This window comes from Phyllobacterium sp. A18/5-2 (assembly GCF_025452215.1).
In the GTDB taxonomy this organism is placed as follows: Bacteria; Pseudomonadota; Alphaproteobacteria; order Rhizobiales; family Rhizobiaceae; genus Phyllobacterium; species Phyllobacterium sophorae.
The window spans coordinates 57672-113411 of record NZ_CP104966.1 but is presented as its reverse complement, the minus strand read 5'-3'; the positions used below and the strand labels follow the sequence as shown (position 1 = coordinate 113411).

The following is a 55740-nucleotide window of genomic DNA, read 5'->3' as shown; positions in this document are numbered from 1 at the left end:
GAAATCATCGCTGCAGCGACCCCAACTCGAACGTAGCGCTATTTTCATGCTGATCGACCTTTTCAAAACCGATCAAAGCAAACCAGCGATCCACGTCAGGTCGGTCACTCCGGCTCACGGAACGGATGGGCATGTTGCCGCAAAGCTGTTGGATTTTCCTTATGTGGCGTTTGCAGAAGCGGACAGTCTTAGCAGTGAAGAATTCTTCATTGGCCGCAAATGACGTGTAAGCAATGCCGCCTACCTCATGCCAAGTTATGACCGCCAAGGTCTCGTTTCCATCCCTCAACGCGTGCCCGCGTCCTTCGCGAAGGTCCATCAGCAGATTTTCCCTTGCTTTGTTTTCGGTTTCGCCGGCGGTCGCAAACTCGCGACTTAATCGGTCGGCGAGATGATCGAAGACCTGAGTGAGATCCTGGGGAGTCGCAGTTCTGGCTTCCATTTCGAACCTCCCACTGCGTTTTCATACACTTCATAAATAAGGCTTCGTCCATGCAATTCACAGACGCTGTAACCGTCGCAGGAATGCGCCGGCGCGATGACGGCTATCTCGTTGCGGACGCTCGTATCGCTCGCACTGGCATCCAGAATTATCTGGGCTGGGAAGTCGGTAAGCCAGACATGGCAGAGGTTCGGGTTTATCGCCCCGGCTCCGAGGTATTCAGCGAGGATACGCTCAAAAGCGCTGCACATCGTCCCGTCACGAACGACCATCCCGACGAGCAGGTTACCTCCAAGAACTGGAAAGAATATGCGGTCGGTCAGACCGGCGACGAGGTAACGGGCGAGGGCATCTTCATCCGTGTTCCGCTCATGGTCAGTGATGAGAAGACCATCCTCGCCATTGAAGGCGGCAAGCAGGAATTGAGCGCCGGTTACACCTGCGACCTCGATTTTACCGGCGGTACCACGCCCGCAGGCGAGGCCTACGACGCCATCCAGAAGAATATCCGCCTCAACCACGTTGCCATCGTGCAGCAGGGCCGGGCCGGGAAGCAGGTTCGCATCGGTGATGCGAGCGCATGGGGCGTTGCCCCGATCACCAATGATCAAAAACCAGAGAAGGAAAAGATCATGACCCTGAAGACGGTTACCGTCGATGGCATCCCGGTTGAAGTAACCGATCAGGGTGCCACGGTGATCGGCACGCTGCAGTCGCGGCTTGCTGATGCCAATACCAGGCTCGCTGACGCAGAGAAGGCACACCAGGTGGCGCTTGCTGCCAAGGATGCAGAAATCGCCAAGAAGGACGCCGAGATCGATGCGACGAAGGCCAAGGTGCTTTCTGATGCAGACCTCGACAAGCGCGTCCAGGCACGTGCTGATCTGATCACTGTGGCGAAAGCTATCGCCAAGGATGTGAAGACGGAAGGCCTGACCGATGCGGCAATCCGCAAAGCTGCCGTTGTTGCCAAACTTGGCGATGAAGCCGTGAAGGATAAGGCTGAAGCCTATATCGACGCTCGCTTCGACATCCTCGCCGAAGACGCGAAGAAGGTGGCTGATCCATTCCGCACAATTGTGCAGAACGGCATCCAGACCTCCGACGGCGTCACCAATTCCAATGATGCTTATGCAGCAATGCTCGCTCGCGATGCCGCCGCATGGCAGGGCAAGAAGGAGAACGCATAATGGCTTTTCCAACCGTATCCTATTCGCGTGATACGCCTGCTGGTTATCCCGGCATGATTGCGAGCACGGAACCGCATCACATCATTTCGATGGTTGTAAGCGGGACCTCCGGCAACATCCCCTTTGGCATTGGCGTTCTGTTCGACACTGTCGAAGACACTGTGAAGCTGCCCACAGCAATCGGCAAATTTGCTGGCGTCGCCGTTGTCGATCGTACGCTGCCCTTTGCCAATGGCGAGGTCTACAAGCCTTACGATCAGATCAGCGTCATGAAAACGGGTTCTATTTGGGTTACTGCGCTCGTCGCCGTTGCTCAAGGTGATCCGGTCTACATGACGCCGACAGGCGGGTTCACCAACGTATCGAACTCCGCCGCCAACCAACTCATCGAAAATGCCGAATGGGCAAGCGTCACGGCTGGTACCAACCAGCTCGCACGTCTCCGCCTTGGCGTCACCAAGTAAGGAGAACGAGCATGTTCACTACGGACGCGCCCGCGCTGGCGCTAAACTTCCTGCGCACCGCGCAGAACTACATCGAGCCGGGTATTTACGCCCGCGAGTATCCGGACTTTCAATACCGCGAACTGGTGCCGGTCGATAACTCGGCGCCGGATTGGACCACCGCTATCGATTTCTTTTCGATGGGCGATGACGTTGGTCAGGCCCGTGAAGTGGCCGCGGATGGCGATGACATTCCATTCGTAGATTTCAAGCTCGACAGCGGCAATAGCCGCGTATTCATGGCTGGTATCGGTTACCGGTACAACCTCCAGGAGCTTGCGCATGCGCAGGCGTACGGCATTCGGCTGGAGAGTGATCGAGCTGACGCGGCCCGTCGGAAATACGAACTGTTCGTCGACAACGTTGCTTTCATGGGGCGCCCGAAGCTCGGTATGACCGGACTGCTGAATGCTACCAACGTCACTGCGTTGACCGCAGCGAATGGCACCTCCGGCACTGCCACCTGGACCACGAAGACGGCCGACGAGATCCTCGCTGACGTCAACAGTGTTCTAAGTGTGATCTTTACTGCCTCCAACGGCATCGAACAGGCGAATACAGTCCTCCTGGATCAGGATCGTTATGCTCTGATAGCAACGAAACGCCTTGATGCGACCATGACAACGACGGTGCTTGAGCACATTCAACGTGCGAATATCTATACGCAACGTACTGGATTGCCTCTCACAATTCGTGCTGTCTTCGGATTGGAAACAGCCGGCGCCGGCGGAACACATCGATTGGCGGCGTACCGTCGTTCACCCGATGTCGTGAAGATCCACATTCCTATGCCACTCCGCTGGCTTCAGGCCGAGCAACGGCTGCTCAAGTTCGAGGTGCCAGGAATTTTCCGGCTTGGCAGTGTCGAGATCCGCCGTCCTGGTGCCGTTCGATACCTTGATGGAATCTGAGGAGAAAGACATGTCCAAGATTGCAATCACGAACAACCGTCCCGGAGGCTTCGGCATTCCGGGCGGACCGGTCATCGCTGGCAACGGCGGCACAGTCGAAGTCGACCAGGGTGATTGGGATGGTGTCAAAGACCATCCCGTCGTTAAGGCTTGGCTCGATGCTGATCACCTGACTGTTTCAGGTGCGAAGGCTGAAAAGAGGCAGGCGCCATCCGCTGGCGACGGTGACGAGGCCAAGTCCGTGCTTGAAGTGCTAGCGATGGCGAACGCAACGGACGTTCCCTTCATGTCCTTCAAATCTGCTGCAGCAAAGCTTCTCGGCGACAAAACCCCTGCCAAGAAGGATGAAATCATTGCTGCCCTTGAAGAGCTAGCAACTCAGCCTTGACCAACTGGCCCGGCGGGAAACTGCCGGGCATCCTCATTTGACTGGAGAAGACCATGGCCGCTTACGGTACCAAAGAGGAGTTCGTTCGGTACGCAACGGAACATGGATATGTCTTTCCTGAAGGCGCGACCGATGCGCAGATGGCGGCCGCCATGTTGCGCGGCTCTCTCGTCATCGATCGCTATGAACCAAAGTTTTCTGGCGCTCGTACGGGCGGATATGATCAGGCTCGCGCATGGCCGCGCACTGGCGCTGTGACCAATTACGGTCAGGCGATCCCGGCCGACGATACCCCACGGCCGATCATCGAAGCCTCCTACGAAGCGTCATTTCTCGAACTGATAACGCCCGGCAGCCTTTCGCCTGTCGTGATGGGCAATGGGGTAACCAAGCGTGAGAAAGTAGGCGAGTTGGAGGTCGAATATGCTGTGTCGAGCAGCAGCTCTGTCGCCGATGTTGTGGCATTTGCTACGCCGGTTGTGACCATGATCGAGGGCTTGCTCTGGCAGTTCATGCGCATGGGCGTTCCCGGCATTCTGGCGGTCTGAAATGGCAAAGTTCGATTATGCCCGCGCCCAGGCAACAGCGCTACGTCTGCTCGACAAGTTCGGCGCTGCAGGCGCGATTATTCGCGACCTTCCAGGCTCCGGTCCTGAGTGGGATCCGGGAGAGCCGGTACCAACGGCTCACACCTGCACGATGGCGGTACTCAAATTCGACAACAAGGATATTGACGGCACCCTGATCAAAGCGAGTGACAAGAAGGTCTATATAGCTGCCAAGGGCTTGGCGATCGTTCCTGTCACTACCGACAGACTGCTGATTGGCACCGTGTCTCACACCATCATTCGTGTCATGTCGCTCAATCCGGCCGGAGCCAGTGTTTATTTCGAAGTGCAGGCGAGGGTGTAAACGGCATGCAAGAACCAACCCTGACTGAAAGACTGTTGTTCTTGGGGAATGTCGAGATTACGAATGCCTGTTTCGGACAGCGATCTAAGGAAACTGCAGAGAGCTGCGATTATTCAGTACATCGTATCCAAGACGTCCTAGGACGCGATAAGGGAGTCGATAAGGGCTTACCCAAGCAGCGCCTTCAACAGAGCAAATCCGACTATTACGGGAACACTGATGAGCAAAATCCAGTTGACCGCGAGATCCCGCTGGACTGGAACACGATGAACCGCGAGAAAGAATGGCATCAGCCACTTAAGAAAATACGCGAATAGGACGGTTGATAGCGGATAGACGATCACAAGCCCTAAGACAGTGCCAGAAACTGCTTCGAACAATGCGCGGCCCAAGCACAGGGCGGCTACCAGCCAGCCAAACGTTTTTTGCGATGACATATCAATTGGCATGAATCGTCCCCAGCGTCATACGTCCAATGACTAGCAAGCAAGTCATAGTGCTGTCGATGGAGAGGCTTTAAAATGCTCAAGCGCCTACCAGCCCGCGTGAAGTTTGAATGATGGCTAGCAACCGCAGCATCTTCGATCAGTTGGTCGACAAGTACGATGCAGTCCTTGCCGAAGCCTTCTTTCACAGCATTGACGCCATCAAGTCAGCGGTCACGCTTCGTGTCGTGGTCGAGCGTCTGGAACGAGGCGATATCAATGGAGCGATCGATGCTATCCAGGTTGAGCGGGAAGCATTTTCGGCCCTGGAGCTGGCGCTGGCAGAAGCCTACAACGCCGGCGGGATCAGTCTGGTCGAGAACCTGCCACGGTTGAAGGACCCGGACGGCAATCGGGTCATCTTCCGCTTTGGCGTACGACACCCGGAGGGCGAGGCATGGTTGCGCGATCATTCAGCGCAATTGGTAACCCGTATCACCGATGACCAGAAGCGGGCCATTCGCCAAGCGCTTGAAGAAGGACTTGCGGCTGGTCGCAATCCGCATTCGACGGCGCTCGACGTTGTCGGTCGGATTAACCGTGTCACCGGACGAAGGGAAGGCGGGATTATCGGCCTCACGAACCAGCAGGAGCGTCTTGTGTCATTGGCGCGGGCGGAACTCGTTTCAGGCGATAGCGCGCTCCTAAAGCACTACCTCACCCGTCAGCGTCGTGACAAACGATTTGACCGCACCGTCATGAACGCTATTCGCGAAGGGAAGCCACTGCCATCCGAGGTCGTTACGCGTATCCTCGGCCGGTATTCAGACCGCATGGTGCAGCTTCGTGGGGAAATGCTTGCGCGTACCGAAACTATGATGGCGCTTGGCACTGCACGCGACAACGCCATGCGACAGCAGATAAATGCGGGCAAGGTCGCTGAACATGACATCAAGAAGAAGTGGCGGTCGGCTGGTGATAATCGTGTCCGGCATACGCATGCCACGCTTTCGAGCGCTGAGCCCATTGGTATGGATGAGAGCTTCATCAGCCCGTCTGGAGCACGCCTGCGCTATCCCGGCGATCCACGCGCGCCAACGAGCGAGATTGTGGGCTGCCGCTGCCACCTCGAATACAAGGTCGATTACTTCGCATCGATAGTTCGACGCTATGAACGAGCATGATGGGTAAACTATCCTTCAGTGCGCAGGTCGCAGCGTTTGCCGAGAAGATACCCGGCGCTGTTGAAGCGGTGTTCAAGGAAAGCGTGCAAGAGATTGTTTCCGAAATGCAAACGCCTGTCGCAGCTGGCGGGCGGATGCGGATCGATACGGGGTTTCTGCGTTCATCTCTGATGGCCTCGACGGCATCCATGCCCTCGATCAACCCTAACAATAAACCGGTCGACGAGAGATCATACGCCTACGATGAAGGGCAGATCGAAGCCGTAATTCTTGGCTCTGACATCAATGACACGCTGTTTTTCGGATACACCGCTGCATACGCCGGGCATCGCGAGTATGGATCCAATGGTCAGACACCGGATGCGTTTGTCCGGTCAGCTGCTCAACGATGGGATGCGATTGTTGAGGCGAAGGCGAGGGAACTCAAATCTCGTTTGGGTCTTTGACCGCAACGTTCCTGTCGCTGTCATCGTCCATCGATTTTAGCAAGCCCATCTGCAGCAGCGCCAACGCTTTGCGGGCAGCCTTCAAGCTTGTATCGCCGCGAATGGTCTGACCCTCCGCCTTGCCGATGGCGAGAAGGGCGGCGTGCAACCGTTCATAAACTTCATCGTCTGTCAGTTTATCGACCATTTCCGAAATGAGTATCACGATGGCTGCGACTGTAGAAGCCACAATTGCAGAGCTGCTGTTCGCAAGACTGGCCGCACTGGTACTCGATCCCGTGTTGCCGGTAGCCTATCCAGGATTGGCTTTTACGGCTCCAGCCGGTCCCTATCTCCGGGTGGATTTTATCCCGAACCGGACTGACAATATCGGCTTGGCCAATGATGCGAGCGCGCGCCACCAGGGTATTTTGCAGGTCATGGCGATCCATCCAGTGGGGCAAGGTGTCATTAAAGCCACCAATACAGGTGGGCTTGTCACCGCTCACTTCGCCAAGGGCACCATTCTCTACGGTTCGGGAGTGAAACTGAAGATCTACGCCAAGCCCAGCGTAGGTGGTCCCATCATTGAACCCGACAAGATCAATGTGCCGGTGACGATCCTCTGGCGAAGCTTCAACTGAAATCCGGACGATCCGGTCTAACCCGCCCCGTCTAAACGGGGTTTATGGAAAGGGAACCCCATGGCGATTACAACAGCCACTGGCGCGAAATACTTTATCGGCGGCCCAACCACCATCGACTACACCACGGATGCCGGTGCCATCGCTGCATTCGAAGCCCTCACATGGGTTGAAATCAAGGAGGTGGAAGACGGCGGCGAATTCGGCGATGAATCTGCCGATGTGACCTTCCAGTCCCTTGGCGATGGCCGCGTGCGCCATCTCAAGGGCGCCCGCGATGCCGGCACCATTGCCCTTGTCGTAGGCGACGATCCCCTCGACGCAGGCCAGCTCGCCGTTCGCGCAGCGGAAAAGACCAAGTTTCAATACAATTTCAAGGTCGAGTACGAAGACGCGCCAAGCGCGCTCTACGAAAACAGCGTGGACTACTTCCGCGGTCTCGTCATGTCGGCCCGAAAGAACGTCGGGACCGGCGACAACGTGCTTCGCCGCACGTTCAGCATCGGTATCTCAACCAGGATCCTTACCGTCGACACCGCGCTTGCCCCGTGATCCAGCAGGCCGATTGTTTTCTTCCGTTTCATGGAGTTTTCGATGACATTTGAACTATCGCAATTCGACGGTACTGCCGCCAAGCTTGAAGGGGGCTATGAGCTCGACATCCTGCATCCCGTAACCGGTGAAAAGACCGGCCTGGTGATCAAGGTTGCGTCGTATCGCTCCGAGCGGGTGAAGCGGGTACAGCGCCGCCTCGCCAATGCTGCCATTCGAGAGGGAAAGAAAAATCCGAAGAAGATCGGCACGATCGAGGAGATCGAAGAGAAAACCAATGAGATCGTCGCAGCATCGGTGATTTCATGGAACCTCACCCAGGATGGAAAGCCGGTTGAATGCACGCCTGACAGTGTGCTGAAGGTCATTTCCAACCCGGACTATTTCTTTATCGGCGAGCAGATTGACAAGGCCGCGGATGAAGACGCGCATTTCGTGAGGCCCTCGCTGAAGAGCTGATCGACTTCGCGAGGGCGCATTTCACACCGCGCCGAAAGAATGATCCCGTGCCGGAAGCTCCGGACTACACCGACTATATCTGGGATTGGTTCGTCAAACTCCACAACACCCGGCAGATGGGTTTCAGCGCCAATCCGATCAGTTTTCTTGAGATCGAGGCCTTCTGCCGGATGACCGGAGCCATCATTGATCCGTGGGAGCTTTCGGTGATCCGGCGCATCGATCAAGCAGTCCTGGCAGTGATCAACAAGACCGGGATGTCGGAACCGGCCGAAACTCAAGCCACACCGGCAGATGTCGCAGAAGCCAAGCTCCGGATCCGGGGCGCAGCAACCAACAGGCGCGTCGTCAAGCGCGACAAGGGATAGGGCATGCCAGACATTGCACAACTCGGGATTGAGGCCAAACATACTGGCGTCGATCAGTCTGCAAAGGCTCTCGACCGCCTGACCGGGGCTGCCAAACGTGCAGAAGCCGCAACAGAGGCCATAGGTCCGGTTTCGAGCAAGGCTGGCGCCATGGCTTCACAAGCTGCCAATGCCCACGCCACGGCGTTGAATGCAGAAGCTGCTGCTGCGACACGTGCCTCCGGCGCATTGCGAGCCCATGCTGCCGCCGCTAACACCAACGTTCGAAGCCTCGGCGCGGCCAACTCCAATGTTGCCAATCTGGCAGCACAGTTTCAGGACATTGGCGTTTCGGCGGCCATGTCGATGAACCCGCTGCAGATCGCGCTCCAACAGGGTACGCAGATCGGCGCCGTTCTTGGTCCGATGGGCGCTGCCGGCGCCGTAAAGAGCCTCGGTTCGGCTTTCCTGTCGATCATTTCGCCGGTGAGCTTGGTTACAATCGGTTTGGTTGCCGCGGTCGCGGCCGGTTTACAGCTTGTCAATTGGGCAAAGCTCGGCGCCGCCGCTCTAATTGGGGTGGCCGATAGCCTTCAGGTGATAGCGCCTTATGCGATCGGTGCTGCCGCGGCTCTTGCGTTGCTCTACGCCCCTGCCATCATCGGCGGTATTGTTCAGGTCATTGCCCTGCTCGGGCGCATGGCTGTTGCTGCGACCATTGCTGCGGCGGCCGTGATCGCAGCCAATCCCGGCCTTGCCTTCATTCTCGGCATTACCGCTGCTGTTGCTGCTGCGAACGTCTTCCGTGATGAACTGACCAAGATCTTCGGCTTCGATATCGTCAAGTCGGCCAAAGACGGGACAAACGCGCTCATCGCAACCTTCGTCGGTGCCTATCAGGGCATCAAGGCGACTTGGAAGCAGTTGCCAGCAGCGATCGGCGATATCGTTTATCAGACTGTCAACGCCACGATCAAAGGCGTTGAATCGATGATCAATTCCGTCGTTAAGCTAATGAACACCTATATCGGTGGGCTCTACAACAGCATTGGCGGACTGGCATCGAAACTCGGCGTCGATATCGGAACCTTCACCGATATTGGCCAGGTATCATTCGGAGGCGTCGACAATCCTTATGCCGGCGCTGCAAATAGCGTTGATGCCGGTATCGCTGATGCGATCAAGTCTGCCCAGGGCACCGATTATGTCGGAAACTTTGGCTCTGCCATTGCCAAGGGTGCCTCTGCCGCATCTGCCAAGCTCAAGGAGATGGCAAAGGATCTGTTGTCTGTCGATGACAAGTCGAAGAAAAAGAAGGGCGGCAAGACCGAAGCCGAGAAGTATGACGACATCGTCAAGGGCGCGGAACGCCGTATCGCCTCGCTGAAGGCGGAACAGGCTGCCATTGGCCTCACCGAGGAAGCCGCGGCAAAGCTGCGATACGAGACAGACCTGCTCAATCAGGCACAGCAGAAGGGTATCACCCTGACCGCTGCGCAAAAGACGGAACTGTCAGGCCTTGCAGGCGAGATGGCTTCGATTGAGGCCGCGACTAAAAAGGCAAAGGAAGCCCTCGACTTCGCCAAGGATGCAACCGGCGGCTTTCTGTCGGATCTCCGGTCCGGTCTCCAGAACGGTGAGGGGTTCTTCAAGTCCTTCGGCAATGCGGCGATGAATGTCATCGATAAGATCGTGGACAAGCTGCAGGATGATCTCGTTAACGCTCTGTTCAGCGTCAACAAAGCCAGCGGAAGTTCCCCCGGTCTCGGCGGTGGTATTCTCGGCTTCTTCAGCAGGATCTTCGGCGGGAGTTCTTCCGGAGGGTCTGATCCGTGGGCTGGCTTGCGCATGGCAAACGGCGGGGCATTCGCCGACGGTGTCCAGCGGTTCGCCCAAGGTGGCACATTCACCAACTCGATCGTGTCCAGTCCGACAAAGTTCCGCTTTGCCAAAGGTACCGGGTTGATGGGCGAGGCGGGCCCGGAAGCAATCATGCCGCTCAAGCGTGACAGTTCTGGTCGCCTCGGTGTCGCTTCAAGCGGTGGCGCCAATGCCAATGCGCCAATGCCTCTCGATATCCGTGTCTCGGTTGATGACGACGGCAAGCTCGCTGTCATCGCGCGCCAGGCGGGATCCGAGGCGGGCGCACAACAGGCTGATATGCGAGTGAAGACATTCAGCAAGCGGGAACTTCCCGATCGTCTGAACGAAATCAAGATGAACCCACGGAAGAGGTAGGGAAATGGCCATCACCTATCCCTACGCTTTTTCAATGCTCGCCGACCGGCTCGATATCGAGTCCGTTACCTGGGACATTCAGCGCAATGACGAATTGTCCGGTACCGGTGACGGCCGGGTGTGGCAGGCCGAACTTGCACCGCCATTGTGGACAGCCGACGTCAAACTCAACATCGGTGACAGCAATGATCTCAAGCAGATAGCGGCGCGTGTTCGCAAGCTACATGGCGCGCAAGAGCTGTTCTTCCTCTACGATCCATTGTCGAAGTACCCGCAGGCGGATCCTGACGGTTCCATCCTTGGGGCTGCCGCTGTTCGGATCAACAGCGTCGGTACCGGCGGGCGTACGATTAGCCTCAAGGGATTGCCGGCCGGTTACGTCCTTACCCTCGCTGACAAGATGCAGATCGCCTATGCGACGTCACCGGTTCGGAACGCCTTCCTTGAAGTTTCCGACGATGTGGTCACGACCAATGTTTCAGGTGTGACCGGCATGTTTGAAGTGTTCCCGAATGCGCCGACCGGTGTTGCAGCAAATGATTTCGTCACGCTCGCAAAGCCTGCCTGCAAGGTTTTCATTTCTCCAGGTACGTCAAATCCGGGATCCGGGGCAGGACTCCTAACGAGCGGCGCCGGTTTCAAAGTGATCGAGAAACGATAAGCCATGAAGAATATCAGTGCGGAAATGGCTGCCAACTTGGCGGCCGCTCGCGATAGAGGCTTGGTTCCTCGTCAATTGCTGTTGGTCGAAGCGACCGAACGCTCAACTGGCCTGCCTTTCCTTCGCGGCTTTTGGACCGGTGACGACACTATCACGCTCGGCGTTCCCGATCGCGATACCGGCATCATCGTCAATCGTGAATTCATTGGCGGCGTCAACCTCGACATCAGCCCGATTCCGCGCGTCTCTGATCTGACGATCCAGACCGTCACGGTAGACCTTTCCCAAATCGCAATAGCGGTGCAGGAGATTGCCCGTGAATACGATCTGAGGCTTGCCAAGGCGGATATCTACGAGGTCACGCTCGACCCTCTCACCAAACTTGCATCGGCCAATCCCGAAATCGTGTTCATGGGCGAGGTTAACGGCAATCCGATCGATACGCCTGCCGTCGGTGATGAAGGCTCGATCGAGCTCGAATTGAATTCGGATGCGATAGGCATGTTGACCCGCACCAATCCGAGCAAAAGCTCTTACGAGGGCCAGAAGCGCCGGAGTGGTGACGAATGGGGCAAATATTCGAGCACAATCAGCTCGTGGAGCGTTCCGTGGGGGCAGAAGGCATGATCGAGCTTGTCCGCCTGCCGAACTGGCGTTCCCGCTTTGAAGCTGCGATCGATGAGATCAAGTTCGTACCGTTCGATTGGTCGACGCAACATGATTGCGGGCCTGGCCTCGCTGGTCGCATGGACTATGCCATCACTGGCGAGGATCTGACCGTCAAGTACCAAGGTCGCTACAAGACCGCCAAAGGCGCGCTTGCTGCGATGAAGCGCGAAGGCTTCGACAACCTTGCCGATCTCGTGGCGTCGTTCCTGCCTGAAATCCATCCATCTGAAGCCAGCATCGGCGATATCGTCGCCTACGAGATGGAAAGCCCGTTCGGGTTTGCACTTGGCGTCGTCAACGGTGAGCGCGTGTTCGTGCTTCGCCCTGAAGGCGTCGGGACCATGGATTTGCTTGCAGCCAAGAGAGCCTTCAAGGTCGGATCATGAAAAGCATTGGTATTTTCCTGACCGCCGCATGGTTCGTGCTGGCGGGGCTCTCGGTTGCCCATGCGGAACCGATCACGATCGCTTTGTTTGGCGCCGCATTTGCTGCCACGACGGCCGGGGCAGTTGTTTCGTACCTGATTGGCGCAGTGATCGCATATGGCGTCTCGCTGCTGTCACAGGCCCTGCTTGGCGAGCAAGAGCAAGCCCAGACGCAAGGCGTCAAGCTCACCGTTCAGATGGGCGACGACAAGCCGATGTCTTTCATTGCCGGCACAACTGCGACGGCCGGCAAGCGCAAATACATCGGGGCATGGGGCAAGGATGGCAAAACCCCGAATGCCTATCTGACTGACGTCATTGAGGTCGCCAATCTGCCCGTTCCCGGTCTGCCCGGCTTCTGGGTCGATAATCAGAAAGTCACAGTGCTTTGGGGCGAGGCACCGACCGAGCAGGGTTGGCCCGTTGCCGAGTATCGTGTCAACGGCAAGGACTATTTGTGGTTCAAATATTACGATGGCACCCAGACCGTCGCCGATCCGTTCCTGCTGAACAAGTTCGGCGCGGATCCTGACCGTCCGTATGAGCCCGGGATGATCGGCCGCGGCTGCCCTTATTTCATCGCCACGGCTCGCCTAAACTCCGAATTGTTCCCAAACCAGCCGACCTATCTTGCCGAAACGCCTGTTCCTGCCTGGTACGATGTTCGCAAGGATTCGACCGCTGGCGGATCCGGTACGCAGCGTTGGGACAATCCCGCCACATGGGCGCCGTCAGACAATCCCGTTGTCATCATCTACAACATCATTCGCGGCATCTATTACAATGGCGAATGGGTCTACGGCGGGCAAAACCTGCCAGCGTTCCGGCTGCCGGCGTCGAACTGGATGGTTGCGGCCAACGAATGCGATCGGCTCATTCCGCTCGCCGGTGGCGGTTCTGAAAAACAGTTTCGGTGCGGTACCGAGATTTCCTGCGATATGGAGCCACTCGCCGTCATTGAAAAGCTGAAGAAGGCTTGCAATGGCCGTATCGCCGAGAATGGCGGCGTCTTCAAAATCCTCGTTGGTGCGCCAGGAGCAGCGGTCTATTCGTTTTCGGACAATGACATCCTCGTCACCAAGGGGCAGAGCTTCACGCCGTTTCCCGGCCTGAGCGAAACCTACAATGGCATCGAGGCGACCTATCCGGAGCCGCTGGAGAAGTGGGCAACCAAGGATGCGCCGGCACGCTATTCAAATGCCTTAGAGGCTGCCGATGGTAATCGCCGCCTTGCATCCGGCGTGACCTTTGAGGCTGTTCCATTTCCTGTTCAGGTGCAGCGGTTGATGAAACTGTTGCTCGAGGAAGATCGGCGCTTCCGGATCCATTCGTTCTATTTGCCGCCGGATGCCTTTCTGCTTGAGCCAAACGACGTGGTTTCATGGACTTCGGTCCGCAATGGCTATGTGAACAAGAAGTTCCTGATCGTTCGCATCATCGGCGAGCGGTCGATGAACCAGCTCGTTGTGCTCAAGGAAATCGACCCGTCTGACTATGACTGGTCGACGGATGAACAGGTTCCGGTATCGGTTGGTCCCGTTGGCCCGATCGTCAATCCGTCACATCCGATGTTCGGTTGGCAGGCGCTTCCCGCCACACTGGACGATGATAGCGGCCCGCGCCGGCCGACGATCGAGGTGTTCTATGCCGGTGATCAGGATGGTGTCGATCGTATCCGCGTGCAGGTCTATCTCAAGGATACATCTGCGCTCTGGTTCGATGGCGAGTTGCCATATGAGGCACCGCTCGATCAGCAATACTCAACCAAGCTGGTCGCCGTCTTCGCACCGAATACCGAATATCAGGTTCGCGGCATCTATGTTTCCAACATCGGCAAGAACTTCACCTGGTCAGGGCTGATCGATGTCACCACGCCAGATGTTCGGCTCGGGGCAGATGATATCTATCCTGGCGGACTGGTCGACTCTGTTCTCGCCAGCCTTGGCAATCATCTGGAATGGCTTGCTGAGGGTGTGCACTACGCCCGCGATGAACTCGATCGGCTCAATCTCATTGCCGCCGATTCCGGAGCACAGTCGACGCGGGACAAGAAGGAACTGCTTGCTGAGGTCGGCAGTGCAAATGCGAAATATTCAAATGAGATCCTTGTCATTGCCAAGGCCAACGAGGCGGCGGTAATTCGCATCGAGGAGATCAATGCGGCGATCACAGATCCGGAAACGGGCCTGACCGCCAATGCCAATGCGATAGATAGCCTGTCAGTGGTTGTAACTGACATCGACGGCGAATTGACCGCTGTTGCTAACTCGGTGACATCCCTCACGACGACGGTTGGCAGATTCTCCGCAACTGGCCTTTTCAGGACAACGGTGGAGGCGACGGCGGCCGGCGCACTTGCAACGATCGGGCTTAGCGTCTCGGCAACCGGAGGCGGGGCCACGTCGCAAGCCGCCATGATCTTGAGTGCACTGGCAGGCGGGCTCAGTGAGATCGGGTTTCTTGCCGATCGCATCTATATGGTGAACGGGGCAAACAAGCGCAGGCCGTTTATCTTCTCGGGCGGTGTTTTGTACCTCGATGATGTTCGCGTCACTTCGCTATCCGCTCTATCCGCCACGCTTGGTAACGTCGATATCAGCAATGCCATCATCGGCAATCTGATTGTTGGCACGTCCAATCTCGGGTTCAATAGCGTTACCGACAAGCAGTCTTACAGCGGCGGTTCTACAGGAACGCAAGGAACTTGGACCGTAGTGGCGGCGGTAGCAACGCAGAATCCCAATCCCAATCCGGTATTCTGTGAATTCGGCTTCTCCGCCGTTTCACATGCAAATGGGGGTGGCTTTGCGAATGCGCGCGTTCGCTGGCGGCGGGATGGGGTCGTTCTCAAGCAATATTTGGCTCTCGCGACTGGCGTCGGTGGCGTGCCAGCGGACAGAAGCGCAGGCGAGATCTGGCTTCTTTCTGGACGATACACCCGTGCAAGGAACCAACACATACTACATCGAGGTCTGGAACGAGCTCGGCTCTGGCTCTGTTAGCGCCAGCGGCTTTGTAAAAATGGTCTGGTGGAAGCGCTAAGGCGCTCCACGCATCTCTCGACAACTCAATTCGGAATAACCCGCGTCGTAGCGGGAAGGAGAACCCATGCTTCCGACACCTCAGCAACAACCGGTTCAGCCGATCGACATGGCGGAAGAGGCGGTATCGCTCAACCAGTACTACGAAAAGCGCGTTCTGGTGCTGCGTTCTGCCCTTCGTCAGCAGACCGAAAAGGTCACTGATCTGACAGCGGAGAATGAAGAACTCAAAAAGGAACTGGCGAAACTGAAGCCTGCGGAAGCCAAGACGCCTCCCGCTACTAAGGAAGTGAAGAAGTAATGGCTATCAAACCTGACCATGAGGCGGGAACTGTCTCGATCACGAACGGCACAAACACGCTTTCCGGTGTCAACACGTTTTGGGTTTTGGCCAAGATCCAGAAGGGCGATACCTTTAAGGTCAAAAACCTTGATGCCATCATTGAGGAAGTGGTTTCCAACACGGAAATCATCCTGAAAGAAGCTTGGACCGGTGGAAATCTGACGGCATCGCCATACGCCATCCGCTATCAACCGGATGGATCGCGTTTCGCCGGCGCTTATGTCGAGATCCGTGAATTGCTCGCTAATGGCAACCTGACCGCCTTTGCAGCTCTCGTTGGGGCTCTCGACCTCATTCCGATTTTTACTGGCGCAGGTGCCCTGACACTCATTCCCAAGAACGATTTGATCCAGGGCGTCCAGACTGACGAGAATGTAGAAACGCTTGCGGAGCGGGCTGCATTTGATGGTGAAGCAAAAGGCTTCTCGGTACTTGTTGCAGACGTTGGCGATGGTCGTTCCGCTATCTATTTTAAACTTTCGTCTACTTCCGGTGATTGGTCCGATCCTGCCTATTTGACCGGCGCTAATGGTTCGTTTCAGTCAGAGGGTGATTGGTTAGCCGCCACCACGTACGAGATAGGTAAGGTTGTTTTTTACCAAGGGTCCTCGTGGATCTCCCTGCAGGATACCAACCTCAACCATGCGCCGCCGACGCTTCCAACGACTTCAAATGTGTGGTGGACAATTCTTGCCAAGGCCGGTTCGTCATTCATTTATCGCGGGAATTATGCCCCAGCGGCGGCGTACATCAAAGATGATGTAGTAACTAACCAGGGCTCTATCTGGATTGCACTTCAGGCGACTACCGGCAATCCGCCTCCGCTACTCCCCACGACTTCAAATGCCCAATGGCAATTGATGATTCAAGGAACCGGCACTTATAGAGGTGACTATGCAGCCGGGACACAATATCGCGCTGGTGATATGGCTCTGTTCAACAATTCCACCTGGATTGCCTTGCAATCCACTATCGGCAATTCACCTCCAGCGTTGCCAACAACGTCAAACGCCTATTGGGGACTTATTGCAGCAAAGGGCACGGGTGACGTTAGTGGACCGGCCACCAATGCCGATGGTAATCTTGCTTTGTGGAATGGGGCAAATAGCAAGACACTCAAAGATGGCGGGGTAATAACAGCCGCTGCACTTGCACTTGCAAATCTTACAGGAACACCGGTCGCTGACCGGTTACCTTATCTGAACGGAGCGAGTAGCGCTGCACTTGCTACATTGTCGTCTTTTGCACGCACCATTCTTGACGACACGACCGGCAACGCCATGGCCGTAACCATGGGGTTCGTTCAAAGCAGTGTCGGATCAAGTTTTTATGTAAGATTACCGGGCGGCTTGCTCGTTCAATGGGGGAGTACCGTCGGAACGACTGCTGGTGGCGGCGGCGGTATAAACGTTGCGTTGGCACAATCATATACCACGTCGGCTAGTTGGTCGCTTTCTGCAATGAACGGTGAACAGGCTTCCGGACCTATTCTTTTTGGGCGGATACACACCCGGTAAAAGCGCAAGTGGTTTTCTATTGGTTTTGAAAAACTCAACGACGGGCGTAGTTGCGGCTGACGGTGGAGCCTATCGTATCGATTGGGTAGCAGTGGGGGTTTGACATGGAAAACAAAATTTATATGACCTTCAATGAAGAAGGTTTTTTGACTGGAACTTGGAACAGTCACATTTATAGTTCGGATAAACAGCGCTCACGACCGGTTTATGGTCCTGTACCGGAGCCGACGGAAGAAGATCCGGAACCGGTCGCGCCTATCATCGGTGAAGAACCAAACCCCGACACACCTATTCCGGTCGAAGCAATCGAAATGACGAAAGCGGACGCGGATGAACTTTTCAGCTATCAGGGATTGCGAAAATTCATTGATGGTCAGGTGGTAATCCACACGCCGCCGACGCCACCGGAGCCCGTCCCGCAAACAATCAGCGATCGGCAGTTTGCTCAACAGCTTGCGAAATTGGGTTTGATTAGCAAGGTCGAGGCTCTGGACTGGGTCAAAGCCGGTGTAGTTCCAGTTGCTTTTGAAGCCTTCGTTCAGTCGCTACCGGAAGCACAGCAATTTGACGCGGAAATGCTCTTGTCTGGTGCGACGCAGTTTGACCGGGATCACCAGCTTACCGAAACATTCGGCGCCGCGCGTGGCATGACGCCCGAACAAATTGACCAGTTGTGGCGCGACGCAGCAGCCCTCTAACGAGAAACGGTGAAGCGCGCAACAGGCTGTGAGCTGCAAATACAGGTAACAGCATAGCTCCTGTAAGTCGCTTATGGCGACGTGAAAGTAGCGCGCCCCCGCGGATAGTGTGCTATCCGATGAAAGAGGCTTGGCCCGCCATTGAGAAGCGGACCAAGCCTCCTGCGGCGGACCCTACTTGCCCAGACGTGGCCAGCCTGCTGACGGAAAACAATCAGCACAGATATAACGAATATCGGCTCGACTCGTTCCAGAATTCGTGAAGCAGTGAGGCCCGACGCGGGGTTCTTCGGGCGGTGACACGCCGAGCCTCGTGCCGAAGAGTTCGACGCTCTCCGACGCGGCCTAGAACCGCGCCGAACTAGAAGTGTTCCTTAGGTCGCACAAAAAAGATGGCGAGGTCTCGCTCTCCGTCTAATGCATAACTCCTGACAATGGTAAGGGGCCAGGACAACGGTCTTCGAAAATAGTTCCCATAAGCGAGGCTTGGCCTCTTGCGTCTTGGAAGAACGGCCTTCAGCCAAGCCTCTGCTGTCTCGGCAGAGATCAGCGCCTTCAAACATACTGCCAAATTCACAAAAGGAAAATGCCCATGCGTCTTATAGACGGGTGGCGGGCTGTTCTGCGCAAGGCGTGGAGCAGCCGCCTGATGCTGCTTGCCGGTCTTTTGTCCGGCCTTGAAGTCATGTTGCCGTTGCTCGACGGCGTTCTCCCAATCCCTCCCGGCATATTCGCAGCCCTCTCATTCGTGACCGTGGCTGCCGCCTTCGTTGCCCGGGTCATCGCACAGAAGGATCTCGACAATGGCTAAAACCAAAAGCCGATACCTTGGCGCCGCTGGCGCTGCGCTTCTGGCTTTCTCGATCGGTTACACATCGTCATGGGAGGGCCGGCGCTATGTCGCTTATCAGGACGTTGGCGGTGTCTGGACGATCTGCGACGGGATCATCAAAGGCGTCAAGAAAGGCGACAAGGCCACCGACGTGCAATGCGATACGATGCTCCTTGAGGAAATACTGGCGCATGAGAGCAGGATGCTTGCCTGTGCGCCTGAGTTACTGACTGTCCCTGACAAGACCTATGTCGCGATCAACGATTGGGCATTTAACGTCGGCACTGGTGCGGCTTGCAAGTCCACCCTGATCCGCGAGGTCAAGGCCGGGAACGTCCGCGGCGCCTGCAACGAACTGAGCAAATGGGTCTACGTCAAGGGCAAGGTCATCAAGGGCCTGATGAACCGGCGTGTGACCGGAACAGTTGGACGGATCAGCGAACGTACTCTTTGCCTTGAGGGGCTGAAGTAATGACCGTGCTGGCGTTCTTTGTTCGCACGCTCGGTCTGCCGCTCTGCATCTTCATCGGCATGCTCGGCTTTTATGAAGGTGTGCCGGCTCTCCGCGACATCCCTTTCGCCGATCAGATCCCGGTCGTTCGCGAGCTGATCACCGGCCGGGTTCCGACAGAACGGGCGAAAGCGGCGACCGAAGCCCAAGCTGGTTACGTGTTGGAATCGGAGAAGATTGCGGCCGAGGCGAAAGCCGCAAAGATCGAGCGTGAGCGCAAAGCCAATCAGATCGTCATCGACGCCTATCAAGTCCAACTCATGAACCTGCGGGCAATCGAAGAACTAAGGATCGAACAGCATGAACAGAAAATTGCTGACTATGAAGCGAAGCTTAAGGCTGCTGGCCGTTCCCGTCTTGTTGATGACGCTGACCGGCGCTTCCTGCTCGACCCTCAATGACCGGTTGAATCAGGCCGCACAAATGAGGGGCGAGGCCGAGGCGGATCGCAATCTGCCGCTTTGGCCGGAGGATTGCCGGACCATGGAACCTCATGCGCCGGTTATCATCGGCACCGAAGCCTTGTCAGGTTGGAAACGTGAGAGACAGGCACTCGACAGAGCAAATGCCCGGGTAGGTCGCTGTGCAGGCTTTTATGACAACGTGGCAGGAAAGAAGAGCTGATGCCCCCAACAAGTCTCAACGACATATATAAAGCCATTGGCACTCTGTCAGCTCAAGTCGATGGGCTTCGCCGTGACATCGATGCTTCCGAACGCAGAGCCGGCGCTGAAAACCGCGAGGCCGATGAAAAGCGCGCGCAAGTGCATCGCCGCATGGACGATCTTATTACGGAAGTTGGTGATATCAAAACCGATATCGCCACGATCACAGAACAGGTCAAAGACAGCAAAACGGTAACGGATGACGTGAAGAAGTGGAAGGCCATGGGCATTGGCGCCCTGGGTGTCGTCGGCATTGGTGGAACAGCGCTTGGTGTCAGTCTGGCTAGCTACTTTGAATGGCTGGCAAAGTTATTTCACCGATGAGGCTTGACCCAGCCAAGTTGGACCAAGAAGAGCCAAGCCTCTGTTGCCCACCCGCAAAGTGAGCCACAAAATTGAGTTATCGCGTGTTGCCGATGTGCAACTAGTGGTTGTTATCAGGGACAACAGTCAATTATTCTAATTGCGTCACTTGTCTGTTAATCAGATCCCGCCATTGATTGGACAACTAGCGTCACTCGCTATTGGTGTAATCTCTGGAGGATAGCATGGACGACACGGTTGATACTGCCCAACAGGTCAGAAGAAGGCACCTTCTGGCCGGCGTAAGCTGCGCCACATTGGCGCTTTCCTATGCCGTATCTCCAGCCTCGGCGGCAGACTACGAGGTGAGCAATGAGACCGAGCTGCGCAACGCCATCACCGCGGCGAACGCCGATCCCGATGCCACTGCGACGATCACGCTGACGAGCAGCTTCACGGTGAGTAACACAGCGTTTCCGCTACCGACTAAGCCGATGACGATCGACACACAGAGCTTCGTCCTTTCTGGCATTGCAACTGCTCCGAACAATCCGGGAAACATAATCTTCTCCGGCAACTTTCCATCCGGTACGTTGACCTTCGCGGGCACCCTTGTGGGCGGCGCGTCGACAGCCACCATTGGGGCTGCCACAGGCTTGTCTGTGAATAATTCGGCCTCGAGCAGTACCGGCCAGGTCGTCAATAACGGTTCGATCACCGGCGGTGCGGGGCAGAATGCAGGGCAAACGGGGGGACTCGGTGTCGCACTGATCAATCCTAGTACTTTGGTCAACAACGGCACGATCTCCGCCGGAACCGCAAATGCGTATGTCCGCACCGCTGGTTCTAACGCCGGGAGCGGCGTCGCGCTTAACGCCGGTGCGGCGTTGATCAACAACGTCGGCGGCACGGTGCTGGGGGGAAATAGCACCGGGACAGGTGCAGGCGCGGGCTTGTATATGGTCGGGACCGTAGCCGCCCTCACTGCGATCAACTATGGCACGATCCGCGGTGGCTCGGACTTGGCCGGGGCCGCAGCCGGAAACGCGGCAGTTCGAGGTCGCGGTAATCAACTGTCGTCAATGACCAACTTTGGCCTGCTGCAAGGCGGGAACGGGGCGGCCGCGATTGCCCATGACGGCACGTGGAACGTCTCAGTCGTTAACCGCGGCACGATCCGGGCCGGTGTCGGTCAGAGCGACGCTATTCAATTCGGTGTGACGGTGACGAGCAGAGCCACACTTGAACTGCAAGCCGGATCGGTGATCGAAGGCAATGTCGTTGCGGGCGCGCTCGGTACCAACGACACGCTCCGGCTTGGCGGAAGCGATGACGCCGTCTTCGACGTGTCGGCCATCGGCCCGCAATATCAGAATTTCGACACTTTCCAGAAGACCGGTGCAAGCATGTGGTCCTTGACAGGCACCGGCACGGCCACGACGAATTGGGACATTCAGGCTGGAACGCTCGCTATCGGCGATGGCGGCACCAGCGGCAGTGTCCTCGGCGATTTGGCTTTGAACGGCGGATCGCTGGGATTCAATCGATCCGACGTGGTCACCTTCGACAATGTCATCACCGGAACCGGCAATGTAGTCCAGTCCGGCACTGGCACGACCATCCTGAATGGCGACTATACCTATAGTGGGCTGACGTCGGTTGTTGCCGGTACTTTGGCCATAAACGGTTCAATCACAACCCCGGTCTCCGTGGCGACTGCCGGTACTCTCGGCGGCGTCGGCACGATCTTCGGCGATGTCGAGAACCTAGGCACGATTGCCCCCGGTAGTTCCATCGGCACATTGACCATTGCCGGCAATTATATCGGCACCGGTGGTCTGCTCCAGATAGAGACCGCGCTTGGCGGCGATGCCTCGCCGACGGACCGTCTGGTGGTAACCGGCGACACCTCCGGCAGCAGCAATGTAAAAGTGATCAATACGGGCGGCACGGGTGCAGCGACTGTCGAGGGCATCAAGATCGTCGACATTGGCGGCGCTTCCAACGGCACATTCTCGCTGCTTGGCGATTATGTGATCAATGGCGAACAGGCGGTTGTTGCCGGCGCCTATGGCTATACCCTGCATAAGAACGGGGTGAGCACTCCCAGTGATGGAGACTGGTACCTGCGATCGGCCCTTACATCGCCGACCGAACCGGGTGAGCCGGAAAATCCCGGTGAACCGGGTGAGCCGGAAAATCCTGGGGAACCGGGTGTACCTGGAAATCCTGGTGGACCTGAGCGCCCGATCTATCAACCCGGCGTGCCGATCTACGAAGCCTATGGTCAGGTCCTGCAAAGCCTGAACGGTGTCTCGACCCTGCAGCAGCGCGGAGGCAATCGCTATTGGGCCGGGGCAGGCAATGGTGCGCTGGCGCAAGGCGATGGCCCGGGCATGGTCGAAGCCGCACCGCTCCCCTCGGAGGGTGGCGATATCGCGATCGATTCCCGTGGTATCTGGGGCCGGATTGAAGGTGCGCATGGCAAGTTCGAGCCCAGGACTTCAACTACGCTGTCTGACTATGATGTCGATACATGGGAGGTAGAGACAGGGATCGATGGCCAGTTCCATGAAAGCGATGCCGGTAAGCTCATCGGCGGTCTCACCGCCCATTACGGCCATGCCTCCGCCGACATAGCCTCGTTCTTCGGTGATGGCTCGATCGACACCGATGGATATGGTCTCGGCGGCACGCTGACCTGGTATGGCCAGAACGGCTTTTACCTCGACGGACAGGCGCAGGCGACATGGTATGATAGCGATCTCACCTCCACCACGCTTGGGAGCAGTCTCGCCGACGGCAATGACGGCTTTGGCTACGCCTTCGGCCTTGAAACCGGAAAACGGTTCAATCTCAACCAGAACTGGACCATGACGCCGCAGGCGCAGCTGGCCTATTCCAATGTCGATATCGACGACTTTACCGATCCGTTCGGCACCGACGTGTCGTTTGGCAGCGGCGACAGCCTCAAGGGCCGGATCGGCGTTTCCGCCGATTATCAAAATGCCTGGGAGGACAGAGCCGGAAAGCTCACCCGCACCAATCTCTATGGCATCGCCAACCTCTATTATGAGTTCCTGGATGGCAATGAGACCGACGTCTCAGGCGTGAACTTTGCCACCGCCAATGACCGCACCTGGGGCGGCATCGGGGCAGGCGGCAGCTACAATTGGAATAACGACAGTTACTCGCTCTACAGTGAGGTTTCGGTCAACACCAGCCTGTCTCACTTCGCCGAGAGCTACAGTCTCAATGGGACAGCAGGGTTCAGGGTGAAGTTTTAACGCCACCCGGGCCCGTCAGCCTCATCACGGGCGGGCTTTTTTTGCGTCATTGCGGATTGATCGGGATCAGTGAGACCTGTGTGAGGACACCGGGAAAGCCACGCTGTACCGGAGCCGTCGACGACCACGGCAGATCGAATGGATTCTGCCGTGACGGTCTTGGTGTCCTCACATTGTTTGACGGTTCCACAACGCGGTGGACTTGGCTACAGCGGGAAGGAGTCGCGTGTTCTCAAGCAGTTTCAGGGGAAAGTTCAAAATTTACTTCAAGATTTAAACTTTGTTGCCGATTGAACACAGGCAATTCAATGGTTCTACGCTAGACAGTCAAAAAAGATTCTCAGGAGACAAGCATGCAGAGACTTCATTCCGCTTTGGCATCATCGGCCGCACGTTTGCCAATCCTCGCTGCTGTCTTCACCGGAGGCTCATTAATGGCGCCGGCGGTGGCGCTTGCCGATTGCGTCACCCTTGGAGGTGTCATCACTTGCGATACGGCAGCTCCGAATCCTTTTACGAGCACAGTCGGCGCTGGCAATTCTGCTGCTGCAGACAACATCACTGTGAATGTTGGGGCCGGTGCTCAGGTTGCTGTGGGCAACTTGAATGCGATCAGCCTGCGAAATAATGCGGCCATCACCATTGCCGGTGGCGGCCTCGTCAGTGCGACGGCAACCAGCACCACTGGCAATTACAATACGGGCGGAAACGCTGTTGAGATCAACAACAATGGTACTCTGACGATCGAACAGGGAGGCCAACTGCTCGCTTTGGGGACCCAAGGCAGCGCTGAGGCCGTGAACTTCCAGGGCTCCGGCAATGTGCTCACGAATAATGGCCTGATTGACGCGAACAACTCTGTCGCGATCTGGTCGCAGAATGCCTCCGGTCTCAATACCGTCATCAACAATGAAACGGGCATTATCGAAGCCGGCAACGGAACAACCAGTACGGTCATCGGCGGATCGGGCGCCGGAGCGCTCGACTTCACCAATAGAGGCATCATTCGCGGTAGTATCAATCTTGCCAATGGCAACGATATCCTGCGCCTCTACACAGCATCGACCGTTACCGGCAATTTCAGTGGTGGCGGCGGCACTGATGCAATCTTCCTCAGTGGCGACGGCCAGTCGTCCATGGCTGGCAATTTCAACGGCTTTGAAAGCCTCGTCAAAAACGATCTTGGAACATGGACGCTGAGCGGTACGATCACCGGTGTCACCGTGGCTACGGTCCAAAACGGCACGCTTGTTCTGACGGGGGCAAACACCAATTATACCGGCCAGGTGATTATAGATCCGGCTGGCACCTTGGAAGCGCGTGCGCAGGCTCTGCCAACGCAGCTTCTTCCCGCTAACAATGTCGCCAACATTACCAATAACGGCCTTGTACGGTTTGCGCAGCCCGATAATGGCACCTATGTCGGTCAGATCGTCGGGACCGGTGCCGTCGAAAAGACCGGCGCGGGAACCCTTACGCTTCAACCCTCGGTTGCGGCTGGCAACACCTATTCCGGCGGAACCTTCATCAATGGCGGCGTAGTTGCGGTCGGCGCTGACAATGCGCTCGGCGCTTCGACGGGCGGCGTCAGTTTCAATGGCGGCACCTTGCAACTAAACAGCAGTTTCGACTTGTCGGCGGGCCGCGCGGTGACTCTGGATGTCGGGGGCGGCACGATTGACACACAGGCTTTCAATTCGACATTGGCACAGGGCGTAACCGGCCCGGGCCGGCTTAACAAGACAGGAACGGGGTCTCTCGTCCTGACGGGCAACAGCGACTATAGTGGTGGGACCGTGATCTCCGCAGGTACCCTCCAGCTCGGAGACGGCGGAATCAGCGGCTCGATCGCAGGGGACGTGTTGAATAACAGCCTTCTCGCGTTCAACCGCTCCGATACATTTTTGGTGCCGGGAGTCATTTCCGGTTCGGGTGCCGTGGAGCAGAACGGCTCGGGCACTACGATCCTGACCGGCAACAATACCTATAGTGGCGGGACCACCATCAACGCCGGAACCTTGCAGCTCGGTAATGGCGGCACTTCGGGCTCTATCGTCGGAGACGTCGCAAACGACGGCTCCCTTGCTTTCAATCGTTCCGACAGCTTGAACTTCGGCGGTGTGATCTCAGGCTCGGGTAACGTCAGGCATATCGGCGGCGGAACGACAATCCTGACTGCACAGAACACATACGCAGGTGCAACAACGGTCGAGGCCGGAACGCTCGCGGCTGGCGCAACGAACGCCTTTAGTCCCAATTCCCCGACGTCCGTCCTTGCGGGCGGAACCCTCGATGCGGCCGGATCTCGATCAGACCGTCAGCGTGCTTACCAATGCCGGACTGGTCAATGTTGGTGGTGCGCCGGGAACAACACTGACTGTCAGCGGCAACTATATAGGCGCCGACGGCACTTTGCGGTTGAATACGGCGCTCGGCGATGACACGTCAACGACGGACAGGCTGGTTGTTCTCGGCGACACGTCAGGATCGACCACGCTTGTTGTGGCCAATGTTGGCGGCAACGGCGCGCCGACTGTGGAAGGGATACGGGTGATCGATGTTGCCGGTTCTTCCGCCGGCAGCTTTGCACTTGATGGCGACTATGTATTCGAGGGCGACGAAGCCGTCATTGGCGGCGCTTACGCCTATAGGTTATACAAGAATGGCGTCACGACGCCCACCGACGGGAGCTGGTACCTGCGGTCCGCTTTGGCCGATCCTGCGGATCCAACTGACCCCACCGATCCTTCGGATCCAACTGACCCCACCGATCCAACGGATCCTGCGGATCCAACGGATCCTGCGGATCCAACCCCGCCATCTTCGCCGCTCTATCAGCCTGGCGTTCCTGTTTATGAGGCGTATGCACAGACATTGCTCGGTCTCAACGGACTGCCAACATTGCAGCAACGCGTTGGGAATCGCTATTGGTCGGGCGCTGGCAATGGAATGCTGTCTCAGGGTGATGGTCCCGGAACAATCGAGCCGGCTCCGCAGCCTTCTGACGGCGGTTCGGCCTTCGTTGAGGGACGCGGCTTATGGGCGCGCATCGAAGGCGCACATGGAAGCTTTGATCCAAGAACTTCAACGAGTGCCACTGATTACGATTTGGACACATGGAAGATCCAAAGCGGTCTGGATGGGCAACTTTACGAAAGCGACAGCGGCAAACTCATCGGAGGCATCACCGCGCAGTATGGCAATGCATCCGCAGATGTATCCTCCATATTCGGCAATGGCGAGGTCGACACCGATGGCTACGGAGTGGGTGCTACGCTGACCTGGTATGGCCAGAACGGCTTCTACCTTGACGCGCAGGCGCAGGCGACATCGTATGAAAGTGACCTGTCTTCCGGCGTTCTCGGTAGTCTCTCGAATGGGAATGACGGTTTCGGCTACGCCTTCAGCTTGGAAACCGGCAAACGACTTGCTTTGAACCAGAGCTGGGCGCTTACCCCGCAGGCCCAGCTCGCATATTCCAATGTAGACTTTGACGACTTCACCGACCCCTTCGGCGCCAATGTTTCTCTCGGGAGCGGAGATAGCCTCAAGGGTCGTCTCGGACTTTCGGCAGATTATGAAAATGCTTGGGAGGGTGCTTCAGGAACGACAACCCGCACGCACCTTTACGGTATTGCCAATCTTTATTATGAGTTTCTGGATGGGACGGAAGTTGAAGTATCAGGCGTAAACTTTGCCAGCGAGAACGACCGGACTTGGGGCGGTATCGGCACTGGCGGCAGCTATAACTGGAATGATGACAAATATTCGATCTACAGCGAGGTTTCCGTCAACACCAGCCTGTCTCACTTCGCCGACAGCTACAGCCTCAACGGGACTGCGGGGTTCAGGGTGAAGTTCTGATGGGCGTGCGATGACGCCGCATTTGTCAAGGTTCGCCCCACTGTCCTTCGGGATGGGTGGGGCTTTTTTTTGCGTTATCGTCCCTACATGAGGTCTGGCGTGTGAAAAAGAAGCGCTCGAGCTTCCGCCAGACCTCACCCCGCTCATGCGGACTCCTTAGGAGGGATTAAAAGGGCCGTTTCCCCGCAAAGGGTATCATTGGAAATCAGGGCAACGACCACCGGCAAGACCGCCAGCGCCGGCACCATACCAGCTGTCGGCCGGCGCTCAATTAATAATTCTGACTATGGTCGTTGCCAAAGTCGTAGTTGACTGTTCGGACAATGCGTGCTCACTGCCTCGGCCTTCGGTCCCGCGCCAAGGTTCGTTTCTCGTTCGAGTGGCTCGCGAAGCTATTTCATCGGTGAGGCGTGGCCCTGCATCGCTCGGAGACGGGTGAACCAAGCCTTCGTTGCCACCAGCAAAGTGTGCAACATGATTTATTTTGGTTTGCTCCCGCGCGCCGGTCGCCGGTTGGCGAGAGCTCCGGAACCCCAGGACCGAACCGCTGATGCTGCGTGATCAGATTTTGGTCTGCACAACCCTAAGTTTAGCTGCTTATAGGTCTGGAGCGCAACGACGGAACGAAGCCAAGCTTTCGGCAAAACCAACGCCTTAGTGCGAAAAAGCCCGATCAGCACGGAGGGTGGCTGACCGGGCTATTGGGCCCCCAAAACCCTTGCCGACGGGGCGTGCCGACACCGGAAGAATACTTCCAATTCGAGAAAGCGACATCGGACTAAAGGCCTAGCGGTAAGAATAAAGATGCCCTAAAGCCGCTTGTATGTGATGTAGATGCCAGCCTCTCTCGCAGCTGCAATAAAAGCATTCCGACTGGTTGTGCATGTGACCTTTCCCGCGAGTGCATCAACACAGATTTTTTTGGGGGGTGATCGCTGCTTCTAATCGGCCAATGCTCCTCAGTCCAGTTTGCGTGCCCGTGAGCGAGTGACCCCGCAACAAAAAGGACGGCGTGCTTGTGGCACACCGTCCAATTTTTGAGTCCTGAATCTACGGGGGCGGAAATCAGGAGCTCAGCTGACCTGGAATTCAGCAAGATAAGCAATAAACCAAAACCGACTTCGTTCCAACTTTGTACGCTTCCGGACATAAATGAGGCCCGGCTCTAGGAGAAGGGAACAGCCAGGCCTCAATGTCAGGGCTAAGATTATCTGACCTGATAAGTTTCGACCTGTACCCGCCCACAGTCAAATCACATTCCGGCCGTTAAGATCGACGTCTCGGCTTGCTCTTGTGCCAGCGCTCCAGTTTTCCCGTTGCTGGCGGTCGAGGTGTCGTCTCAATGTAAATGTTTGCCTCTCTCGCAGCTTCGACAAAGGCCACACGAGCAACAGCCGCGGAACAACCTCCCTCCAGGCATTTCAATAGGATTGCCTTGCAAATTTCATACTTGGGCCCCGTCTCTTCGTCGGGCCATTTCTCCAGTATGTATCTGGCTGCATCGTATACGGAATCGATGGCGATGGACTTACTGCCCTGGAGGACAGATACGATTTTGAACGGCTTATAGTCTTCCATACCCTCATTGCAGCACAGCGGCGCCGAGGTTTCCACTCCATCAATTTCTGTATGTCTCGAGGTTGACGTAGCCTCAACGGAAATGACACGAGTCCCGGCAAGGGAACCGAACTTCCTTCGGAGAGCCGGGACTCGTTGCCCTATGGACAGAGGGCATTAACCTCATCGTGGTCGCCTCAATACGGGCTGTCAAATCACAAGTTAGAGCGTGAACGGCTTGTAGTCTTCCATCGTGCCTATAGCAGATAGTTGCCCCTTGGCTCCACTCCATCAAATTTGCTAGTGGCGGTCAAAAAGGCCAGACCTTGTGGTCTGGCCAAGTCGTTGCGGGGTGAATTATCCGGGAATGTGGTTCCCGAATGTGTGGTTAAACTTTGAAACGCGGGAATGGTTCCCCTGCTGGCGCTAGTCCCTTCGAATGATCTGCCCGTCGTGCATTTCGAAGACGCCGCTCTCGCCTCCTTGGGCGATGAAATCTTGTTCGAGTTCACCCCATGTTCCCAAATACTCACCGCAGGAACTACAATGGATTGGGGAGCTGTAAGTCACATTCTGCGTGAGGCAATTAAGCCAGGACGACATGCGGGAGGCATTTCGCAGCCACTACAAGGTTTCCGCTTATGACGATCGATTCAAGAAATTGCTCCAGCGACTGGAGCAGGCGGAGAAAGACCAAGTAAAGCGCTAGATCAGGACCTATTAAATGGCATTCAGTTGTCGGTAGCAACGGCACCAGCCATCGCTCAAGCGCACCAATAACGCTAATCTGCGTCGTCTCCAATGCACCAAGAAGATCGTTCAAGCACTTTTGGACAACTTCTACTACACCCCGCTGGGTGGCAGCAAATACAGCGTCATCGCCAGAATGAAATAGACCATCAACATCAGCACGCCGACGAACCATGTCGAGTGCCCGCTATTGGTGACGATGGTGGCTGTCGTCGTAGCGACGAGCACCATGACGACCGCGCCCGGCCAGAATTGCAGGTCCATGGGCGCCGGGCCGATGACGTAGCTCAGCAGCACTAGAACTGGCGCAACGAAGAGAGCGATCTGCGCAGCGCTCCCGAGAGCAATGCCGACGCTCAGATCGAGCCTGTTCTTGCGAGCGCCGGAAAAGGCTGATGCCATTTCCGCCGCACCGCCTACCAACGCCACGACGATAAAGCCCACGAATGCGGGCGTCATTCCGAATGTCACCGCCGCTTCCTGAACCGATCTCGACAAAGATTTCGCTGACGAGCGCCACCAGCACCGTCACGCCGGTCAGCGTAATAAGGGCCACATTGAGCGGCCAAGCCTGCTCCAGCGGAGCCTCTTCTGTGCTGCCGAAGAGTTCGCTGTGGCTCTTCAGCGAGAATACGAGACCCAGTCCATAGGCGACGATCAGGACGACCGACAGGCCGACACTCAGTTTTTGCATGAACTCCGACCGCACCTCATAATCGGCAGAGGCAACTGCTGAGGGGATAATCAGTGCGACTGCGGCCAGAAACAGCAGGCTTGTTTGCAGACGCGCATTGACGCGATTGTAGTCTTGAACGTGGTATTTCAGCCCCCCGAGCAGGAACGACGCTCCCAACATAAATAGGGTGTTGGTAACAATTGCTCCCGCTATTGAAGCTTTCACCAAAGTAAACTGGCCAAGGCGGAGTGCAGCCAGCGCAATAATGAGTTCGGTGAGATTGCCGAGTGTTGCGTTGAGGAGGCCGCCGACTGCATCGCCTGTTTTGGCCGCGACGGACTCGGTGGCGTGACTGAGCAGAGTCGCCAAGGGAATGATGGCCAGCACGGCGAGCAGAAAAAGCAGCGTGTGTGCTCCCGGGCTGGCTATCTTCGCCGCAAAAACGAAGGGCACGACGGCGAGTAGCCAAAGGATCGGGTTGTGCCGGATTTCTTGCCACAGATGATTCACGAAGCATCCCCCTTCCAAAAAAGCGCAGCCCTCGGCAGAGCTCATGAGTCGCGATCGATGACCGTAGCACGCAGCGCCAGCACGCTGACCGCCGCGACAAGTGCGGTCATAATGATGCCGCAGAAGCCGATCGCGATGGCGAGAACGCGCGATGAAAAATGCTGCGGTGTCAGATCCCCGTAGCCGATGGTAAGGCCAGTAACAAAGGTGAAATAGAGCGTGTCGGTCACGCGCCAGCCTTCTATCCACCCGACCAGAAGCCCGCACGCCACCATCACGACGCTGATCCCGGACACGATCGGCCATACCACACGAATCTGGTGAAATAGCTCCTTGAGGAAGATGTATCTGGTCTGCCTGTATCCCATCAAATCTCGCCTGATAAACCGCCTACGATGATTATGGCCCACCCCCACGGAAAGCAGAAGTACGTTACGGTAAACTCTTGCGTAAATAGATCAAATGGCCCCGGCCTTGCCGGGCCGGGACGAGCCCGCACCCCAAGGATACTTCCAATCCCCGAAAAGCGACACCGGACTAAAGGCCTAGCCGTATCAATAAAAAAGGGCTAAAGCCGCTGGTGTTTGACGTAAATGCCCGCCTCTTTGGCAGCCTCGATGAAGGCGTCCCGGCAGGCCGTGCAAGTGACTTTTCATCCCAAGCCTCCAAGCATGCTTGCCGAGCAGCCTGGTATTTGTCTCCCGTTTGCACAGGCCAATGCGCAACAAGCCACAGCGCTGCTACGCCAACGGACTCGATGTCTTTCGTCTTACCGAGGTCGGTCGTAATGGTCACACTGGGGAATGGAAGTTCGCGCATGCCGGTAAAACGCACCGCCCCGACTCTGCGTTCCGGTAGCATAGCCTCAACAATCGGCTGGAATGCCCGCATGGTGGCAAGCAAAGCGCTAAACCTCCCCATCGCGTTTGTGCTCGCTACAGTACCACTCCTGACCGTACCGCTTTTCAAAGCCGAACGCTCCCCACGCCTTGCAACCGGGATGCATGCAGTAATGCTCGAACAACCCGGCTGGAGCTTTCTCCATATGCTCGGGATAGGTGGGCTTGGGCGCTTCAGACATCAGAATGGCTTCGACAAGATGGGATCTAAGTGGAAGTGCCAGCATGATCAGGATAGCGATGGCGACGCAAATCTTGCCGATGCCAAAAAGACGCGTGCCATAGACGACCCGAGTCGGGGCGAAAGATCGGCCCATTTCGCCTTTACCTTAAATTGCTCGTTGTCGTCCTTTGAGCTCATATTAGAAGGGGCTCCTCTTCCTCGGCCTTCGGTTGTGGCAAAATGATCAGGTCATCATCAGGCAGGGGCCTTTGCAACTGCAGCGCGTCTTCGGCTGGCGCATTCATCCAAGCGTCGATTTCTCCCGCCGTCCGTAGAATGACAGGCATGGCCTGATGATGGATCGGCTTGACAACGGCATTGGCAAAGGTCGTCAGGAACGCGAAGATATCTGCCTGGACGGGCCCTTCCTTCTTTTTGCGAGTCCCGTACCAGGGTGTCCAGATGCCGGCGAACCAGAACAGTGGCTTTTCCTCGTTGAGGGCAAACCAGTAGAGCGGTTTTTTCTTGGTCACAGGATCTGGATCGCGCCCATACTCGGCAAAACTGGTCGCCGGCACAACGCATCGATTGGCAGGTCCAATCCATGGCGACCAGTGCGCAGACTTTGGATTTCGGATATTGGTAATGCCGCTATCGACTGCGCCTTTGAGATATTGCGGCGGTGTCGGCATGCCCCATCGTGCTAAGATAAGCTCCCGTTCGCCATCGGCGTTCTTCCTCCCGATCGGAGCGTGATAATCCGGAAAGACATCCATCTGTGGCGTCAGGCGGTTGGTGAGATCATTGATCGGCAGGAACAGTTGCCGCATCGCTTCAAAAGTCGTGGTGGCGTTATAAAGGTTACACATGGAGCGCAGAATATTCCTCCCTGACTGTACCGCAAGCCGCCGGCAGTTAACCTCTGATCGTTCAGTTTCGTACCAGAATCCCCACAAGATATAGAAGACATGGAACAATTAAACTGATGAAGTTGATGTTCGAGCCTGTGAAGGTTCCGACATTGTCTTTTCCGCGGATGGTTCGATAAGACCAGTACAATGCCAAATGGAGAGCGAAGAATATGATTACCGGCCCGAGGCTAACACTCATGTAGCCGCCCTGGACACCGCTACCAGGGGGCGCGACCAAATATCTATACGAAGATACAAATAGACTGGTCAGCAACATGAAAATCACAAGTAGAACGACCGATACTGCTTGTACCATGCTGAACGTCCCGGAACATTTTAGTGGGTGGCATTGCGAAGGTGGCTAGGCGGGATGATATTCGATCTTTTGATGCGCGCAAGGGGCTGTCTGCGGCATCATTGCCCTTGACGATTTGGGAATATGTTCTCATTTTGTTCGCATGACAAGAACGATGCAAACTTTAGGACAGGCGGCCCGCCAGGGCATGTTGGTGCGGGTGATGTGCCGGAAATGCGAGAAGGTTGGCTTCTTCGTCGCCAGCGATCTGGCCAACATAAATGGCCATGGCCGAACGTTTGAGAGTTTGAGGTTTCGGTGCAAGGAATGCGATGTCGCCGATTGCGAGGCTGTCGCCTTTGAGGATGACCGCGACAGGGTAAACAAGAAGCGGATCGTCTGGCGTCCGGTGCAGATGTAGCGCGATGTCCATCGCCCTCAATACAATCGGTGCGCTGATCGACAACGCACACAATCTGCGCGCCTATTGCTGCTCATGCCGTCATTGCGTGAAATTGGATTTGGAAGCACTTGCCATCCAACTTGGCCGGGGTCACGGCACCATGCATGACGATTTGGTGCCCAAGCTTAAATGCTCGCTTTGCGGCTCAAGGGATGTCGGCCTGATTCTATCTACTAAGGAGACGGAAGGGGTGGGGCAAGTGTGAAAACGTTCCAATTTCTCATTGTTAGTTGGAACACGTTGATGTCACGCGGGAACGCTAACCGGGACGAGCACGTTGCAAAAAAGGTGGTCGCGTTGGTTCGCCCCTTGCTTTCCGTTGGTCGCCTAGCTCGGGCAGTTTTGGAAACCTCGTGCGCTCAGCACCACTATTGGCTTTTCCTCTATTCCCCTGCGATGTTGCGCTGATTGTTCACAAGGCCGCTTAGTGCCCACCCAACACAAGAGTCTGGACGGGCAGCATCAGCGCCTGAATTCGAATTATGCCGGCATGCACGATCGCTACCGCATCCACGACGTGCAGGAAGAGCCAACGTGACGTGCTGATGTCTTTCGCCGCGAGCGCATCGTGGTTGTTGGTATACGCGTTTGCAATGCAACTACTGCCCGGCGGTAGGCCTGCCTGCTGCCCCGAATAGAGCGGCTCGAGGAACACGGTGAGCGTTCCCCCCTGCGCAAGCTGTCTTACATCGACAAGCTGGTCTGTCGGCCGCAATTGTCCAGCGGCGATAACATCCTGTACTTCCGTGACGACCATGGGAATGATCGTAAATGGCTTGCCGATGCACGTGGCCTCGGCAATCATCCCCTTTTTCATCACCTGCGCCCCGACCTGACCAAAACCGGCAATAAGCGCTACCCGTCCGGCTTCTTCGGGAACGAGGATCCCTGCGGGCCGGATCATCGTGTTGACCACGTCGCCGGGCCGAAGCGTGAACTGCTGGACGGTTCCAGCGACGCCGGCCCGAACCAGGGTTTTATCCAGCTCGACTTGTGCCTGCGCGAGCGCTGCCTCTGCACTCGCCTTCTGAGCAGGCAGGAGCGATTCCAGTTTTGTCTCGATCGTCCGCTTGTTTGCAACAGAGGCGTCAAGCCCACCTTTCCGGCCGTCCGCGACGACTTGCAAGCGCTCAACCTCGCGGACCGAAACGTCCGCCCTGCGCCGCAGAAGCTCTTGCCTCGTCGCCAACTCGTCCAAAGCTTGCTGGTATGCGCCCTGCGCCTGCTGAATGAGACCGTCCGCCGCGGCCAGTTCTGTTTGCGCCACTGTCGTCTCGGCGACGGTTTCAGCTATGCGGCGTTGTGCCGTCTCCCGCGCTGCCTCCTGTTCAGAACTGTCGAGCCGGAATAGCGGTGCGCCTGATTCTACCTTCGCATTGACGCCAACAAACACCTCGGCAACGCGGCCGGTGGTTTCCGGAAGGATGGTCACGGTACGGAATATCGCGGTGACGTTCTTCGTCGACGGATGATAGTAAAAGATAAGGGTGATCAACGAAACAGTCAGCAACAGGCACGCCGTAATTCCCCAGCGTAATTCGTACCACATCGTATAGAGGGTAATCTCGCGCCCGATGCGCTTTCCTTGGACGTAGCGGCGGAAGAGATAATCCGGAAAGATCGTGAGCATTGAACAGAGAAGCAGCTCCAACATAATCTAGATACTCTCACGCACAATCTTGATTTTCGGCTCAGGCTCGGGCTCGGGTGGGACTGTTGCCTCTTCGGCGGTATCGCGCCCCGACAGTTTCTCCAGCGACTGTGCAATTGAACCCATTGGCGTCGAAAAATCCGGCAGATCAATCAGCGCCAACAACAGGCCGGCGATCCAAAAGATATGGTTGTGGGTAAACAGGGAGATCAGCGCCAGGACGGCCACAATCTCCATTTGCACTTTTTTGCCGCGATGCGCCATTCGTTCGGGAAGAGCATGGATTTGAAAGTAGAGATTACCAATCATAAGAACGGCGGCCAAAAGGACCACGGCGACCACGGTGAACAGCCAATCGCTTTGGCCGGGAGCAGTGATGAAGACCGGTAAGTGCTCAATCGCTGCCGGATGTAAAGTGTCAGCCATGTCGCATATTCTCCCGGAATGCATGCCGCGACTAAGATTCAGGATCACTCCTTGCACACGAATATGCATCTCGGCGGCATTAGAGGAAAGTACGTAACAGTAACTAACACGGCATCCCTTCCGGTCGCAGGGGAGCAGCGGATGGTGTTGCTCTCAGTCTGCGCGGGGTCACTGATCAGCGTCTATTTCCGACATGCGCAGAAACAATTGGGCGCTATCTCCGTTAGATGTCGAGAGGTCGAGATTGAAATGAGTAAAGGCGTGAAAATGTGGTTCGGATATACGCTCTCGGAGGATGGTGTTTGGGAGGCCGTCTGTTACCGCACAAACTTCGGCAATCCACCTTTGGAAGATAGCCTACGCACTGAATTGGTCGAGGTGCCGGCCGATTGCATAGGCGCCGACGGCGAGCCCATTTTCGCAGAGCTACGTGATCGCTTCCCTCTGGAGGTTGAGGAGTAGCGACGACAGGAGCCCGCGTCATATCGATCTGTGTATGCATATTGTTGGCGGCCGGGCTTATCCAGACATCCGTCAGACGCGGGCAGTTGTGACCATGGAACGGATATTAAGGAAAGGGATGGCGTGGACCATTTCCATCGGCCTGCCACGCCGGAACTTAACCCGGGGACTTCATCTTCTCTAGCCACTTCCAATTCGCGTATTTGTCGCCGGTCTGCCGCAGGTGGGTATATCGCTTCAAGCTGTTCCACGAACGATGTCCGGACACTGCAGCTGCATGCGGAATATTCAATCCCATTTCGAACAACCGCGAAACGCCCTCGTGCCGCAAATCATGGAAGTGCAGATCCTCAATTCCTAACAATGGCCCTGCACGCGTGAACGATGCGCTGATCGCATCGGGGCTATATGGAAATATCTCCGTACTGCTGCGATCCATAGTCTGGATAACTTGCAGTGCCTCCGCAGGAACATCGCACCAGACATCGTTGCCGATCTTTTCGCCTGGGTTCTTCATATCGCGCACGAGAATGCGTTTTCCTTCCTCATCCAAATCCGACCAGGCAATCCGCGTGATCTCTTCGAGCCGGCGGGTCGAGAAGATCGCGAATGCTATGATCTTCGTCATCGGAGCAGAATCCGGCCGTCGCTTTGTCCGGAGGTCGAAATGTTCCATGAATTTGTCGAGTTCTTCCAGGGTAGGGCGGCGGGACCGTGCCTGGCTCTTGCTCGTGACACCCAGTCGGTTCGTGACCGCCTGCGCGTCCTTCATGGCCTGTTGGCTGAGCGGGTAATTCCATGCCGGGCGCGCGATGGCAAAAACCGACGCCAGATGCGAAATGTAGTTTGCGACTGTCTGGGGAAGACGATCCTTCAAGAGCAGCTGTGCGAACTCGACAATGGCGGCGCTGTCGATCTGTTCGCACGGTAACTTTGCTATGTCGTAAGTCCTGATAGAGGCCAGAACCTGCTTTTTGGTCTTGCCGAAATCCTTGGTCGATCCCTGATATAGCGGTCAATGACGTCGTCGAGCGTGACGCCAGATGTTTTTGCCTTTTCGACCGCGCCCGGCACCGCAAGTTCAGTTTCCCGGCGCTTAAGCCAAGCTGATGCCGCCTGTTGTCGATCAAAGGTCTTGGCCTCTCGATGGACAATAACGCCTTTACGCTTTATGACGATCTGACCGGTATACCCGATCGTGCCGTTCTTTCTCTTTCTCGGTACGATAGTTCCCACGGTACGACATGCCCCCAATTCGGTACGACATTGTAGTACCAAATAGTGGAAAAAGGTCAAGAACGGTCGGAAACGGTAGGACAAAAGACAATTCGGAAATGACCGCAAGTGGTTGAAAACACAAAAAAATATAACGATTACAAGCAATACAAATTTGCTGTGGCGCCGATGATCGATTGGACCGACCGGCATTGCCGAACGTTCCATCGACAATTCACACGCCGTGCCTTGCTCTACACCGAAATGGTGGTTGCAGATGCGGCGATCCATGGAAATCGCGAGAGAATTCTAGGATTTGCAGAAGACGAACATCCCGTTGCCCTGCAACTGGGTGGGTCCGATCCTGCAAAACTGGCAGAAGCCGCGCGCGTCGGCGAAGCCATGGGTTATCAGGAAATCAATCTCAATGTCGGCTGCCCATCTGACCGCGTTCAATCGGGCACGTTCGGAGCTTGCCTCATGCAGACGCCGGGCGTCGTTGCTGCATGTGTGCACGCAATGAAGCAGGCAGTCGCACTTCCGGTGACAGTCAAGTGCCGTATCGGCGTGGACGATCAGGATACCGAAGTGGCTCTGGATGACCTTGCAGGCGCCGTGTTCCAGACTGGTGCCAATGCGTTGTGGGTACATGCGCGCAAAGCCTGGCTCAAGGGCCTTTCACCGAAGGAAAACCGCGATATTCCGCCGCTGGACTATGATCGCGTCTATCGCCTGAAACGGCAAAATCCGAATCAATTCATCGGGATCAATGGCGGTATTCAGACGCTCGATGAAGCGGTTGAGCATTTGAATCATGTAGATGGCGTTATGCTTGGTCGCGCTGCCTATCAGAATCCGATGCTCCTCCTCGATGTCGATACGAGAATATACGGCGACGATGGCGCATCGGCCTCGATCGGCGCCATCATCGACCGTATGTGCGACTATGCGGATGCCCACATCGTGCGTGGCGGCCGGCTTTCTCATATTACCCGGCACATGGTGGGCATGTTTCACGGCGCTGCGGGTGCGCGTCGCTGGCGGCAAATTCTCTCGACCGAAGCAAATCAGGCCAATGCCACGAGCGATGTGATCCGTCGCGCCTTTGAGGCAATCCAAACCACTCCAGCGGAGGAAGCGGCTTAATCCGACAGGACCAGGCGGTCGCCGCGCACGGAAAAACCGCTGAGCGTATTCAGAAAATTCATGCCGAGCAGACTGCCGGCCATCCGGCCGTCCTCGGTAACCATTGCGCGGATATTGCGCCGCTCGATGGCACCGATCTTGATGCTGTCCAACGTAACATTCGCGGCCGTTGTCATGCCATTGGCGGTCATGATCGGTGTTCTGTAGGAGAGCTTGTCCGGATTGAAACCGGCCCGGCGGGCTTCGTCAGCCGAGAGCACGATTGAGGATGCACCGGTATCGATCATGAAGGGCACGGTTGCCCCATTCACTTCACCCCGAACCTCAAAATGACCATTATCTGCCTTGGCCAATGTCACGGTGACCAGACCATCGCCATTGCTGTTGGAGATGGGGCTGCCGGGAATCAAACCCGCTGTAATGCGGTGGCCGACGTCCTGCAATTCATAGCGATATTGATAACCTGCGACGAGGGCCAGAATGATGATGATCCAGATCGCGATGCTGCGCAGGAAGTGGCTGAGCGGTATGCCCGAGCCGAGGAGGGCGGAGGCAAGGACAATACCCCAGATACCCATATAGGCAAGGCGGGCAAAATCGTCATTGGCCATGCCCAGCGTCGAACCGCTATCGCTATTGGCCATCAGCAGAAGGAGAGTGCCGCCAATGAGAGCGATGATGATCCAGAACAGGCGGCTCATGGTTTGATCATACCTCCTGCTGTTTTTCGCGTGCCATCCGGTTTCGCCGAGTTTCGCGGCGTGGACGCCGCTCGATAGTTTCAAGCCGGGCAGGCAGGCCCGCCATGATGGCGCGGCGATTCTCAGGTGACATGATCGACCAGGCACCAATTTCGTCGCGCGTGCGCCCGCAACCAAAGCAAAAGCCCGTTTTCATATCGATCGCGCAAACAAGAATACAGGGTGACTCGATGATGCTCATGTCACAGATTTGGTACGGTTAAAGCGCAATGACAAGCCCGAGCAGAAGTGAAATCGTCGTGAGTTGTTGTATGGCGCCCAATGTATCTCCCGTCTGTCCGCCCAGCTTCTCCCGGCATAGCCGTGAAAAACCAAGGAAAACGAGTGCGGTCAGAACTGCGGCAATGATGACGGCCGTTAGTCCGCCGGCGGTGCCATAGCTGATCGCAAGGATGACCGCGCCGAGGAAAAAGGCAAAATTGGTGTCTTCGGCACTTGGGATTCCTGCCCGGTCAGCGACACCGCCGGCCCGCGCGGATGGCAGGCTCTGCCAGAATTTGACTAGTGCGGCCCGGCTGCCGGCTTCCGTTCCAACAATGATGATCACTGCCTGGAATGGTCCAACTTCATCGACGATCGTGGCCAGCAGTGCTGTTCGCAAAAGGACACTGACGATCAGGGCGAGCGTGCCGTAGGAGCCGATGGACGAGTCCTTCATGATTTCGAGCCGTCGCTCTACCGAATTGCCGCCGTAGAAGCCGTCGGCGACATCGGCCAGCCCGTCCTCATGCAGCGCGCCGGTGGTAACGATCAAGGCCACAATCACAAACAAGGCGGTGGCCATTTCAGGCAGATCGAGCGTAACCGCGACGAGCAAAATGATCGACGCGGGCAGGGCGATGATCATGCCTGCAAGGGGAAAGCCGCGGACTGTATCATGGAGAGAACCGCTGTACCCGGCGAACCAGTGCGGCGAGACGGGCAGTCGCGAGAGAAAGGCCAGCGCCCGCATCGTCTCCTTGACCAGTTCCATATTGAAAAACCTCTGAATCGAAGGGTCGCGACACTCTGTGCCGTGTGTTGACCTTTGCCTTTTCTCTTCCAGCGCTTATAGGACGGAGGTTCCTAATTTGCCATGAAGACTTGATTGCAAGGGATATCATGACCACTGGCCTGCCGTTTGACGATTTTCGCACTCTGATTGACACATTGCCCGGACCTGACGAGGCGGCTGTTGCAGCCGTACGCAAGCGCGATGCGACGCTGACAAAGCCGCCCGGCGCGCTGGGACGCATGGAAGAGATCGTCGAATGGCTTGCCGCATGGACGGGCCGGGCCAAGCCACAGGTCACGCGTCCTCTCGTGGCGGTCTTTGCGGGAAATCACGGTGTTACTGCGAAGGGCGTTTCGCCCTATCCATCCTCGGTGACGGCGCAGATGGTCGAAAATTTTGCTGCGGGCGGAGCAGCCATCAATCAGATCTGCATCGCCAACGACCTCGGCCTGAAGATCTTCGATCTCGCGCTCGAATATCCGACTGCAGACATCACCGAGGAAGCGGCAATGGACGAAAAGACCTGCGCGGCTACAATGGCTTTCGGCATGGAGTCAATCGCTGGCGGCACGGACCTCCTCTGCATCGGTGAAATGGGGATCGGTAACACAACGATCGCAGCCGCGATTTTCCACGCGCTCTATGGCGGTACAGCGGAAGATTGGGTCGGACCTGGCACAGGATCGAACGGCGAAGGATTGAAGCGCAAGGCCGATGCCGTTCGTACTGCAGTCGCGCTGCACGCATCACATCTGAAGGATCCGCTGGAAGTCCTGCGGCGTCTCGGCGGCCGTGAAATAGCGGCCATGGCCGGTGCAATCCTCGCGACACGCGTGGAAAAAATCCCGGTAATCATTGATGGCTATGTCGCGACGGCCGCGGCTGCGGTTCTGCATGCTGCCAAACCCGACGCGATCGATCATTGCCTGTTCGGGCACGTCTCAGCGGAGCCAGGTCATCGCAACGTTCTGGAAAAGTTGGGCAAAAAGCCGCTTCTCGATCTCGGAATGCGGCTTGGCGAGGGCACGGGTGCCGCGCTGGCTGCGGGCATTGTCAAGGCAGCTGCGCTCTGCCATAGCGGCATGGCGACGTTTGATCAGGCGGGCGTCAGTAACCGCGACTGAGACGGTAAAAGCCCGCAGAAGCGGGCTTTTTTCTTGAGTGAGTTAGAATTCCTTGCCGATCTTCGCATCGACCGAGTAGCTGCTGGCGCCGCGAATGACGAAGAAGAAAAGGATCGCCGTCCAAAGGATCGACTTTTCCGCACCGCTCCAGCCTTGTCCCTGGACAATACCGTGGAAGTAGATGGTGACGGCGAGGATAATCGTCGTGGCAAAAGCGGCCGGGCGGGTGAGCAGTCCGATGGTCAGTAGAATGCCGCCCACGAATTCGGTCACGGACAACAGCGGAGACCAGAACACGCCTGGATAGAACCCCAGACCTTCGACCATTCCCACAGCACCGAAGGGGTTCATGATTTTTCCGGAACCATGCACAATCAATGCGATGCCGGTTATCACGCGCAGTATCGTTTCCGAGAATTCGCCCAGATTGCTATAAATGTTGCCGAGGGCAGGGATGACCAATGGCCGATTATTTCCATTTGCGTTCATTAATACATGTCCCCAATCAAATTGTTGCACTGCACGGAGCAATGCAGTGCTGCTAAATAACGAGCAAATAACAATAAATTGAAGTTGAGTTTTTCAGGCGGCCTTTTGCTGAACGGGTTTCTTGGGACTTGCCGGCGTCGCTTGAATGACGCGGCTGCGCGGGAATGTCGCCAGTGCTTCCGTGCCCTCACGCAGCTTGGAGAACAGGTGGAATTCTCCATCATGGATATGAACAAGCGCTTGCACGATGGGGAGCCCAAGGCCAGTTCCCTGTTCGGCGTTCTTGATGGCGATCGATCCCTGTCCAAAAGCCGAAAGCACGATCGGAATCTCCTCGGGCGGGATGCCCGGACCATTGTCACGAACGGAGATGTATTGCCCGCCGCCTACGGTCCATCCCACCTTCACATCAATCTTGCCATTGGGCGGAGTGAATTTCACGGCATTGGCCATGAGATTGAGCAGGATTTGACGGATTGAGCGCTCATCGGCGTTAAGCAGCAGCATTCCCGTCTCAAACTGTGGAATAAGAGTGATGTCCTTGTTGCGTGCCTTCAAATTCATCATGTGGATGCATTCATTGGCGATTTCGGCCAACAGCAGGGGTTCTTCCTTGATCGTGTATCGCCCGGCCTCGATGCGGCTCAGATCGAGGATCTCGTTGATGAGATTGAGCAGATGTTCGCCGGATGCATGGATATCGCTGGCGTATTCCCGGTAAGTCCCGTTCTGAATGGGACCGAGCACTTCCTTGGCCATGACCTCCGAGAATCCGAGGATGGCGTTGAGCGGCGTGCGCAGTTCATGGCTCATGGAGGCGAGGAATCGTGATTTTGCCAGGTTGGCTTCCTCTGCCCGCCGCCTTCCTTCGTCGGACATGGCGTTGGCTGTTTCGAGCTCGGCGATCAACGCGTCTTTCTCGGCCTGAAGCGCCAGGGTAACCGCAACGGACCGGTTAAGCCGGGTCGCGACCAGATAGAAGAAAGCAAGCCCTGCAAACAGCATGGCGACCATCACTGCCATGAGGGGGGGTATCCATGTGATTGGATGCGAGGAGTGTATAGGTGATCACCGGCAGTGTGAACGCGGCCAGGACCGCGGCGCGCATGGCCGATGCAACGACAGCGGTAATGGCCATGGCAAGAATGATCACTACCGCCTTGATAACCGGAAAAAGGCCGGCGCCACAGGCCGGGCAATCGAGGTAAGCGAAATAGGCCCAACCTATGCTGGTCATGAAATGACCGCCGAGATAGATCATCTGCCATTGCCGGATGTATTCGTTGCCAATGCCTCGTTTTGCCAGGCGCCGCGCCAGTAGGCCAAGTACACCGTAGAGACCTATCGTAAAGCCCGCCCACAGCACGATGCTCTTGCCAAGGCCTGCAAAGACGCCGATGACTGCGATCATCACAATCAAGAGCGGGATCGTTGCCGCATTGACGATGAGCGCCCGGGTGTGCATGAACAGCAATTCGCGTTCGAAATGATTGATGCCAGAACGCTCCATCAGGCGGTCGCGGGCGCCGCGCATGAGCTTCGACAGATCCTTGTTGCGCGGCAATTTGCGGCGATCAACAATATTTTTGTCTGCACTGGTTGCGTCGAGTAGTGCCATGCGCCTCGTTCCAGATGGCCTTAGGGCGTAAACGCATGGATAGAATACCGTCTCGATTCTATCTATAAGTTCACGAGCTGATCTGCACTTGTGGCAGCATTGCATCGCAAGCCTATTCATAAATGATTAATGGAGCATCAAATCGAATGGGAAGAATCGAATCGATTCTGGAAATTTGAGGCAATTCATGGCGCATTGTAATCCCGTGCATCACCGATGAGCAGAGGCTATCGCAGCTATCGCCGCAGATGGCGGCGTCCGGTATCGGCGCCGCGCTCGTTTGGCCGGAGGGTGCTGGATTTTGTGTTGATGGCGATCTTTTTTGCTTTGGTCGCCTTACTTGTTGCCAAGCTCAACCAGCGGGAACCAGTGGAGCCTCTTGTGGGCAAAGCCTACGTTATTGACGGCGATACGATCTCGGTTTCCGGGAACCACATTCGCCTCAAGGGTATTGACGCGCCGGAACTTGCCCAAAGTTGCGGCAATGCATCAGCGCCGAATACCTGTGGTCAGGCCTCCCGCCAAGCGCTAATCCGGCTGATCGGCGGCAAGCCGGTCCAATGCGCGGAAGACGGGCGCGACAAATATAATCGAAGGCTTGCAACCTGCTCCGCCGGTGAGCTCAACCTCAACCGGGCAATGGTCGAGGCGGGACAGGCCGTCGCTTATGGCGACTATCATGATGCGGAGACGCAGGCTCGCGGCGGCAAGAAAAGGCTTGTGGGGCACAACGTTTGAGATACCGCAGGATTGGCGCAGGGAACACGAGAAGGAACTACTCGAGCTGCCACAACAGCAACCCAATCGCCCGGCAGACTTGATCGAACAATTGTCTGGATGGATCGGTCGCCTACTGGGAGGAATTCTGTGAAGCTTTATGATGGGGGCCGCGCGCCCAATCCACGCCGCATACGCATATTTCTGAACGAAAAAGGCATTGAAGTGCCGCTGATACCGGTCGATATGGCCGCTATGGGGCACAAATCTCCGGAGATCACAGCACTCAATCCATTCCAGCGCCTACCGATACTCGAACTCGATGATGGCACAATCCTCACTGAGTCCGTCGCAATCTCGCGCTATTTCGAGGAGCTCCACCCAGAACCTGCCTTGTTTGGTACAGGCGCGGTTGGCAAGGCACAGGTTGAAATGTGGAACCGCCGTGTGGAGCTTTATCTCCTCGCGGCCGTTACAGCCGCCTTCCGCCACACACACCCGGCGATGGCCGAATGGGAAATACCGCAAGTTCCCGCATGGGGTGAGGCGAACCGCTCAAAGGCCGAGGCTTACATGAAGATCATGGATGACCAACTCGCGAGGAATGAATTCATCGCCGGCAGCGCGTTTTCGATTGCCGACATCACGCTACTCGTGGGGGTCGATTTCCTGAAGCCAGCGAGAATCCAGATACCCGAGGAACTCATCAGCCTCCGCCGCTGGCATGGCGCCGTCTCGAACCGCCCGAGCGCCAAGGCGTGAACCTTGACAAATTCGCTGTTACTCGCTGCTTTGTCTGCCGAAATAGAGACCTGCCGTATTTGCCGGGAGGCGCCGCGTTACGGTTCGCCCTTGCCGGTCGAACCGAATCCGGTCTGCGTCGTGTCTTCAACCGCGCGCATTGTCATTTGTGGGCAGGCCCCCGGCATTCGCGTCCACAATACCGGTTTGCCGTTCAATGATCCTTCCGGGGATCGGCTGCGTGCCTGGCTCGGCGTCGGTAGGGACGCCTTCTACGATCCAAACAAGTTCGCCATCGTGCCCATGGGATTCTGCTTTCCAGGTTATGATGCGCACGGCGGCGATCTTCCACCCCGGCGGGAATGTCGCGAGACGTGGCATGATCGCGTGTTTCAATCCATGCCACAGCTCGAACTCATCCTGACGATCGGCCAATATGCACAGGCCTATCATCTCGGCCGTCGCCGTAAGCGCAGCATGACGGATACGGTCCTCAACTGGCGCGAATATTTCGAAGTGGACACCGGCCCGTCCATTCTGCCCTTGCCGCATCCCTCCTGGAGGAACAACGTCTGGTTGAAGAAGAATCCATGGTTCGCGCAGAACGTTCTACCAGTCGTGCAGGAGAAGGTCAGGATTCTAATTTCCCAGACATCTGGATGAAATTTTTTTCAAATTTGCAAAGATTGGAATAATTTTCTTGTACGCAAGTTGATTATCGGACCATAAAGTATCCCATTCCACAGGGATGACAAACATGGACAGACTCGACCGAAAAATTCTTCGCCTCCTCCAGGAAGATGCAACGCTTGCGGTGGCAGATGTCGCCAAGAAAGTCGGCCTTTCGACGACTCCGTGCTGGCGCCGTATCCAGAAGCTGGAAGAGGACGGCGTGATCCAGCGCCGGGTCGCGGTTCTGGACCCGGTTCGCGTCAACACGCGGGTGACCGTTTTTGTCTCGATCCGCACCGGGTCGCACAGCAATGAGTGGCTGAAGCGCTTCTCCGAAGTTGTGCAGGAATTCCCTGAAGTGGTCGAATTCTATCGCATGAGTGGCGACGTCGACTATCTCCTGCGCGTTGTCGTGCCGGACATTGCCGCCTATGACGCAGTCTACAAGCGCCTGATCACAAAGATCGACATTCGCGATGTCTCGTCTGCCTTTGCCATGGAGCAGATCAAATACACGACCGAACTGCCGTTGGATTATATGAGTATCGAGAAAGAACCGGCCTGAGAATAATCAGGCCGGCGCCGGCGATTGTTTATTTCTCCAGCCGCGCCAACAGGGACGATGTATCCCAGCGATTGCCGCCCATGATTTGCACATCCTTGTAGAACTGGTCGACCAAGGCAGTAACCGGCAGCTTGGCGTTGTTGCGATTCGCTTCTGCGAGGCAAATCCCCAAATCCTTGCGCATCCAATCGACGGCGAAGCCGAAATCATATTTCCCGGCATTCATGGTCTTGTGGCGATTTTCCATCTGCCAGGAGCCGGCTGCGCCCTTGGAGATGACCTCGATGACCTTCTCGATATCAAGTCCCGCTCTCTTGCCGAAATGAATACCTTCCGCGAGGCCCTGGACCAGGCCGGCAATGCAAATCTGGTTGATCATCTTGGTCAGTTGCCCGGCACCGGCTGGCCCCATCAGGCCGACCATCTTGGCAAACGACTCAATGACCGGCTTTGCCATGTCAAACGCATCCTGTTCGCCGCCGACCATCACCGTAAGTGCGCCATTTTCAGCGCCTGCCTGACCACCGGAGACCGGGGCGTCGAGAAAGTGGAAACCTCTCTTGCGTGCTTCCGCGTCGAGTTCGCGTGCGACTTCTGCAGAGGCGGTCGTGTTATCGATGAAAATCGAGCCCTTCTTCATCGAATGAAACGCGCCGTTTTCGCCTGTTGTCACTGCACGCAGATCGTCGTCGTTGCCAACGCAGGAAAAGACGAAATCCTTGCCTGCTGCTGCCTCTTCCGGAGTTGGTGCGTAAGCGCCCTTGAACTCCCCGGCCCACTTTTTTGCTTTCTCACTGCTACGGTTGAAGACCGTAACGTCATGGCCGCCGCGTGATTTGAGATGACCTGCCATCGGGTATCCCATGACGCCAAGACCGATAAAAGCGACTGTTGCCATTACATAGTTTCCTCTGTCAGATAGGACATAGTGTTGAGTATCCGGATCGGGGGACGTTAGGACAATGCGGCGGATCATCAAAGGCCTATTGTGGATTGTTTTCTCCCTCATCCCCATCGCCCTCCTTGGGTCGGTTCTCGGCTACGTCTGGCTTGCACGCTCGGTCGCGCCTGCAACCGGTGAAATGACGCTTGCGGATCTGTCTGGGCCTGTCACGGTCACCCGTGACAAGAATGCGGTGCCGCACATCAGTGGCAATTCGGTGGATGACGTCCTGATGGCCCTCGGTTTTGTGCATGCGCAGGAGCGGCTTTGGCAGATGGAAGTGAACCGGATGGCCGGGCAGGGCCGCCTGTCCGAGCTTTTCGGGGACAAGACTGTCTTCACCGACCGCTTCATCCGGTCAATTGGTCTCTACGAATCCGCGGAAAGCTCCCTTGCGGCGCTGAACGATGCGGACCGCAAGAAAATTGATGCCTATGTGCATGGAATCAATGAATTTATTGCCAGTGCAGGCCCGACATTTGGCTCCAAATATTCGCCGGAGTTCGTCGTCCTCGGCCATACGCCCGAAAAATGGGCGGCAGCAGATGTGATTGTAACGTTAAAACTGATGTCAGTAACACTGGCAGCCAACATCGATGACGAAGTGTTACGCCTGAAATTTGCGCGCCTTGGCATGAACGACGCGGAGATTACCGACTTGCAGCCGCCAGTGCCCGCCGACACGCCGCCGCCCTTGCCGGATTTGCGTCAGGTACTCGGCTTGCCAAGCGGTACCCTCAAGGCCGGAGCCGTTGAAGCCGAAAAACAGTTTGGCGTCGCTGAATGAATTCATGGCCACCGGTGCGTCGAACAATTGGGTTGTTGGTGGGGCGCGAACCGAAAGCGGAAAGCCGATTCTCGCCAATGATCCGCATCTTGGACTGACGGCACCCGGAATCTGGTATCTCGCGCATCTTCAAGTCAAGAATGCTGATGGTACCTCAAGGAATCTCGTCGGGGTGACCTTACCGGGTGCACCGCTGGTCCTTCTCGGTCGAAACGACAAGTTGGCCTGGGGTTTTACGAACACCGGCGCGGATGTTCAGGATATTTTTATCGAAAAGATCAACCCCGTTAATGCGAACGAGTATCAGACGCCGCAGGGCTTCCAGCCTTTCGAGAAGAAGAATGTAGCGATCAAGGTGAAGGGCGGCGATACCGTCAATTTCGAGCGAATGGTCACGCGCCACGGCCCGGTCTTGCCCGCTGACTATCGCGGGCTTGACCATTATCTACCTGACGGCACCGTCGCCTCGTTGTCCTGGACAGCCTTGGCTGGTGACGACACGACCGTTTCCGCAGGTCTGAAGCTGTGGGATTTTGCCAATGTGTCTGACTTCCAGAATGGTATGCGTGATTTCATCACTCCGATGCAGTCGATCGTCATTGCCGATGTGGAGGGCAATATCGGGTTGATTGCACCGGGGAGAGTGCCTGTCCGTGACCCGGCCAATCAGATCATGGGTCGCGCCCCATCGCCGGGCTGGGACGCGACATATGACTGGAAGGGCTTCATTCCGTACGAGGGATTGCCTCGGGTCTACAACCCCGCTGAAAATGTGCTGGCGACAGCGAACACAAAGATCGTGGATGCGGCTTACCCGCATTTCCTTACCTTTGATTGGGACGAACCCTGGCGGTTCGAGCGGATCAAGACACTTGTATATGGCGCGAACGAGCAAACGCTGGCAACGAACGGCAAGGTGCAAGGTGATGCGTACGACAATGCCTATGCAGTATTGCTCCCGGTTATGCTCAAACAAGTCGGCGGCCGCAATGATGTAGATCTGGACGTCGTCAAGCAGTTGAGTGCGTGGGACTTTGTCGAAGACCGGGCCCGTGCCGAGCCCTTGCTTTTCAGTGCATGGCTCAGGATGGCGACAAAGCGAATTCTGGAAGATGATCTCGGTGACGCCTTCCCGTCATTCTGGCAGGGCCATGTTGGCGCCATGTTGCGCTGGCTCGGTCCAAATCCAGCGCGTGATTGGTGCGATGATGGCCGCACGCCGGAGAAGGAGAGTTGCGGCGACATTCTTGCATTGGCACTTGGCGACGCGGTCAAGGATCTGGAAACGCGTTTGGGTTCTGACCGCTCGAACTGGAGTTGGGGCAAACTGCATTATGCCTATGGCGCCCACCGGCCGTTTGCGCAGGTCAGCCCGCTTGACCAGCTTTTCAACGTCACGGTGCCGGCGTCAGGCGGTGCGTTCAGCCTCGATCGGGGCAAATCTTCCTTTACCGACGAAAACAATCCCTTTCGGGTGACCCACGGTACGAGCTACCGCGGCCTGTTCGATCTCGCCGATCTCGACCGGTCGACTTATATCCAGACCACGGGTCAATCGGGAAACGTATTCTCAGCCAACTATCGTGATTTTGCTCAGAAATGGGCGAACACCGAAGCAATCTCCATTCCAACTGGCGAGCGGGCCTATGAGGAAGGTCTGCTAGGGGTGTGGCGCCTGAAGCCAAAAAACTAGGAGAATGCCGCTCAGGTGAGGGGGATCATCACTGCCTTCTGAAATGCCGGGCGCTCTTTCAGCCGCTCATACCACGTAACAAGATGCGGGTGATCCGGCCGCTCGATAGGCATTTCCAACCAGGCATAGGCAAAGCAGCCAAGGGGAATGTCGCCCACGCCGAATTTTTCACCGGACAGGTATGGCTGCTGGGCAAGGGCGGCATCAACGATCGCAAACAACCTGCCGCAGTCCTGAATGCCCTTTTCCTTGGCCGCATGATCCTGTTTGTCAGGTGTCAGGCGCACGACATTCCAGAAGACGTCGCGGAAGGGGGTGGCGAGCGTGGACGTCGCCCAATCCATCCACTTTTCCGCCTTTGCTCTCGCAGCGGCATCTTCGATGTGGAGCGCCGCTTCGCCATACTGCGCAACAAGGTAGCGCACGATTGTATTGCTTTCCCAAAGCACCAGATCCTTGTCTTCCAGCGTTGGCACCAAGCCATTCGGGTTCATCGCGCGATACTCGGGATCGGATACGATGCCGAATGCACCCCCAGCTGGAATGTTCTCGTAGGAAACGCCCACTTCTTCGGCAGCCCAGAGGGCTTTCTTGACATTGTTCGAGTTTGTCCGGCCCCAGATCTTCAGCATGGTTCGGTTCTCTTTTCGTGGATTTGCAATCAGCGAGATCAGGTGGCGCGTAATGCGGCGCTCCATCCAATCCCATAGATGCCGCAGTATTTCCACCAGAACCAGATAAATGATTGCCGTCCATAGATAGGTCTGGAAGTCAAATGTGCGCGAATAGGCAAGTTTTGTATAACCCATGAGGTCATATACCGAAATCAGGGCGACGATTGCCGAGCCTTTGATCATCAGGATGACTTCATTACCGTAGGGCCGCAAAGCCACGATCAAGGCCTGCGGCAGAATGATTTTCCAGAATGTGACCGCTTTGGAAATCCCCAGCGATGCGGCTCCTTCCCATTGTCCCAAGGGAACGCTGCGGATGGCGCCTCGCAAAATTTCAGCCTGATAGGCGGCGGTATTGAGTGCGAACGCCAACAGGGCGCAAAACCAGGCTTCGCGGAAGAATACCCACAATCCAATCGATTGCAGCTCTTTATTGAATGAACCGACCCCATAATAGATCAGGAAAACCTGGGCGATCAACGGCGTCCCGCGGAAGAAATAGACGTAGAAATAAGCAACCGATGAAATGATACGGTTATTGCTCAAGCGGCCCAATACGACCGGAATGGAAAGCACCGCGCCGAGAATGATTGAGCTACCCACAAGGGTGATCGTGGTTCCGAGGCCGGAAAGGTATGTGGGGCCGTATTTCCTTACGAGATCGATGTTCCAGGCACTGTAAAGGTAGACCAGCAGCCCGAGAATGAGGGCGGCCCAGACCCGACGAGTATGTGCCCGATCACGCGTGATCGCGTCCAGCCTTTGGGTGGCGCGGGCGGACGCAAAACGGTCGGGGTCCGTGCGTTGATGAAGCTCTCGGTCATCGCTTTGCCCCGCTTTTGGCCGACCATCGGTCAATGCCATCGATTACAAAGGATGACAGGATGGCAAGCACGAGATAAATCATGCAGGCCGTGCCGTAGAACAGGAACGCGTGTTTTGTAACACGTGCGGCAACTGAGGTCTGGCGCAATATATCGGCAAGTCCGATAGCGGAAACGAGAGCTGTGTCCTTGAGCAGGATCATCCAGAGATTGCCCAGTCCAGGAAGCGCTATCCGGATCAATTGCGGCAGGATGACCTTGCGCATTGTCTGGCCGTAGGAGAGGCCAATAGCATAACCGCCCTCGTACTGACCTTTCGGAATGGCGCGGAACGCCGAGAGGAATACTTCGCTGGCATAGGAGGAAAAGACCGTACCCATCGCGAACATGCCGGCGATGAATGAATTGATCTCGATCGTACCTGTGTAGCCCAGGAGCTGGCCCAGCTTCTGGATACCAATCTGACCGCCGAAATAGACCAGGAACAAAGTCAGAAGTTCGGGTAATCCGCGGAAAATCGTCGTATACATATTGGCAGCAAGCTTGACCGACGGTTCTTGCGATTGCTTGCCGAGAGCGACGAAAAAGCCGATAGCCAAGCCGACTGGCAGCGTTGCAAGGGCCAAGCTGACCGTTACGAGAACACCGCTGGCAATGCTAGGGCCCCATCCGCCTTCGCCAAAACCAAGTAACGCTATTGAGCCTTCCATAGGCAACTTTCATGTTTCGCGGGCCATTCCCCAGGGCTCTTTGTTCGAGCCAACCCGTCATTTTTGAAGTTCGTGTTGTGAATGGCGGTCGCCCGCCATCCACATATTTAACAAGTCAGATCAATCGGCTCAATCTTCGCCGCCGTAAACGTCGATCTTGAAGTACTTGTCGTTGATTTCCTTGTATTTTCCGTTCTTGCGGATCGCAGCAATCGCCGTGCTGAACTTGTCAGCCAGGGCGGTGTTGCCCTTCTTCACAGTCACACCGGCACCCGGACCATGGATCGCAACGTCAGGTTCGAGCGTTCCCAGGAGCTTGCAGCATGCGCCGGCTTCGCTGTCGAGCCACTGGCCGAGAACGATCACGTCGTCCATCGCAGCGTCGATACGACCATTCGCCATTTCCAGTTTATACTCGTCTGCCGTCGGATACATCTTGATTTCGGAGCCGCTATATTTGGCTTCGGCAAAGTTCGAGTGGCTGGTGGAGGCCTGAACGCCAAGGGTCTTGCCCTTTAGCGCTTCCGGAGTGATGTCCTTGATGTCGGAATCCTTCGGGACGACGATGGCAGGCGGAGTATTGTAATATTTCTTCGAGAAATCGACCTTTTCCAGACGTTCTGGAGTGATCGACATCGACGCGATTATGGCGTCGAATTTACCGGCCTGCAGAGCCGGGATCATGCCGTCCCAATCCTGGGTCACGAAGGTGCATTCTGCCTTCATCTCTTCGCACAGAGCCTTGCCGATATCGATGTCGAAGCCTTCCAGCTTGCCATCTGGCGTCAGGTTATTGAACGGCGGGTAGGCACCTTCGGAGGCGATTGTAAGCTTAAGGGCGTCCTCTGCGTGAGCCGCACCCATGGTAAAGGCAAGGGCCGCAGCGGAAATCGCGAGTGCGAGACGCTTGGTGATACGCATTTATTTGTACCTCTCTTTTATGGCCCGGCTGTTCCCCTGCTTTTTTGGACAGCCTTCCGGGCAAGTCGCAGTTTTACTGCTCCTGACGCGGATATTCCCACTAGTTTTGAGCCAAAAGCAACTGTGAATCGTGCGCCTCCGGACGAATCTGGAGGGTAAAAACATACAATTATTATTGCTCTTATACTTTTGTTGCGCACGTTTCGGTGGAAACGTCATTTTCTGACGCGGCCGTCAGGAGAGCCCTGTCTCGCGCTCGACGAGGTCGGCCAGGCCGGTGATATCATCAAGGTCGTAGACGGGGATTTTCTCCCCGGCCAGGGGATGGTCGCTGGCGATCGCTACGATTGCCGCATCGTTCAACGCCAGGCGCTCTCCGGATCTCCCCTCGAGCCTTCTCGTCTCGATCTTCTTGTGATGTTCACGCTTATAGCCTTCGACGAGCACAAGATCACAAGGAGCAAAGCGTGCAATAATTTCAGCCAGAGAAGGCTCTTTTTCCTCGGCGAGTTCATGCATCAGCGCCCAGCGCTGATCGGACACAATGGCGACTTCACCCGCACCTGCTTTGCGGTGGCGGTACGAATCGGTGCCCTGCTTGTCGATATCAAAATCATGATGGGCGTGTTTTACCGTCGATACCTTCCAGCCTCGTCGCGTCAGTTCACTGACGAGCTTGACCGTGAGTGTGGTCTTTCCCGAGTTCTTCCAGCCGGTGATACCGAAAATCCTGTGCATTCCGGATGTCATTGTAGTGCGGTCCATCTTTGCCGGGCGTCGGCAATATCCTGCGGCGTGTTGATGTTGAAAAATGGGTCGAACAAGGCGCCCGACTGTGTTGTCACAATCGGAAATTCCGCGATCTTGTGCGGATGTCCTTCGATCCAGGCAACGACACGGCGATTTTTGGCGTTGCTTAGCCAATGGCGAAGGTCAGTTCTGAGAAAGACGGGCCACAGCCCAAAGACCGGATGAAGCCTGTCGCCGGACGCGGCAACGCCGATGTGGCCGGGCGTTTCGGCGATGGTGCGCCGAAGTGTGCGAACAAGATCATCGGGAAAGAACGGGCTGTCGGCGGCTACAGTCAGGATGTGCGAAAATGGCGTCGGCTGCCTATTGGCCCATTCCATTGCGGCCAGAATTCCGGCGAGCGGGCCGGCAAAGCCGGAGATGTCGTCCGGTATCACCGGCAGGTGCAAATCTGCAAAATGCTCGGGAGCGCCGTTGCTGTTCAAGGCGACGATGTCGATCTGGCGGGACAGGCGTTCGAGTACATGGTCGATCAGGCGGCGGTCGCCGAACGGCAGCAGCGCTTTGTCCTTCCCCTCCATCCGGCGCGATTGTCCGCCTGCCAATATGATACCCGCAATCCGCACCCTCACACTCCATCCGGCGATGTTGTTGCCGCCGCGGCCGTCATCGCCACAGGTTTCATGCGGTTGACGGTACGCTCACGGTAGAGCGTATAGAGCCCGCTGCCAATGACGATGATGGAACCGATGATCATCGGGAGATCTGGAAGATCGCCGAAGAACAGGAAGCCGAGGACGATTGCCCAGATCAAACTGGTATAGCGGAAGGGCGCAACGAATGAAATCTCGCCCTCGCGCATAGCGAGGATAATGAAATGATACGCAACGATCACGCAGCAAGCCGCGAGTGTCAGGAGCAGCGTATTTGTCAATGTCATCGGCGTCCAACCTCCCAGCGGGCCGATCATTGCCACGCCAGCGAGGGAAACGCCCACCGAAGTCAACGCGGAAATCATCAAAACGGGAATGGCTTTCGGCACCTTGCGGGTGGCGAGATCGCGGAGCGCAGCGAAGATGACAGTGATGACGACCAAGAAAATATAGGGGCTCACACCATCATTGCCGGGCCGTACGATGATGAGGACTCCTGTAAAGCCAACGGCGATCGCAACCCAGCGCCGCCAGCCCACGGGCTCGCCGAAGAACATAGCTGCTCCCATGGTTACCACAAGAGGCAGCGCCTGCAGAATTGCTGACGTCAAGGCGAGAGGGACGTGGACAAGGGCGACAAGAAAGCTGACTGTCCCAACCACTTCGCCAATGACCCGCAGAACGGTCATTCTATGCAGGGCCTGGCGGAAGGTATCAGCATTCCATTGTGCCAGGCGAGCGCAATGATCAGTATGGTGGCGATCGATCCGCGCACCAGCATGACCTGACCCATATTCATATGCTCGGCGACGAATTTCACCGTCGCATCATTAAACGTGAAGCTGGCCATGCCAATGGCCATATACAAACTGCCACGCAGATTGGGAGATAGCGCCAAAATTGTCATTTCCGAATGAGTGAGCGATTCTCCTCCAGAATCGCTAAATTGATATATCAGCCTGCGCTCCTGAGCGCATTCGGAATATTTGAGAAGCTCGCGGGAGGATCTTAACCGCCGGTGACACTCATATGCCGGGAGACGGCCGGGCGATTGTGGCGGCGATCGATGATGAAATCATGCCCCTTGGGCTTGCGCCCAATGGCCTCATCGATCGCATTGTTCAGAAGCGCATTGCCTTCGGAAGCCCGAAGAGGCTCGCGCAGATCAGCAGCATCTTCCTGGCCGAGGCACATGTAAAGTGTGCCGGTGCAGGTGAGGCGAACCCGGTTGCAACTCTCGCAGAAATTGTGGGTCATCGGCGTGATAAAGCCGATACGGCCGCCGGTTTCCCTGACCTCGACATAACGGGCAGGGCCGCCTGTCTTGTAGGGGATATCCTCCAGGGTAAATTCCTCGCTGAGCTTGGCGCGCAGCAATGAGAGCGGCAAATACTGGTCGGTTCGGTCGAGATCGATTTCGCCCATCGGCATTGTTTCGATCAGCGTCAGGTCCATGCCTCGCCCATGCGCCCATCGGATCATTTGCGGAATTTCGTGATCGTTGAAACCCTTGAGGGCAACTGCATTCAGCTTGATTTTCAGGC

Annotated in this window: 61 protein-coding genes and 5 pseudogenes (2 of these 66 running past the window's edge); 37 read left to right on the top strand and 29 right to left on the bottom strand. The window is 56.4% G+C overall.

Annotated elements, in window-relative coordinates; translation table 11 throughout:
- Window positions 1–36: pseudogene (locus tag N8E89_RS00585) on the top strand (DUF1073 domain-containing protein) (it extends 1319 nt beyond the left edge of the window).
- On the opposite strand, the gene N8E89_RS00580 reads toward N8E89_RS00585, so the two are convergent.
- Window positions 5–442, bottom strand: a complete 438-nt coding sequence (locus tag N8E89_RS00580; protein ID WP_262260810.1) for a hypothetical protein — start codon at window positions 440–442, stop codon at window positions 5–7. The pseudogene N8E89_RS00585 and the gene N8E89_RS00580 sit on opposite strands and share 32 nt — an antisense overlap.
- A 50-nt stretch (window positions 443–492) precedes the next feature.
- Here N8E89_RS00580 and N8E89_RS00575 point away from each other — a divergent pair, with 50 nt between their 5' ends.
- From N8E89_RS00575 to N8E89_RS00550, 6 genes are read left to right on the top strand one after another with little or no spacing between them, the layout of a single operon-like run.
- Complete coding sequence (locus N8E89_RS00575) at window positions 493–1632, top strand: DUF2213 domain-containing protein (protein WP_262260808.1); 1140 nt, start codon at window positions 493–495, stop codon at window positions 1630–1632.
- The gene (locus N8E89_RS00570) at window positions 1632–2096 is read left to right on the top strand and encodes a structural cement protein Gp24 (RefSeq protein WP_262260807.1); all 465 of its coding nucleotides are present in this window, start codon (window positions 1632–1634) and stop codon (window positions 2094–2096) included. Before N8E89_RS00575 ends, N8E89_RS00570 begins: the two co-directional genes overlap by 1 nt.
- 11 nt (window positions 2097–2107) lie before the next feature.
- Entirely contained in the window at window positions 2108–3046 is a 939-nt protein-coding gene (locus N8E89_RS00565; protein WP_262260805.1) for a DUF2184 domain-containing protein, read from the top strand.
- A 10-nt stretch (window positions 3047–3056) separates the two neighbouring features.
- Window positions 3057–3434: a hypothetical protein gene (locus tag N8E89_RS00560; protein ID WP_262260804.1), complete on the top strand. Its 378-nt coding sequence runs from the start codon at window positions 3057–3059 to the stop codon at window positions 3432–3434.
- A gap of 53 nt (window positions 3435–3487) precedes the next feature.
- Window positions 3488–3982, top strand: coding sequence for a DnaT-like ssDNA-binding protein (locus N8E89_RS00555; protein ID WP_262260802.1), 495 nt, complete (start codon window positions 3488–3490; stop codon window positions 3980–3982).
- 1 nt (window position 3983) lies between these two features.
- Window positions 3984–4346 carry a hypothetical protein gene (locus tag N8E89_RS00550; RefSeq protein ID WP_262260801.1) on the top strand — a complete coding sequence of 121 codons (363 nt, stop codon included), beginning with the start codon at window positions 3984–3986 and terminating at the stop codon, window positions 4344–4346.
- A 167-nt stretch (window positions 4347–4513) separates the two neighbouring features.
- Here the strand turns inward: N8E89_RS00550 and N8E89_RS00545 are convergent, their stop codons facing one another.
- A complete protein-coding gene (locus N8E89_RS00545) occupies window positions 4514–4795 on the bottom strand; it encodes a hypothetical protein (RefSeq protein WP_262260799.1) in 282 nt (93 codons plus the stop codon).
- Window positions 4796–4902: 107 nt separating this feature from the next.
- Here N8E89_RS00545 and N8E89_RS00540 point away from each other — a divergent pair, with 107 nt between their 5' ends.
- Entirely contained in the window at window positions 4903–5955 is a 1053-nt protein-coding gene (locus N8E89_RS00540; protein ID WP_262260797.1) for a phage minor head protein, read from the top strand.
- Entirely contained in the window at window positions 5955–6401 is a 447-nt protein-coding gene (locus N8E89_RS00535; RefSeq protein ID WP_262261981.1) for an HK97 gp10 family phage protein, read from the top strand. Before N8E89_RS00540 ends, N8E89_RS00535 begins: the two co-directional genes overlap by 1 nt.
- Here N8E89_RS00535 and N8E89_RS00530 read toward each other — a convergent pair.
- Window positions 6379–6606: a hypothetical protein gene (locus tag N8E89_RS00530; protein WP_262260795.1), complete on the bottom strand. Its 228-nt coding sequence runs from the start codon at window positions 6604–6606 to the stop codon at window positions 6379–6381. The two genes, N8E89_RS00535 and N8E89_RS00530, sit on opposite strands and share 23 nt — an antisense overlap.
- A gap of 1 nt (window position 6607) precedes the next feature.
- On the opposite strand from N8E89_RS00530, the gene N8E89_RS00525 reads away from it, so the two are divergent.
- The 19 genes from N8E89_RS00525 to N8E89_RS00430 all read left to right on the top strand — a co-directional run bounded on the left by N8E89_RS00525 (window position 6608) and on the right by N8E89_RS00430 (window position 27436).
- The gene (locus N8E89_RS00525; RefSeq protein ID WP_262260794.1) at window positions 6608–7024 is read left to right on the top strand and encodes a phage tail terminator-like protein; all 417 of its coding nucleotides are present in this window, start codon (window positions 6608–6610) and stop codon (window positions 7022–7024) included.
- Window positions 7025–7084: 60 nt separating this feature from the next.
- Window positions 7085–7576, top strand: coding sequence for a phage tail tube protein (locus tag N8E89_RS00520; RefSeq protein WP_262260792.1), 492 nt, complete (start codon window positions 7085–7087; stop codon window positions 7574–7576).
- A gap of 42 nt (window positions 7577–7618) precedes the next feature.
- Window positions 7619–8035, top strand: coding sequence for a hypothetical protein (locus N8E89_RS00515; protein ID WP_262260791.1), 417 nt, complete (start codon window positions 7619–7621; stop codon window positions 8033–8035).
- A 47-nt stretch (window positions 8036–8082) separates the two neighbouring features.
- Window positions 8083–8403, top strand: a complete 321-nt coding sequence (locus tag N8E89_RS00510; protein WP_262260789.1) for a phage tail assembly chaperone — start codon at window positions 8083–8085, stop codon at window positions 8401–8403.
- Between the two features lie 3 nt (window positions 8404–8406).
- Window positions 8407–10620 (top strand): phage tail length tape measure family protein, encoded by a 2214-nt coding sequence (locus tag N8E89_RS00505; RefSeq protein WP_262260787.1) that lies wholly within the window; start codon window positions 8407–8409, stop codon window positions 10618–10620.
- A gap of 4 nt (window positions 10621–10624) precedes the next feature.
- Window positions 10625–11281, top strand: coding sequence for a hypothetical protein (locus tag N8E89_RS00500; RefSeq protein ID WP_262260785.1), 657 nt, complete (start codon window positions 10625–10627; stop codon window positions 11279–11281).
- Window positions 11282–11284: 3 nt separating this feature from the next.
- Complete coding sequence (locus N8E89_RS00495; protein WP_262260783.1) at window positions 11285–11908, top strand: hypothetical protein; 624 nt, start codon at window positions 11285–11287, stop codon at window positions 11906–11908.
- Window positions 11905–12336 carry a DUF6950 family protein gene (locus N8E89_RS00490; protein ID WP_262260781.1) on the top strand — a complete coding sequence of 144 codons (432 nt, stop codon included), beginning with the start codon at window positions 11905–11907 and terminating at the stop codon, window positions 12334–12336. The genes N8E89_RS00495 and N8E89_RS00490 overlap by 4 nt, the downstream gene beginning before the upstream one ends.
- Entirely contained in the window at window positions 12333–15377 is a 3045-nt protein-coding gene (locus N8E89_RS00485) for a phage tail protein (RefSeq protein WP_262260779.1), read from the top strand. The genes N8E89_RS00490 and N8E89_RS00485 overlap by 4 nt, the downstream gene beginning before the upstream one ends.
- Window positions 15378–15483: 106 nt before the next feature.
- Window positions 15484–15717: a hypothetical protein gene (locus tag N8E89_RS00480; RefSeq protein WP_262260778.1), complete on the top strand. Its 234-nt coding sequence runs from the start codon at window positions 15484–15486 to the stop codon at window positions 15715–15717.
- On the top strand, window positions 15717–17276 hold the full coding sequence (locus N8E89_RS00475) for a hypothetical protein (protein WP_262260776.1): 1560 nt from the start codon (window positions 15717–15719) through the stop codon (window positions 17274–17276). The genes N8E89_RS00480 and N8E89_RS00475 overlap by 1 nt, the downstream gene beginning before the upstream one ends.
- A gap of 104 nt (window positions 17277–17380) precedes the next feature.
- Window positions 17381–17974 (top strand): hypothetical protein, encoded by a 594-nt coding sequence (locus N8E89_RS00470; protein ID WP_262260774.1) that lies wholly within the window; start codon window positions 17381–17383, stop codon window positions 17972–17974.
- Between the two features lie 592 nt (window positions 17975–18566).
- Window positions 18567–18785 (top strand): DUF7940 domain-containing protein, encoded by a 219-nt coding sequence (locus N8E89_RS00465; protein WP_262260772.1) that lies wholly within the window; start codon window positions 18567–18569, stop codon window positions 18783–18785.
- Window positions 18778–19278 (top strand): lysozyme, encoded by a 501-nt coding sequence (locus tag N8E89_RS00460; protein WP_262260770.1) that lies wholly within the window; start codon window positions 18778–18780, stop codon window positions 19276–19278. Before N8E89_RS00465 ends, N8E89_RS00460 begins: the two co-directional genes overlap by 8 nt.
- The gene (locus N8E89_RS00455; RefSeq protein WP_262260768.1) at window positions 19278–19718 is read left to right on the top strand and encodes a hypothetical protein; all 441 of its coding nucleotides are present in this window, start codon (window positions 19278–19280) and stop codon (window positions 19716–19718) included. The genes N8E89_RS00460 and N8E89_RS00455 overlap by 1 nt, the downstream gene beginning before the upstream one ends.
- Window positions 19719–19940: 222 nt before the next feature.
- Window positions 19941–20306 (top strand): DUF1515 family protein, encoded by a 366-nt coding sequence (locus tag N8E89_RS00445; RefSeq protein ID WP_262260764.1) that lies wholly within the window; start codon window positions 19941–19943, stop codon window positions 20304–20306.
- A 224-nt stretch (window positions 20307–20530) separates the two neighbouring features.
- The gene (locus tag N8E89_RS00440; RefSeq protein WP_262260762.1) at window positions 20531–23572 is read left to right on the top strand and encodes an autotransporter family protein; all 3042 of its coding nucleotides are present in this window, start codon (window positions 20531–20533) and stop codon (window positions 23570–23572) included.
- Window positions 23573–23925: 353 nt separating this feature from the next.
- Window positions 23926–26013: an autotransporter-associated beta strand repeat-containing protein gene (locus N8E89_RS00435; RefSeq protein ID WP_262260761.1), complete on the top strand. Its 2088-nt coding sequence runs from the start codon at window positions 23926–23928 to the stop codon at window positions 26011–26013.
- On the top strand, window positions 25895–27436 hold the full coding sequence (locus N8E89_RS00430; protein ID WP_262261979.1) for an autotransporter family protein: 1542 nt from the start codon (window positions 25895–25897) through the stop codon (window positions 27434–27436). Before N8E89_RS00435 ends, N8E89_RS00430 begins: the two co-directional genes overlap by 119 nt.
- A gap of 809 nt (window positions 27437–28245) precedes the next feature.
- Here N8E89_RS00430 and N8E89_RS29220 read toward each other — a convergent pair.
- The 8 genes and pseudogenes from N8E89_RS29220 to N8E89_RS00405 form a co-directional block, all read right to left on the bottom strand.
- Window positions 28246–28353, bottom strand: coding sequence for a DUF982 domain-containing protein (locus N8E89_RS29220; protein WP_410010392.1), 108 nt, complete (start codon window positions 28351–28353; stop codon window positions 28246–28248).
- A gap of 349 nt (window positions 28354–28702) precedes the next feature.
- Window positions 28703–29014: a DUF982 domain-containing protein gene (locus N8E89_RS29215; protein WP_410010325.1), complete on the bottom strand. Its 312-nt coding sequence runs from the start codon at window positions 29012–29014 to the stop codon at window positions 28703–28705.
- 822 nt (window positions 29015–29836) lie between these two features.
- Window positions 29837–30929: pseudogene (gene cax, locus N8E89_RS00425) on the bottom strand (calcium/proton exchanger).
- A 41-nt stretch (window positions 30930–30970) separates the two neighbouring features.
- On the bottom strand, window positions 30971–31297 hold the full coding sequence (locus tag N8E89_RS00420) for a potassium channel family protein (protein ID WP_262260760.1): 327 nt from the start codon (window positions 31295–31297) through the stop codon (window positions 30971–30973).
- A gap of 169 nt (window positions 31298–31466) precedes the next feature.
- Window positions 31467–31748, bottom strand: coding sequence for a DUF982 domain-containing protein (locus N8E89_RS29210; protein ID WP_410010391.1), 282 nt, complete (start codon window positions 31746–31748; stop codon window positions 31467–31469).
- A gap of 88 nt (window positions 31749–31836) precedes the next feature.
- Entirely contained in the window at window positions 31837–32145 is a 309-nt protein-coding gene (locus tag N8E89_RS00415; protein ID WP_262260759.1) for a hypothetical protein, read from the bottom strand.
- A gap of 40 nt (window positions 32146–32185) precedes the next feature.
- The gene (locus N8E89_RS00410) at window positions 32186–32860 is read right to left on the bottom strand and encodes an SOS response-associated peptidase (RefSeq protein ID WP_262260758.1); all 675 of its coding nucleotides are present in this window, start codon (window positions 32858–32860) and stop codon (window positions 32186–32188) included.
- 521 nt (window positions 32861–33381) lie between these two features.
- Window positions 33382–33630, bottom strand: coding sequence for a hypothetical protein (locus tag N8E89_RS00405; protein WP_262260757.1), 249 nt, complete (start codon window positions 33628–33630; stop codon window positions 33382–33384).
- On the opposite strand from N8E89_RS00405, the gene N8E89_RS00400 reads away from it, so the two are divergent.
- Window positions 33623–33865, top strand: a complete 243-nt coding sequence (locus N8E89_RS00400; RefSeq protein ID WP_262260755.1) for a hypothetical protein — start codon at window positions 33623–33625, stop codon at window positions 33863–33865. The two genes, N8E89_RS00405 and N8E89_RS00400, sit on opposite strands and share 8 nt — an antisense overlap.
- A gap of 219 nt (window positions 33866–34084) precedes the next feature.
- Here N8E89_RS00400 and N8E89_RS00395 read toward each other — a convergent pair whose 3' ends face one another.
- The 3 genes and pseudogenes from N8E89_RS00395 to N8E89_RS00385 form a co-directional block, all read right to left on the bottom strand.
- On the bottom strand, window positions 34085–35314 hold the full coding sequence (locus N8E89_RS00395) for an HlyD family secretion protein (RefSeq protein WP_262260753.1): 1230 nt from the start codon (window positions 35312–35314) through the stop codon (window positions 34085–34087).
- A 3-nt stretch (window positions 35315–35317) separates the two neighbouring features.
- Window positions 35318–35737 carry a hypothetical protein gene (locus N8E89_RS00390; RefSeq protein WP_262261978.1) on the bottom strand — a complete coding sequence of 140 codons (420 nt, stop codon included), beginning with the start codon at window positions 35735–35737 and terminating at the stop codon, window positions 35318–35320.
- 619 nt (window positions 35738–36356) lie between these two features.
- Window positions 36357–37435: pseudogene (locus N8E89_RS00385) on the bottom strand (tyrosine-type recombinase/integrase).
- 168 nt (window positions 37436–37603) lie between these two features.
- Between N8E89_RS00385 and dusA the strand changes: the two are divergent.
- Window positions 37604–38560 (top strand): tRNA dihydrouridine(20/20a) synthase DusA, encoded by a 957-nt coding sequence (dusA, locus tag N8E89_RS00380; protein ID WP_262261977.1) that lies wholly within the window; start codon window positions 37604–37606, stop codon window positions 38558–38560.
- Here dusA and N8E89_RS00375 read toward each other — a convergent pair.
- The 3 genes from N8E89_RS00375 to cobS are packed head-to-tail and all read right to left on the bottom strand — an operon-like array spanning window position 38557 to window position 40294.
- Window positions 38557–39261: a TIGR02281 family clan AA aspartic protease gene (locus N8E89_RS00375; protein WP_262260752.1), complete on the bottom strand. Its 705-nt coding sequence runs from the start codon at window positions 39259–39261 to the stop codon at window positions 38557–38559. The two genes, dusA and N8E89_RS00375, sit on opposite strands and share 4 nt — an antisense overlap.
- 7 nt (window positions 39262–39268) lie before the next feature.
- On the bottom strand, window positions 39269–39502 hold the full coding sequence (locus N8E89_RS00370; RefSeq protein WP_262260751.1) for a DUF1289 domain-containing protein: 234 nt from the start codon (window positions 39500–39502) through the stop codon (window positions 39269–39271).
- A gap of 18 nt (window positions 39503–39520) precedes the next feature.
- A complete protein-coding gene (cobS, locus tag N8E89_RS00365; protein WP_245448619.1) occupies window positions 39521–40294 on the bottom strand; it encodes an adenosylcobinamide-GDP ribazoletransferase in 774 nt (257 codons plus the stop codon).
- A gap of 125 nt (window positions 40295–40419) precedes the next feature.
- On the opposite strand from cobS, the gene cobT reads away from it, so the two are divergent.
- On the top strand, window positions 40420–41439 hold the full coding sequence (cobT, locus tag N8E89_RS00360; RefSeq protein WP_262261974.1) for a nicotinate-nucleotide--dimethylbenzimidazole phosphoribosyltransferase: 1020 nt from the start codon (window positions 40420–40422) through the stop codon (window positions 41437–41439).
- A gap of 42 nt (window positions 41440–41481) precedes the next feature.
- On the opposite strand, the gene N8E89_RS00355 is transcribed toward cobT, so the two are convergent.
- Both N8E89_RS00355 and N8E89_RS00350 read right to left on the bottom strand, forming a co-directional pair.
- On the bottom strand, window positions 41482–41928 hold the full coding sequence (locus tag N8E89_RS00355; RefSeq protein WP_106662909.1) for a DoxX family protein: 447 nt from the start codon (window positions 41926–41928) through the stop codon (window positions 41482–41484).
- Window positions 41929–42021: 93 nt separating this feature from the next.
- Window positions 42022–43546 (bottom strand): annotated as a pseudogene (locus tag N8E89_RS00350) (sensor histidine kinase).
- Between the two features lie 309 nt (window positions 43547–43855).
- Between N8E89_RS00350 and N8E89_RS00345 the strand changes: the two are divergent.
- The 4 genes from N8E89_RS00345 to N8E89_RS00330 all read left to right on the top strand — a co-directional run bounded on the left by N8E89_RS00345 (window position 43856) and on the right by N8E89_RS00330 (window position 46241).
- Window positions 43856–44284, top strand: a complete 429-nt coding sequence (locus N8E89_RS00345) for a thermonuclease family protein (RefSeq protein ID WP_262260750.1) — start codon at window positions 43856–43858, stop codon at window positions 44282–44284.
- Between the two features lie 129 nt (window positions 44285–44413).
- Window positions 44414–45025 (top strand): glutathione S-transferase, encoded by a 612-nt coding sequence (locus N8E89_RS00340; RefSeq protein ID WP_106662912.1) that lies wholly within the window; start codon window positions 44414–44416, stop codon window positions 45023–45025.
- Window positions 45026–45028: 3 nt separating this feature from the next.
- A complete protein-coding gene (locus tag N8E89_RS00335) occupies window positions 45029–45667 on the top strand; it encodes a uracil-DNA glycosylase family protein (RefSeq protein ID WP_210203711.1) in 639 nt (212 codons plus the stop codon).
- A 94-nt stretch (window positions 45668–45761) separates the two neighbouring features.
- Complete coding sequence (locus N8E89_RS00330) at window positions 45762–46241, top strand: Lrp/AsnC family transcriptional regulator (protein WP_099998570.1); 480 nt, start codon at window positions 45762–45764, stop codon at window positions 46239–46241.
- 28 nt (window positions 46242–46269) lie between these two features.
- Here N8E89_RS00330 and N8E89_RS00325 read toward each other — a convergent pair whose 3' ends face one another.
- The gene (locus tag N8E89_RS00325) at window positions 46270–47139 is read right to left on the bottom strand and encodes an NAD(P)-dependent oxidoreductase (protein WP_113171377.1); all 870 of its coding nucleotides are present in this window, start codon (window positions 47137–47139) and stop codon (window positions 46270–46272) included.
- Between the two features lie 64 nt (window positions 47140–47203).
- Between N8E89_RS00325 and N8E89_RS00320 the strand changes: the two genes are divergently transcribed.
- Together N8E89_RS00320 and N8E89_RS00315 are read left to right on the top strand one after the other, a co-directional pair.
- Window positions 47204–47971 (top strand): penicillin acylase family protein, encoded by a 768-nt coding sequence (locus N8E89_RS00320; protein ID WP_262260747.1) that lies wholly within the window; start codon window positions 47204–47206, stop codon window positions 47969–47971.
- A gap of 4 nt (window positions 47972–47975) precedes the next feature.
- The gene (locus N8E89_RS00315) at window positions 47976–49664 is read left to right on the top strand and encodes a penicillin acylase family protein (RefSeq protein WP_262260746.1); all 1689 of its coding nucleotides are present in this window, start codon (window positions 47976–47978) and stop codon (window positions 49662–49664) included.
- Window positions 49665–49675: 11 nt separating this feature from the next.
- Here the strand turns inward: N8E89_RS00315 and N8E89_RS00310 are convergent, their stop codons facing one another.
- From N8E89_RS00310 to moaA, 9 genes and pseudogenes are all read right to left on the bottom strand, one after another.
- Window positions 49676–50296 (bottom strand): glutathione S-transferase family protein, encoded by a 621-nt coding sequence (locus tag N8E89_RS00310; RefSeq protein WP_262261973.1) that lies wholly within the window; start codon window positions 50294–50296, stop codon window positions 49676–49678.
- Between the two features lie 39 nt (window positions 50297–50335).
- Window positions 50336–51162, bottom strand: a pseudogene (locus tag N8E89_RS00305) (ABC transporter permease); the annotation flags it as partial.
- The gene (locus N8E89_RS00300; RefSeq protein WP_106662917.1) at window positions 51159–51872 is read right to left on the bottom strand and encodes an ABC transporter permease; all 714 of its coding nucleotides are present in this window, start codon (window positions 51870–51872) and stop codon (window positions 51159–51161) included. The gene N8E89_RS00300 and the pseudogene N8E89_RS00305, both read right to left, overlap by 4 nt.
- A 129-nt stretch (window positions 51873–52001) precedes the next feature.
- The gene (locus tag N8E89_RS00295) at window positions 52002–52793 is read right to left on the bottom strand and encodes an ABC transporter substrate-binding protein (protein WP_106662918.1); all 792 of its coding nucleotides are present in this window, start codon (window positions 52791–52793) and stop codon (window positions 52002–52004) included.
- Window positions 52794–53027: 234 nt separating this feature from the next.
- Window positions 53028–53543, bottom strand: coding sequence for a molybdopterin-guanine dinucleotide biosynthesis protein B (gene mobB / locus N8E89_RS00290; protein ID WP_112759757.1), 516 nt, complete (start codon window positions 53541–53543; stop codon window positions 53028–53030).
- Entirely contained in the window at window positions 53540–54169 is a 630-nt protein-coding gene (gene mobA, locus N8E89_RS00285; protein ID WP_410010324.1) for a molybdenum cofactor guanylyltransferase MobA, read from the bottom strand. Before mobA ends, mobB begins: the two co-directional genes overlap by 4 nt.
- Window positions 54170–54171: 2 nt before the next feature.
- Complete coding sequence (locus N8E89_RS00280) at window positions 54172–54885, bottom strand: DMT family transporter (protein ID WP_315975661.1); 714 nt, start codon at window positions 54883–54885, stop codon at window positions 54172–54174.
- Complete coding sequence (locus tag N8E89_RS28930; RefSeq protein ID WP_315975660.1) at window positions 54882–55058, bottom strand: hypothetical protein; 177 nt, start codon at window positions 55056–55058, stop codon at window positions 54882–54884. Before N8E89_RS28930 ends, N8E89_RS00280 begins: the two co-directional genes overlap by 4 nt.
- A gap of 146 nt (window positions 55059–55204) precedes the next feature.
- Window positions 55205–55740, bottom strand: partial view of a GTP 3',8-cyclase MoaA gene (gene moaA / locus N8E89_RS00275; RefSeq protein ID WP_262261971.1) — the 3' portion only. The gene runs 454 nt beyond the window's last position; only the last 536 of its 990 coding nucleotides appear in the window; its start codon lies off the right edge, out of view; its stop codon occupies window positions 55205–55207.

Bases quoted from the DNA above. Each gene is read 5' to 3' on its own strand.
- N8E89_RS00280 (WP_315975661.1), bottom strand. From the start codon at position 54,885: ATGACCGTTCTGCGGGTCATTGGCGAAGTGGTTGGGACAGTCAGCTTT.
- N8E89_RS00295 (WP_106662918.1), bottom strand. From the start codon at position 52,793: ATGCGTATCACCAAGCGTCTCGCACTCGCGATTTCCGCTGCGGCCCTT.
- N8E89_RS00500 (WP_262260785.1), top strand. From the start codon at position 10,625: ATGGCCATCACCTATCCCTACGCTTTTTCAATGCTCGCCGACCGGCTC.
- N8E89_RS00300 (WP_106662917.1), bottom strand. From the start codon at position 51,872: ATGGAAGGCTCAATAGCGTTACTTGGTTTTGGCGAAGGCGGATGGGGC.
- N8E89_RS00545 (WP_262260799.1), bottom strand. From the start codon at position 4,795: ATGCCAATTGATATGTCATCGCAAAAAACGTTTGGCTGGCTGGTAGCC.
- N8E89_RS00535 (WP_262261981.1), top strand. From the start codon at position 5,955: ATGGGTAAACTATCCTTCAGTGCGCAGGTCGCAGCGTTTGCCGAGAAG.
- N8E89_RS29215 (WP_410010325.1), bottom strand. From the start codon at position 29,014: ATGGAAGACTATAAGCCGTTCAAAATCGTATCTGTCCTCCAGGGCAGT.
- N8E89_RS00565 (WP_262260805.1), top strand. From the start codon at position 2,108: ATGTTCACTACGGACGCGCCCGCGCTGGCGCTAAACTTCCTGCGCACC.
- N8E89_RS00405 (WP_262260757.1), bottom strand. From the start codon at position 33,630: ATGGACATCGCGCTACATCTGCACCGGACGCCAGACGATCCGCTTCTT.
- N8E89_RS00555 (WP_262260802.1), top strand. From the start codon at position 3,488: ATGGCCGCTTACGGTACCAAAGAGGAGTTCGTTCGGTACGCAACGGAA.
- N8E89_RS00415 (WP_262260759.1), bottom strand. From the start codon at position 32,145: ATGGGCCGATCTTTCGCCCCGACTCGGGTCGTCTATGGCACGCGTCTT.
- N8E89_RS00330 (WP_099998570.1), top strand. From the start codon at position 45,762: ATGGACAGACTCGACCGAAAAATTCTTCGCCTCCTCCAGGAAGATGCA.
- N8E89_RS00315 (WP_262260746.1), top strand. From the start codon at position 47,976: ATGGCCACCGGTGCGTCGAACAATTGGGTTGTTGGTGGGGCGCGAACC.
- N8E89_RS00470 (WP_262260774.1), top strand. From the start codon at position 17,381: ATGGAAAACAAAATTTATATGACCTTCAATGAAGAAGGTTTTTTGACT.
- mobB (WP_112759757.1), bottom strand. From the start codon at position 53,543: ATGACATCCGGAATGCACAGGATTTTCGGTATCACCGGCTGGAAGAAC.
- N8E89_RS00310 (WP_262261973.1), bottom strand. From the start codon at position 50,296: ATGCTGAAGATCTGGGGCCGGACAAACTCGAACAATGTCAAGAAAGCC.
- N8E89_RS00465 (WP_262260772.1), top strand. From the start codon at position 18,567: ATGCGTCTTATAGACGGGTGGCGGGCTGTTCTGCGCAAGGCGTGGAGC.
- N8E89_RS00420 (WP_262260760.1), bottom strand. From the start codon at position 31,297: ATGGGATACAGGCAGACCAGATACATCTTCCTCAAGGAGCTATTTCAC.
- N8E89_RS00580 (WP_262260810.1), bottom strand. From the start codon at position 442: ATGGAAGCCAGAACTGCGACTCCCCAGGATCTCACTCAGGTCTTCGAT.
- N8E89_RS00495 (WP_262260783.1), top strand. From the start codon at position 11,285: ATGAAGAATATCAGTGCGGAAATGGCTGCCAACTTGGCGGCCGCTCGC.
- N8E89_RS00475 (WP_262260776.1), top strand. From the start codon at position 15,717: ATGGCTATCAAACCTGACCATGAGGCGGGAACTGTCTCGATCACGAAC.
- N8E89_RS00375 (WP_262260752.1), bottom strand. From the start codon at position 39,261: ATGAGCCGCCTGTTCTGGATCATCATCGCTCTCATTGGCGGCACTCTC.
- N8E89_RS00525 (WP_262260794.1), top strand. From the start codon at position 6,608: ATGGCTGCGACTGTAGAAGCCACAATTGCAGAGCTGCTGTTCGCAAGA.
- N8E89_RS00485 (WP_262260779.1), top strand. From the start codon at position 12,333: ATGAAAAGCATTGGTATTTTCCTGACCGCCGCATGGTTCGTGCTGGCG.
- N8E89_RS00445 (WP_262260764.1), top strand. From the start codon at position 19,941: ATGCCCCCAACAAGTCTCAACGACATATATAAAGCCATTGGCACTCTG.
- N8E89_RS00460 (WP_262260770.1), top strand. From the start codon at position 18,778: ATGGCTAAAACCAAAAGCCGATACCTTGGCGCCGCTGGCGCTGCGCTT.
- N8E89_RS00480 (WP_262260778.1), top strand. From the start codon at position 15,484: ATGCTTCCGACACCTCAGCAACAACCGGTTCAGCCGATCGACATGGCG.
- N8E89_RS00520 (WP_262260792.1), top strand. From the start codon at position 7,085: ATGGCGATTACAACAGCCACTGGCGCGAAATACTTTATCGGCGGCCCA.
- N8E89_RS00440 (WP_262260762.1), top strand. From the start codon at position 20,531: ATGGACGACACGGTTGATACTGCCCAACAGGTCAGAAGAAGGCACCTT.
- N8E89_RS00345 (WP_262260750.1), top strand. From the start codon at position 43,856: ATGGCGATCTTTTTTGCTTTGGTCGCCTTACTTGTTGCCAAGCTCAAC.
- N8E89_RS00370 (WP_262260751.1), bottom strand. From the start codon at position 39,502: ATGAGCATCATCGAGTCACCCTGTATTCTTGTTTGCGCGATCGATATG.
- N8E89_RS00490 (WP_262260781.1), top strand. From the start codon at position 11,905: ATGATCGAGCTTGTCCGCCTGCCGAACTGGCGTTCCCGCTTTGAAGCT.
- N8E89_RS29210 (WP_410010391.1), bottom strand. From the start codon at position 31,748: ATGCGCGAACTTCCATTCCCCAGTGTGACCATTACGACCGACCTCGGT.
- N8E89_RS00390 (WP_262261978.1), bottom strand. From the start codon at position 35,737: ATGGCTGACACTTTACATCCGGCAGCGATTGAGCACTTACCGGTCTTC.
- N8E89_RS00515 (WP_262260791.1), top strand. From the start codon at position 7,619: ATGACATTTGAACTATCGCAATTCGACGGTACTGCCGCCAAGCTTGAA.
- cobS (WP_245448619.1), bottom strand. From the start codon at position 40,294: ATGGAACTGGTCAAGGAGACGATGCGGGCGCTGGCCTTTCTCTCGCGA.
- N8E89_RS00570 (WP_262260807.1), top strand. From the start codon at position 1,632: ATGGCTTTTCCAACCGTATCCTATTCGCGTGATACGCCTGCTGGTTAT.
- N8E89_RS00320 (WP_262260747.1), top strand. From the start codon at position 47,204: ATGCGGCGGATCATCAAAGGCCTATTGTGGATTGTTTTCTCCCTCATC.
- N8E89_RS00355 (WP_106662909.1), bottom strand. From the start codon at position 41,928: ATGAACGCAAATGGAAATAATCGGCCATTGGTCATCCCTGCCCTCGGC.
- N8E89_RS00505 (WP_262260787.1), top strand. From the start codon at position 8,407: ATGCCAGACATTGCACAACTCGGGATTGAGGCCAAACATACTGGCGTC.
- N8E89_RS00435 (WP_262260761.1), top strand. From the start codon at position 23,926: ATGCAGAGACTTCATTCCGCTTTGGCATCATCGGCCGCACGTTTGCCA.
- N8E89_RS00540 (WP_262260797.1), top strand. From the start codon at position 4,903: ATGATGGCTAGCAACCGCAGCATCTTCGATCAGTTGGTCGACAAGTAC.
- N8E89_RS00410 (WP_262260758.1), bottom strand. From the start codon at position 32,860: ATGTGTAACCTTTATAACGCCACCACGACTTTTGAAGCGATGCGGCAA.
- N8E89_RS00395 (WP_262260753.1), bottom strand. From the start codon at position 35,314: ATGTTGGAGCTGCTTCTCTGTTCAATGCTCACGATCTTTCCGGATTAT.
- dusA (WP_262261977.1), top strand. From the start codon at position 37,604: ATGATCGATTGGACCGACCGGCATTGCCGAACGTTCCATCGACAATTC.
- N8E89_RS28930 (WP_315975660.1), bottom strand. From the start codon at position 55,058: ATGGCCATTGGCATGGCCAGCTTCACGTTTAATGATGCGACGGTGAAA.
- N8E89_RS00560 (WP_262260804.1), top strand. From the start codon at position 3,057: ATGTCCAAGATTGCAATCACGAACAACCGTCCCGGAGGCTTCGGCATT.
- N8E89_RS00575 (WP_262260808.1), top strand. From the start codon at position 493: ATGCAATTCACAGACGCTGTAACCGTCGCAGGAATGCGCCGGCGCGAT.
- N8E89_RS00550 (WP_262260801.1), top strand. From the start codon at position 3,984: ATGGCAAAGTTCGATTATGCCCGCGCCCAGGCAACAGCGCTACGTCTG.
- N8E89_RS00400 (WP_262260755.1), top strand. From the start codon at position 33,623: ATGTCCATCGCCCTCAATACAATCGGTGCGCTGATCGACAACGCACAC.
- N8E89_RS00325 (WP_113171377.1), bottom strand. From the start codon at position 47,139: ATGGCAACAGTCGCTTTTATCGGTCTTGGCGTCATGGGATACCCGATG.
- N8E89_RS00455 (WP_262260768.1), top strand. From the start codon at position 19,278: ATGACCGTGCTGGCGTTCTTTGTTCGCACGCTCGGTCTGCCGCTCTGC.